Origin of the sequence: Bradyrhizobium elkanii WSM2783 (assembly GCF_000472865.1) — a bacterium.
Taxonomy (GTDB): Bacteria; Pseudomonadota; Alphaproteobacteria; order Rhizobiales; family Xanthobacteraceae; genus Bradyrhizobium; species Bradyrhizobium elkanii_A.
This window is the reverse complement of record NZ_AXAP01000018.1, coordinates 1-56,095: the sequence shown is the minus strand read 5'-3', so window position 1 is coordinate 56,095 and position 56,095 is coordinate 1. Positions and strand designations below refer to the sequence as shown.

Genomic DNA, 56,095 nt, shown 5'->3' with positions numbered 1-56,095 from the left:
AGCAGGCTATCTGTCCGTCAATGCTTCCGCCCAGTTAGAGTTCCTCGGTGCGCTATCTCGGCAATAGGCTTGGGATTGGCTGGCATGGCGCATTCTTGGCCGACGACCTCGCAGTGAGAGGACATTCAATTTCCCTCGGAATCAAAAGAGAAGAGTTGGCGCCCTCGCGCGGCCATTGCCGGGGCGGAGCTATCGCACCATCCCCACGTGCGAGCGGGTCAGGCTGATTTCGGCTTGTTGTTGAAATGAACGAGGGCTCGACGGCCCACGTATGTCAGCGCTCCGAGAGTCGTTTGGCCCCCGCGCGCGGCCTGGATGAGTTGCTCTGCGATATATTTTCGGCTCTCGTGGTCGCCGCCATTCGGCCACTCAGCGCAGACCTCATCTAGGACAATGTCCATGTTCGCTTGAACACGCTCAGCAAACTCGCCCATGCTCCGCCCATGCGCTCGCGAAAATCCACCTGCACGTCTCTTATTTCGATGGACCCAAACTAAGGACCGCATTCAGCTCGCCAGCGCGCTCGGCTTGCCGCGCCTGCCGGAGCAGCTTTTCCCGCTCCGCGCCGGGCGACAGACATTTCGCGCGACTGCGAGCGCCGAGCTGATCAGCCGCTCCTGGAGCGAAATGGTCTGCTTGGCTCGATTGCGTTTGCGCTTGGCTTCCATGATCGAAAGTTAATCGCGGGAACTTCAGAGCTACATTCAAGTATGTTAAGATGGCTGAAACATCACACGTGCGATCGACCACGGCCTCGTGAGTTACAATGTCAGGGGCGTTTGGAACGCGAGCCGTTGATCAGCTTGGCTCGATTTCCTCGCAAATGGCTCGCTACCCCGCCTGTTGAAGAGAGGTCGCCTTGTCGCTGCGCTTCGAGCTAAGCGTCGTTGCTTCGCCAATGGCGATCATGACCTGATCAGGGGCGCTCTGATGCACCATGTGGCCCGCACCCTTCACGCGGTGAAAGGTACTGTGGGCTATCTCATGATGAAGCCGGGCCGATTGTTCGTCGATATTGGCAACTCGATCGCCCTCGCCTGCAATGATCACGACGGGCATCTTGAGTTCAGAATATTGCCTGCGGAACACGATGGCGTCGGGAATCATCAAAGCCGCCTCTCCCGCACTCGCTCGGATCTGAGAAGGCCGCATTGCCATCTCTTTGGGAAAGTACCTGAACTTCGGCGGCACCGGTGCGGGTGCGAATATCTTCCTCGTTAGGAGCGGCCACATCAACCGACTGAGAACGGGCGAGAGGGTATGGCTCAGGACGCTTCCGATGACGGGCAGGGCTGGCGGAGACTTAATCATGACGTCAAGCCGCGGGGTCGGATAATAGTATCCTGAAGCCAGCACTAGCGCCCGGACTGCATCGGGAAATTTCAGCGCAAGGGCTACCGCCACTGAAGCTCCCCATGAATGTCCGAGTACCACTGGATTAGAGATGCCCGCCCTTCCGAGTGCCTTCTGAATGAGCTCGGCTTGTGCTTCGGGGGTCCACACAACGCCGCGTGGCCGCTTAGTATGCCCGAATCCCGGGCGGTCGAACGCGATGACGCGGTAGGTTTGTGACGCCAATTGCAAAAGGCCACTTGTTTCGAAATCGGCGATCATGCTGCCGTTGCCGTGGAGCAGCACAAGTACGTCGCCCGCGCCGCGCTCCAGATAGTGTAGCCGCACGCCATCTATCTCGAGAAACCCGCCCCCCGGTGGATTTTCTTGCTCCGCATTCGCCGCTAGTTGCCGGTTCACGAGCGCCGTTGCTGCAAGGATCAGGGCACCGATCACCGCCGCACTAGCGTAAGTGTGATATTTAGGCCCGCTTCCGGCTTCCACGGATGACTCCTGCCGGACTGTGTTGTGTCGTGCGTCCATTTGGCCGCTCCTTGCCTGGACGAGGAGTATTGCGCAGCGATGGCGAACCTCGGGTCGCCAATCTTCGTCAGCCCGGTCGGCTGAGAGTCATGGCCGCGGCTCAAGCCGCCTGGCGCTCCTGAATGTTGACATACTGCATCGTGACCTTCTCGACATTCCCCTCGACCCAGTCCGCCATCCGCTCCTCCTCCTTGAGGGAGGCTTCCAGTAGTGGACGGGCCGAATCAGCTCCCGCGGCCCCGCAAAGTGCCAGAAGTGATTTATATGCCGCGATCTCGTAGTGCTCGAATGCGTCATTGGCAAAGGTGTTCTTCAGGATTTCATCACCTGCCATCGAATGGCCCATCGCCATCATATTGGCCATGAAAGACTGGGCCGTATCCTTCAGGGTCGACGTGCTTTCGCCGCAGGTCTCCAGGCACTGCTCCAACCGACGGAGCTGCTCATTGGTCTCATCGAGGTGGCTGGTTATCCTGGATTTGACTTCCGGATATTCGTCGAGCCGCTCCGACTGCCGCTCCAGCAGCTCCCTTGCCTGGATCTCCATCGCGTGCGCATTGCGCAGGCCTACAATGAAGATATCTCGTGCTGTCGTAGCCATAGACGTTTCCTTTCTTTGGAGAATGTTAGTCACAAACCTACCTAGATAGCGGTTGTTCCTAGAAGGATCTGCACCGAAGCTCTGAGCCCGGGGGCCGATCTTTAACGGGAAAGGCGTCTTATCCTCTTGATCGCGTCATCGGGCCGAGCGAGATCAGCGGCCTGACTGAAGCTTCGGGAACACTCGGCGGTCGTCCGTATTTTCATCCGATGACAAGGTGCTACCTCGATGGCGATCCGCGGTGGAATGCCCGATCGAGAAGTGGGGCGGAATGGCCCCCTGAGCGGAGCGCGACAAGCCATGGCGGATCCGAATGACCACGAAATCCGAGTTCGTGCGCATCGACTATGGGAAGCTGCGGGGAGACCCGAAGGCAGGGATGAGGAGTTTTGGCGCCGTGCGGAACTGGAATTGCGGACGGAAGCCGAACAATTGGACAAGCTAAAGGAGCCACCAAACAATCTTCCGGGATGAAGTCGACATCAGGAATCTCCGCTCCTGAACCTTCCGGCGCTTCGCGGGCCAGTCTGGATAGGGCAGCTTGCGCGCGGCCTGGAGAGCAGAACGTGGCGGAGAGCTGACGTGTGGCTTGGCCTTGGTGAAGTGCCTGGAGCAGCAGGCGGCAAACCTGCTGAAAGAACCAATGAGGATTGTGGTCTCAGGTGCGACGGGTGTGATTGGATCTGCGGTCGCGACTCGTCTCGCACACGAGGGGCATCAGGTGATTGGGCTCGCTCGCCATGCAACTCATCAATTGCCGATAGCTGAATGGGTGACGCTGGATATTGCATCCACCCGAAAACCGGAAGACTGGCTGTCAGTTCTCAGGAACATAGATGCAGTCGTGAATTGCGCAGGCGTCCTGCAGGATGGTAGGCGCGAGGATACCGAGGGCGTTCATGCAGCCGGAGTTGGCGCCCTGTTCGATGCCTGTGAGAAAAGTGGCGTCCGTCGCGTTATCCATTTTTCTGCGATCGGCGTCGATCGCGCGCAGCCATCGCCCTTTTCTTCAACGAAGTACGAGGGCGATCGCCGTTTGATGGCAACGGAGCTCGATTGGGTTATTCTCAGGCCATCGGTGGTCCTTGGTCGTCCAGCATTCGGCGCAAGCGCCTTGATCCGCTCACTTGCCAGCCTGCCTTGGGTCCCGCTGATGCCCGATACACGACCCCTTCAGGTGGTGCAGCTGGACGACGTCGTTGATACCGTCTTATTCTTTCTCAAAGAAGATGCTCCGGCCCGCTTGGCGCTCGAGCTCGCCGGCCCCGAAAGACTGCAGATGGGAGAGATCATTGCGCGATACCGTAACTGGTACGATTGGCCGTCGGCCCGCTCGTTCGTAATTCCGCATCCGTTGTCGAAGCTCACCTACTGGCTCGGCGATGTTGCGGGAGCGCTGGGTTGGCGGCCGCCGGTACGAACCAATGCCGCGCGCGAAATTGCGCGAGGGGCCGTGGGAGACCCGCAGGGGTGGATCTCGATCACCGGCATCCCGCCTCGATCACTGGCGGAGGCGCTGGCGGCCGAACCCGCAACCATCCAGGAAAAATGGTTTGCCCGACTTTATCTGCTCAAGGCGATCATTTTCATTGTCTTGTCTTTCTTCTGGATCTGTACCGGCGTGATCTCACTGACGGTAGGTTACCCCAGCGGGGTGGAGCTGATGCGCGGCACCGGGGCAGGTCTACTGTCCGTACCGTCGGTTGTTGCCGGCGCGCTTGCAGATATTGCTGTCGGCCTCTGCATCGTTTGGCGCCCCCTCACGCGGCAGGGACTCTACGGCGCAATGGCGCTTTCGGCGTTCTACGCGGTGTCCGGCACCACTCTCCAGCCCGAGCTATGGATCGAGCCTCTTGGTCCCCTCTTGAAGATCATTCCGATCTTCGTGCTGCATCTGGTCGCGCTTGCGATCGTGGATGAAAAATAATGATCTATTTCCTTTTGAAATATGTTCACCTCATCGGAGCCGCGGTTTTGTTGGGTACTGGAGCCGGCATCGCTTTTTTCATGCTTCGCGCGCACTTGACCGGAGACCCTGTGATTGTCGCGGCGATCGCCCGCATTGTCGTCCTCGCTGATTTCCTGTTCACGGCAACGGCCGTGGTGGCACAACCCTTGACCGGAATCGCGCTCGCGCACGAGGCTGGATATTCGCTGACCGAGAGCTGGATTGTGCTATCGATAGTCCTGTATCTCGTGACGGGCGCCTTCTGGCTTCCAGTTGTCTGGATTCAGATGCAGCTGCGCAACCTGGCGACTGCCTCGGCAGCTGAACGAAAGCCGCTGCCCTCGCGATATCACAGGCTGTTCTGGGCCTGGTTTAGCTTTGGCTTTCCGGCATTCGGCGCCGTGATGGGCATTTTCTGGCTGATGATACAGCGCCCTTCGATCTGGTAGCCCTCTCATTGGGCCTTGACTATGTGAGCGTCCTTTCGCGCAGCCTTCGGATTGCTGGCATTGAGAACTCAGGAACGTCCTTCAATCTGGAGAGTTGTGGGCAGGTATTTCAGCATCCCGCGAGGCCCATCATGTATCATCACGTCAAGAAGCTCATGTATACCGTGCGCGTTGACGAGCCCGATGCTCGGTTCGGCAATATGCTTCTCGAGCAATTTGGAGGAGCGAATGGAGAGCTGGCGGCGGCGATGCAATACTCGATCCAGGGGCTCAACTGCGAAGACCCGGATCGCAAGGACCTGCTGATGGACATCGGCACGGAGGAATTAAGTCATCTCGAGATCGTCGGCTGTCTCGCCCGTATGCATCTTAAACCGACGAAGTTCGATCGTGAGAAGGCTGAGGCCGATCCATTGATCGCAATCGCAGGCGGTGGAGGCGTCAATCTGTTCAATTCGCAGGGAAATCCCTGGACCGCGGATTATCTGAAGATCACCGGCGAATTGGACGTTGATCTCCGCAGCAACATTGCGGCCGAGGCGCGCGCGAAGATCGTCTATGAACGATTGATCAACTTTTGCGACGATGCGGGCAGCAAGGACGCACTGCAGTTCCTGATGACTCGCGAAATCACGCACATGAAGGCCTTTGCTGCCGCGCTCGAGAGCATGAAGAAGCCCGCGTTCTCGATTGGCAAGATCCCGCCGACCCCGGGCCTCGTGAATCAGTTCTTCAACGATTCGACCGGTGCTGGAGATGAAGGCGAGATCGATACTCGCGGGCCTTGGAATGAAGGCGGCGATTGGGAATTCATGGCCTCTCCGGCCCTGCTCCCCGAAGGCAACGGCGAAACGGCCACCGTGATCAAGACCGAGAGTTCCCCACCGACGGCCCCTGAGGGCGTGAGCGAGCTGCTTGTCCATGAACTGCGAGACATTCTGCACGCGGAGAAGCAGCTCACCAAGGCTCTTCCCAAAATGGCGAGGGCGGCCCGATTCGATCGCCTGCGAGAACTTTTCGAGCAGCACTTGATGGAGACGGAAGAACAGATTGAGCGGCTCAACGAGTGCTTCTCGCTGCTCGGGGAGACCGCACGAGCGAAGGCCTGCAAAGGCATGATGGGCCTGGTCGAGGAAGGCCAGGAAGTCATGGACGAGGGTGAGAAAAAGGAGGACGCGCTCGCGGACTTGGCACTCATCGGTGCGGCTCAGCGCGTGGAACATTACGAGATGTCGGCCTATACCACCGCAAAGAACCTCGCTCAGCAACTGCGGCACAGCGCCATAGTCGCGCTACTCTCGAAGTCCTTGGCGGAGGAAGAGAACGCCGATCAATTGCTCAATCAGGTCGCCCGCACGTTGATGTCAGTGGCTAAAATGCCTGCAGCGATCGAACAGGCGGAGGAGGAAACATAAGATTCCACCGCCAACCATCGCCTGCGGTCACCCGATGCAATCAAGGCGGTGAATGAGCGGCGAAATGCGATTTGCGGTCAGCTCAAGGGTCGCCAGCGTGACAGGCAATTTAAAGCGCCGCGGCCCCGCGCTGCCTGGAAATGAAAGCCGGTGCTGCCGACGGGGACTGTTCATCCGAAGGCGGCTGCCATAGGTCCGGCCGCAACGACCTGATCAGCGCCCTCTTCTCGTTAGCACTGGCATTATCGCGCAGGCAACCGCGGTGGTATTTCGAACCCGGTCCGAAGCCTTGGCCGCCTGATCGACCGCCGATGACCCTCAACGGCACCAATGGCGCGAAGAATGCGACGCCCGCATTTGCCGAGGCCGCCCGCCGGGGCTTTGCCGAGGAATGGGCGCGGCTCTCTAACGAGCGGTCGCGCGAGAGCTCCGCGGCCGAGCGCAAGCTACGGGATGCGCGCCGTGAGGCGGCCAGACTGGTCGACGCCGTTGCGAAGGGAGAATTGACCGGACGCATGGTCGGCGCCAGGGTCGCCGAACTCGACGTCGAGATTGATCGCCAGGAGGCGCACCTCGCTCGGGCGGCCGAAGCGAACGTCATCACCCTGCATCCGGCGACTATCGCCGTCTATCTCGATGCGGTGGAGCAACTCGCGAAAGCGCTTTCGGCTGCCGATGCCAAAGCTGCGTGCCTCAAGCTGCGCGAACTCATCGACAGCATCGTCGTCGCGCCGCGGATCGGGCCTGGCGATCCGATCCATTTCGAAGTTCGCGGGCGCCGAGCCGCCCTGACGCAGCCCCACCCAATAAAATGTCGGTGGGAGCGTTGGTGCCCAGGGGCGGAATCGAACCACCGACACTGCGATTTTCAGTCGCATGCTCTACCAACTGAGCTACCTGGGCAGGTCGCGAGACGGCCGGAAAAGGCCGAGCGAGCGGGCGGGTTATAGTGGGGTGGAGGGCCGCTGTCCACCCGCCTTCGCCTTTGGCTACGGCGCGGCGAGCCCGGCCTGGCGGAGGGATCCTGATCGAACCGGCCTTTTCCACAACTTATTGGTAAACCTAACCTATTCCTCCTCGGCCTGGTCGTCACGGCCGGGGACAATGTAGGTGCCGGAGAGCCAGCGGTTGAGGTCGACGTCACGGCAGCGGGCGGAACAGAACGGGCGGAACGCATGCTCGGCGGGCTTGCCGCAGATCGGGCACGGTCTGGACGGCTTCTCGGCCTTCGCAGGCGCCCCCGCGGCGCCCGCCTGTTTTCGCTGTTCCGGCATTCAACCAACCGTAGCGGTGTTCAGCCAGCCGTATCGGATCGGAAAACCTTCGCCGCCGAGCAGCGTGACCGTTTCATAGAGCGGCAGGCCCACGACATTGCTGTAGGAACCGACCATCTTGACCACGAAGGAGCCGGCGATGCCCTGCACGGCGTAGCCGCCAGCTTTGCTGCGCCATTCGCCCGAACCGATATAGGCCTGGATGTCATCCTCACTCAAACGCTTGAAACGCACGCGGGTTTCGACCAGGCGCTGGCGGAACGCTTCCCTCGGGGTCACGACGCAAATCGCGGTGTAGACGCGGTGGTTACGGCCCGACAGCAGTCTCAGGCACTGCGCGGCCTCATCCACCAACTCGGCCTTGGGGAGGATGCGGCGGCCGACCGCGACCACGGTGTCGGCAGCCAGAATGAAGGAGCCGCGGATGTCGTCGTCGAGCTGCACCGATTTCAGCGCCGCTTCCGCCTTGGCCCGCGCCAGGCGGTTGGCGCAGGCGCGCGGCAGCTCGCCCCGCCGCGGGGTCTCGTCGACATCGGCCGGACGCAGCGCATCCGGCTCGATGCCGGCCTGGTTGAGCAATGCCAGCCGCCGCGGCGAGCCGGAAGCAAGAACGAGTTTGGGACGGCCAAGCATGCAGGCTCTTGGAAGAAGCAGGATTGGGTGGGTAAGCGCGCGCGGAACCTATCGGAAGGGGCCTTGTTTCACAACCGTGGAACCCGGCTGCGAATCATTTCCATCAGGAGGATACGTGCCCCATAAGCACAGCTCTTTGTCAGGGAAGCGACAAAGGGGCAACCGTGAGCGCGCGGCCAACGATGACATCTGACTGCCGGTCCTGTGCGTGCGGAGAGAATCGCCCATCCGGCGCCTCGCGCCACCTTCTCCCACAAGGAGAAGGTTGCGGTGCGAGCTGATGTGCCCTCATCCCTTGTGGGAGAGGGCGGCTCAGGGGGTGGACGCGGACTCGATTGGGTGAGGGGTTGGCTCCGCGTGCGCTCGTCTCTCGATAGACCGGGGACCCTCACCCGGATTGCATCTGGCGATGCAATCCCGCCTCTCCCTTGCAGGGAGAGGCGGGAGTGTGTGGCAGCGACGTCGGCAATTATACGCCTACTCGTTCGTGGCACCGGCCTTGGCAAAACGGCGGCGGATGCGGGTCAGGAGACCGTCGCAGACTTCGCGATAGGCCTGCAGTTTCTGCTCGCGGTTGCCTTCGGTGCCGGTCGGGTCGTGGGTCGGCCAGTATTCGACGTCGGCGGCGAGCGTGCGGGTCAGCTCCAGCGCCTTGTGGTGGGCTTCCGGGGACAACGTGACGATGAGGTCGAAGTTCAGCCCTTCCCAATCCTCGAGCTCGTCGAAGGTGATCGGCTTGTGGGCGGAGATATCCTGGCCGAGTTCGCCCATCACGGCGACTGCGAACGGATCGAGCTCGCCCTTTTTCACGCCGGCGGAGCGCACATAAAGCCCTTGCGGGAACATCTGCTGCAGCAGGCTCGCCGCCATCGGCGAACGCACGCTGTTCTGGCCGCATGCGAACAACACGGCCTGCGGATTGCGCGCGGGCGGCGCCCCCATCGCTCAAGCTTTGTTGGATTGCGGCCGCGCGCGCCTCATGCGTCCTGCCCCTTCCAGTGGAGGACGCAGATCAGCGTGAACAGCCGCCGCGCGGTTTCGAAATCGACCCGCACCTTGCCCTTCAGCCGCTCCTGCAGCGTGCGCGAGCCCTCGTCATGGATGCCGCGGCGGCCCATGTCGATGGCCTCGATCTTGTCCGGCGTCGCGGTGCGGATCGCCTGATAGTAGCTGTCGCAGATCATGAAATAGTCCTTCACGATCCGCCGGAACGGCGTCAGCGACAACAGATGCGCCACGACAGGCGTGCCGTCCTCCCGCCTGATGTCGAACATCAGCCGGTTGCCGGTGATGGCGATGTGCAGCGTGTACGGCCCGCTCTCCGCGCCGGCCGGCGCGAACAGGTTCTGCTCGATCAAATCGTAGATTGCGATCGCGCGCTCATGCTCGATATCCGGCCCGGAACGCCCGATCGATTCCTCATCGAGCGTCACCGCGACGATGCGATTGTTGGGGTCCTCCTCAGTGGGCGGCTTGTTCATGACAGATTGAGGCGCAATCCGACGGAACGGGAATGGGCGTCCAGCCCCTCGGCCTTGCCGAGAGTCATCGCGGCCGGCCCCAGGGCGCGCAACTGGTCGGGGCCGCATTTCAGGATCGAGGTCCGCTTCATGAAGTCGAGCACGCCGAGGCCGGACGAGAACCGTGCCGAGCGCGCGGTCGGCAGCACATGGTTTGAGCCGCCGACATAATCGCCGATCGCTTCCGGCGTATGCGGGCCCAAGAAGATCGCGCCGGCGTTGCGGACTTTCGCCGCGAACGCCTCCGCATCGGCAGTCATAACCTCAAGATGCTCCGCCGCGATCGCATTCGCGAGCGCCACCGCATGGTCGAGCTTTTTCACCAGGATGATCGCGCCGAAATCATTCCACGAGGCGCGCGCGATTTCCGCGCGCGGCAGGGTTGCGAGCTGCGCCTCCACCGCACGCTCGACATCGGCGGCGAGCCGCGCAGAATCGGTGATCAGGATCGATTGCGCGCTCGTATCATGCTCGGCCTGCGCCAGCAGATCGGCGGCGATCCAGTCGGCATTGCCGGTGTCGTCGGCGATGACAAGCACTTCGGATGGGCCAGCGATCATGTCGATGCCGACCTTGCCGAACACCAGCCGTTTGGCAGCGGCAACATACGCGTTGCCGGGGCCGACGATTTTTGCAACGGGCGCGATCGTGGCCGTGCCATAGGCGAGCGCCGCCACTGCCTGCGCGCCGCCGACGCGATAGATCTCGGAGACGCCGCCGAGATGGGCGGCCGCCAGCACCAGCGGGTTGAGCCTGCCGTCGGGCGCCGGCACCACCATCACCACGCGCGGGACGCCGGCAACCTTGGCCGGCACCGCGTTCATCAGCACGGAGGACGGGTAGGCCGCGGTGCCGCCGGGCACGTAAAGCCCGACCGCCTCGACCGCGCTCCAGCGCCAGCCGAGCTCGACGCCGAGCGGGTCGACAAAGCGCTCGTCCTTCGGCATCTGGCGCTGATGGAAGCTCTCGATGCGGTCGCGGGCCAGCTTGAGCGCATCGACCGTGGCGGCATCGCAGGCCTTCACCGCGCCATCGATCTCGGCCGCGGTGACGCGCAAGTTGGAGGCATCGAGCTCTAGCCGGTCGAATTTGCGGGTCGCCTCGATCAGCGCGGCATCGCCCCGCGCCACCACATCGTCGACGATCGCCCGCGTGGCGCGCTCGACATCGGCCGACACCTCGCGCTTGGCGGCAAGGAAGGCGGCAAAACGCTGCTCGAAATCGGCGCTGCTTCGGTCCAGGCGGAGGGGCATGGGGCGTTCTTGAATTTGGATTCAGGGTCCCTGCTCAATGGCGCGGCGGATAGGGGCCGTCAACCCTCGATGGCGGACAAAGGGGCCCGGCCCGTAGGGTGGGCAAAGCGCAGCGTGCCCACCATTAAGCATTCCGCTCGTGGTGGTGGGCACGCTTCGCTTTGCCCACCCTACGGCAGCTCCGGGACTGCCGGCGCGGTGCCGAGGTCGTCGGGGCCGAGGTCGGTCAATTCGCATTCCAGGCATTCGACGTCGAGCCGGAGCGTGGCGCCCTGGCTGAACAGGAGCAGCGCGCTGCCGCCGGGGGCGGCGCCCTGGTGAAACTCGATGCCGAGCAGTTCCAGGGTGGCGTCCGGCGCCTCCAGGTTGATCTTGCGTGACTTGCAGGCAAGCACGCGGTCGAAGCGCAGCGCCGCGATCAGCCGGCGCGAGGCGGTTTCGCCCGACAGCGTCTGCTCCCAATCCAGCCTGGACATGCCGACCACGAGCCGCTTCTCGCCCTGGCGCCAGACGATGTCGGAGGCCTGCACGTGGGCATCCTGCACATGCGCCGAGATCACGGCCAGATCGTCGGCATCGAGTGCAATCAGTTTGAGTGGTGCGGGCGGTATCATGCCGAAAGCAATCTCCTGGATCAGAACCGGTTCCCCCGATATCAGTCCCTGATGCGCTCGATCGACGCGCCGCAGGCCGACAACTTCTCCTCCAGCCGCTCGAAGCCGCGATCGAGATGGTAGACGCGGTTGACCATGGTCTCGCCCTCGGCGGCAAGGCCGGCGATGACCAGTGAGACGGACGCGCGCAGGTCCGTCGCCATGACCGGCGCGCCGCGCAATGTGTCGGTGCCGCTTATCGTGGCGGTCTCGCCGTCGAGCGAGATCCTGGCGCCGAACCGCGCCAGTTCCTGCACATGCATGAAACGGTTCTCGAAGATCGTCTCAGTGATGACGGACGCGCCGTCGGCGCAGGTCATCAGCGCCATTAGTTGCGCCTGCAGATCGGTCGGGAAGCCGGGGAACGGGGCGGTCGTGACCTTGACCGGGCGAAGGCCGGCGCCGTTGCGGCCGATGCGGATACCGTCATTGTTGACGCTGACGGTGGCGCCGGCTTCGCAGAGTACATCGAGCGCCGATTGCAGCAATTCCGGCCGTGCGCCGGACAACTGCACCTCGCCGCCGGTCATCGCGACCGCCATCGCATAGGTGCCGGCCTCGATGCGATCCGGCAGCACGGTGTGGCGCGCGCCGTGGAGGCTGGCGACACCCTCGACGATGATGCGGGGCGTGCCGGCACCGGTGATGCGCCCGCCCATCTTGTTCAGGCAGGCGGCAACATCGGCGATTTCAGGCTCGCAGGCGGCGTTGGTGATGACGCTGGTCCCCCTGGCAAGCGTCGCTGCCATCAGCGCGACATGGGTGCCGCTCACCGTGACCTTGGGGAAAGCGATGTCGGCGCCGCGCAGGCCACCGGGCGCTTTCGCGACCACATAGCCGCCGTCGATCGAGATCTCCGCTCCGAGCTTCTCCAGCGCCATGATCAGGAGGTCGACCGGCCGGGTGCCGATGGCGCAGCCGCCGGGAAGCGACACCCTCGCCTCATGCATGCGCGCAATCAGCGGCGCGATCACCCAGAAGCTGGCGCGCATCCGCGACACCAAATCATACGGCGCGGTGGTGTCGATAATGTCGGCGGCCGAGATGTGCAGGGTCTGGCCCTGGTACTCGCGGTCGCCGGGCCGCTTGCCCGCGGACATGATGTCGACGCCGTGATTGCCGAGGATACGCTGGAGCTGCGCGACGTCGGCAAGCCGCGGCACGTTGTCGAGGATCAGCGTCTCCTTTGTGAGGAGCGCCGCGATCATCAGAGGCAGCGCGGCATTCTTCGCGCCGGATATCGAGATGGTGCCGTTGAGCTCGTTGCCGCCGACGATTCGGATGCGATCCATGCTGCCTCTTGCTCTGATCCGCGAAAAACCTATCGAAGCAAGGGGCTACCGCAAAAGTGTTGAAATTTAGGGCAACTCCGTGGGCTTTTCAGGCGGCCGCCGCGAACTGGTCGAAGGAGACCCCGGTTAGCGTCGCCGAGGCCTCCCACAGCATCGCCGCGACCGCGGCATCCTTCGCCTGCGGCATGATCTTCGCCTCGACCGGCGGGCCCTTCAACTCGTAGAACCAGTTCGGCCCATAATAGCCGCCGGGCTCGGCGGCCGGCGAGGTCGCGGCAAATAATGTCGGCAACGCACCGGCCGCGGCGGACTGGCTGGCATAGGGTTGCAGCAAGCGGCTGAAATACGACGATAGGCTCCTCGTGCCCGGGCCATTCGGGATCAGGTCGGTGCGCGCATAGCCAGGATGGGCGGCATTGCTCATCAGGCCCCAGCCGGCAGCGTCGCTGCGGCGCTGCAATTCGAGCGCAAATATCAGCATCGCCAGCTTCGACTGGCAGTAGGCGCGCCACGGGCGGTAGGACCGCTCCGACTGGAGGTCAGCGAAATCGATCGCGCCGGAGCGGTGCGCCAGACTCGAGAGATTGACGACCCGGGGCTTAAGGCCGCGGCGAAGCTGCGGCAGCAGGCGCGCGGTGAGCGCGTAATGGCCAAGATAATTGATGCCGAGCTGCATCTCGAAACCGTCCTGCGTCGTCCGCCGCTTCGGCAGCGCCATCACGCCGGCATTGTTGATGAGGAGATCGACCGAAGGACGGCTGATGGCAAAGCGCCCGGCAAAGTCGGCGACCGAGGCGAGGCTCGCCAGATCGAGCGTCTCGTAGCTGACGTCGGCATTGGGATATTGGGCGCGGATGCGCTCGAGCGCGTGCCTGCCCTTGATGTCGTTGCGGCCGGTCAGCACCACGGTTGCGCCGGCGCCCGCCAGCGCCAGCGCGGTCTCATAGCCGAGCCCGCCGGTGGCGCCGGTGATCACGGCGGTTTTGCCGGTCTGGGGTGGAATGTCTGCAGTGCTCCAGCCGCTCATGCTTATATCTCCTGGTCGAATCGGGGTGTGGTTCCCAACTGCGCTCCCTAAATGTGCACTAGGTGCAAATTTGCAAGTGGTGAAGGTTTTGAAGCGAGCGGCGAACCTGCGCGGACCGGCTAGGGGCAGGTCATCAAAGGAGAAAACCGCGCCTGGCGCGGCGCCGGGCCTGCGCGCGCGCAAGCGGCAGGAGACGCGCGAGAAGCTGACGCGGGCGGCGATGGCGCTGTTCCTGGAGCGCGGCTTCGAGGCGACCACACTCGACGACATCGTCGCCGCCGCTGATATCTCCCGCCGCACTTTCTTCCACTATTTCGCCTCCAAGGAAGACGTCGTGTTCGCCTGGCAGGAGGAAGCCGGCGCGGCCCTGATCGCGGCGGTCGCGGCGCGGCCTGCCGGCGAATCCATGCTCGCGGCGGCGGAGAACGCCATCATCGCAATGGCCGGCCAGCTCGATCCCGCCGAAGTGGTGGCGTTGGCGCGGTTGAAGCAGGACAACCCGGCGCTGCAGGCGCGCGATCAGCTCAAGTATGAAAAGCTCGAGCGCACGCTGGCCGATGCGCTTCTGAGGCGCACAGGCAACAAGACAGACAAGATGCAGGCGCGGCTGGTCGCGATGATCGCAACCGGCGCAATGCGCGTCGGCGGCGAGTTCTGGGCCGCCGAGGGCGCCCGCGAGACGCCGGAGCTTCTCGCCAGGCGGATGTTCGCGGCAATCCGCGCGATGTTCGAATGAATCTTCTCTCCTTCTCCCCGCCCTTGCGGGGAGAAGGTCGGGATGAGGGGCTCTCCCCGCGAATTCAGAGCGAGATGAGTTCTTGGAGAGAGCCCCTCACCCGAAATTCAAGCTGCGCTTGAATTTCGACCTCTCCCCGCGAAGAGCGGGGAGAGGTGAAACAAGCGACGTTCAGCCCTTGATGAACGCGAGCAGGTCGGCGTTGATGGTGGCAGCTTCCGTGGTGGGCATGCCGTGCGGAAAGCCCTTGTAGGTCTTCAGCGTGCCGTTCTTCAACAGCTTGGCGGACAGTGGCCCGGCGTCGGCATAGGGCACGATCTGGTCGTCATCGCCATGCATGACGAGAACGGGCACGTTGATCTTCTTCAGGTCTTCGGTGAAGTCGGTTTGCGAGAAGGCGACGATCCCATCGTAATGCGCCTTGGCGCCGCCCATCATGCCCTGGCGCCACCAGTTCTGGATGATGGCTTCCGAAGGTTTGGCGCCTGGCCGGTTGTAGCCGTAGAACGGGCCCGCAGCGAGCTCGCGATAGAATTGCGAGCGATTGGCGGCGAGTTGCGCCTGCAGCCCGTCAAAGACATCCTTGGGCAGGCCGCCCGGATTGGCCGGGGTCTGCAGCATCAACGGCGGCACCGCGCTGATGATCGCCGCCTTCGCCACCCGGCTCTCACCGTGCCGCGCGATATAGTGGACCACCTCGCCACCGCCGGTGGAATGACCGACGTGAACGGCGTTCTTCAAATCGAGATGCGCGGTCACCGCCGCGAGGTCGTCGGCATAGTGATCCATGTCGTGGCCATCGCTCACCTGGCTCGATCGGCCGTGGCCGCGGCGGTCATGCGCGATCACGCGAAAGCCATGATTGAGGAAGAACAGCATCTGGGTGTCCCAGTCATCAGATGACAACGGCCAACCGTGACTGAACACGATGGGCTGACCACTGCCCCAGTCCTTGTAGAAAATCATGACGCCGTCTTTGGTGGTGATCGTGGGCATCGCGCAGCCTTTCGTACGAGTGAAGCCGATGGAACATACCGGTCGAGGCATGCTCCGGATTTCAAAATCGCCCTGCGATTATCAAACCGCGATGTCAGTCACGCGAACGAGGTCATCGGCCTGAAGCGCCGCCAGATGCCGATGATCGCCACTACGAACAGCACCAGCACGATGCCCTGCACGACGGCGAAGACCGGGCCGGACGGGGGCGCCGGCGGCACGCTCGGCGCCAACGCGTGCAGCGGGGGTATCTTGAGGAAGGACTGAACCACCAGCACGAAGACGTTGAGATAGAGCGATATCATCGCCGTCACGATGTAGATCGGACGCCAGGCGCCCGAAAGCTTCATGACATAGAGCGCGATGCAGGCGATCGCGAGCAGGACCAGCGAAATGATCCCGAAGATATGCGACGGCAGCAGCTCCTTGAACGGAAACATAAAGCCGGTGACGCTGGTGAGGATCGTGAACAGCAGGAATACCGCGGTGAGCCCCGGCGTCTGCCTCGAGCCGAGCAGGGCGAACATCACGACAAGACCAGCGACGATTGCAACCAGGCTGATCGCCACGTGAACAAGCGTAAACGTGGCCAAGCTCATACCCAGGACCATGTGAAGCACTCCCCATTGAGAACCGCGCTGAACACTACGATGCAACAAATGAGATTGCTACATGCTTCGCGGATCGGAAGCCGACTTATATGATGAAGATAAGATGATTATGATGCGAATAAACTAAAGTATGGGATTTGCCGAAACTGTTTGCATGCCTGTCATAAATGACAGCACACCGACAGCAATCACCAGCTATTTGTATTAGTGCCGTAGCCCGAGTGAAGCGAAGCGTAACCCGGGGGCCGCTCGTAAACGCGGATGCAGTCGTCCCGGGTTACGCGTTTCCCACGGCGCTATGGATCAATAGTAGCGCGGGATCGGGCCGTTATGCGGCGTCTTGCGCTGCGAGAGATCGAACAGCACGCGATCGACATAGCACCAGCCCCAGCCTTCCGGCGGATCATAGCCTTCGATGATTGGATGGCCGGTCGCGTGGAAATGCGCGGTCGCATGCTTGTTGGGGGAATCGTCACAGCAGCCGACATGGCCGCAGGTACGGCAGATCCGCAAATGCAGCCATTGACTGCCGCTCTTTAAGCACTCCTCGCAGCCGAGCGCACTCGGCGTGACGGTCTGGATGCCGGCGATATGGGTGCAGCCTTTCGACATCTGCTCTTTCCTAAGCCGTAGAATTGGCGTTGTCGGCGAGGAAGCCGTGCAGCGCCGCGACGACCTGCGCGCCCTCGCCGATCGCGCCGCCGACGCGCTTGACCGATCCGGAGCGGACATCGCCAACGGCGAACACGCCGGGCACCGTGGTTTCCAGCACTTGTCCCGGCCCGTTCTGGCCGGTGAGCACAAAGCCTCCGCGGTCGACCTTGACGCCGCAGCCCTCGAGCCACCCGGTCGCGGGATCGGCGCCGACGAACAGGAACACGTTGTTGACGTCGAGCGTGTGCTGCTCCGGTGCCAGGCGGCTCTTCCAGCGCGCGCGTTGGAGCGTAGCGTCCTCGCCGCCTTCCAGCGCTGTGATCTCGGTGTTGAACATCAGTTCGATGTTCGGCGTCGCCTCGATGCGTTCGATCAGATAGCGTGACATGCTGGCCCCGAGGCCGCCGCCGCGGATCATCATGTAGACCTTGCGCACATGGCCCGACAGGAACACTGCGGCCTGGCCAGCCGAATTGCCGCCGCCGACCAGCACCACGTCCTGCCCCGCACACAGCTTGGCCTCGATCGGCGAGGCCCAGTACCAGACGCCGCGGCCCTCGAAGGCCTCGAGGTTCTCGATGCTCGGCCGGCGATAGCGCGCCCCGCTCGCCACCACGATCGATCTTGCGCGCAAGGTGTGCCCGCATTCGGTCGCGATCGAGAACAGGCCGTCCCGCTTGGAGCAGTCGAGCGACCTGACGGAAACCGGGATCAGGATATCGGCGCCGAATTTCTGCGCCTGGTTGAAGGCGCGGCCGGCAAGCGCCTGGCCGGAAATGCCGGTCGGAAAGCCCAGATAATTCTCGATACGGGCGCTGGCGCCGGCCTGGCCGCCAAAGGCGCGCGAATCGAGCACCGCGACCGACAGGCCTTCGGACGCTGCATAGACGGCGGTGGCGAGCCCGGCCGGCCCGCTGCCGACGACGGCAACGTCATAGAGCTTGTCATGGGCGTGGTCGCCGATCATGCCCATCGCCATCGCAAGCGCAGTCTCGGATGGGTTACGCAACACGTTGCCGTTGGGGCAGACCACCAGCGGCAGTTCGGCGCGCGTGGCCGAATAACGCGCGATCAGGTCGGCCGCATCCTTGTCGGTGGCAGGATCGACCACGTGATAGGGCTGGCCGTTGCGCGCCAGGAAATTCTGCAACTGCGCGATCTTTCCGAGCGACGGCGGGCCGATCAGCACGGGGCCGCCGACGCCGCCCTGGATCAGGTTGACGCGACGCAGGATCAGCGCGCGCATGATGCGCTCGCCGAGATCGGCCTCGGCCACCAACAGCGCCCGCAATCTTTCCGGCGGAATCAAGAGCGTCTCGACATCGCCTTCGGCATGGCCGTCGACCAGCGCGGGCCGGCCGGAGAGCTGGGCAATCTCGGCCAGGAATTGTCCCGGCCCCTGATCAATCACCGGCGTGACATGGCCGAGGCCATCGCGCTGGGTGATCGCGACCGTGCCCGAAAGCACCACGAACATCCCCGGTCCCGGCTTGCCGGTCTCGAACAGCGCTTCGCCGTCGCTATAGTGCCTGACCTCGCCAAACCGGCGCATGCGCTCGATCTCATGCTCGGTCAGGGTCGGAAAGGTCTGTTCGTGCCGCGGAAACGCGAGGGACCTCGCGCTGATCGGACTAGCTATCGTCTCTATCGTCTCTGGAGCCATCTCAGCTACTCACTCCCCTCAACCGAAACACAGCGGCCATTATGCCAAGCAGGTTGGATCGGCTAGCGATCCGGCTCACCATCGTTCGCGTCATCTAGTCGGCCTTCAGCCGGTTCGGAAGATGCAGGACCGCTGCGCCCGCGCGCCTGTGATTTCCGCCGCTTGAGGTTTTCACGCAGCGCGAGCTTGAGGCGATGCTGTCTTGATTCGTTCGCGCTCGCGCTCTGCCGCTCCTGCCTGTCCTTCTCGTCCTGCATGTTGCATCCGTCTTTCAAACTTGCATGACAATAGACCAGGCGCCGAGGGAGATGCACCGGTCGATCGGGGAGGTGGGCTCCCCCGGTCTTCCGTGCGGTGGCAGGATGAACCGGCCAAAGCCGCACTCCCGAGCGCCCCAGGGGAACCGAAGCGCGCCGGATTGGCCGAATTTCGACCGACGAAGCGTTTTTGCGAGCCGCCTCCCGTCCCCGCGCTTGCGCCGGAGGGGGCCTTGTGGCAAGAACCGCCGCGCCCGGAGGCGCCAACCAGGCCGATTCTTTATTCCCGGGCATGCTGCCGTAGCTCAGTGGTAGAGCACTCCCTTGGTAAGGGAGAGGTCGACAGTTCAATCCTGTCCGGCAGCACCAGATAAATCAACCAAATCAATGACTTAGCGAATCATCTCCGCGATTATTTGGCCCGGAAGATAGCAGAAATCTTCCGCTCGATCAGAGCATTGCCGGTGTTACCGCATGGCGGACATCGGGTTTGCCGGCGAAGCCCAGCCAAGGAGCCGGCTTCACCACACCCTGCACCATCATTTATGTCTGTTACCGCACAACCAACACCGGCACGCTTCCGTCCGCCAGGACCTCCGATGTTTGACTCCCCAACCATAGCTTCCTGAGGCCGCGACGCCCATGAGAGGCCATGACGATCAAGTCGCAGCCTCTGGACTTTGCTGTGTCGATAATCGCAGTGGCTGGGTGCGCATTCGGAACATGCAAGAGTTCTGCAGATATCCCGACCTGCTCCGCCACGGCTCGCGCTTCATCGAGCGCTTTGCCCGCGCGCTCCTTGCAGGCTGCGTCAAAGCTATCGAACATTTCCTGCGCGGGAATCCATCCCCCGTGCCCGCTCCCGATCGGCAGAGGCTCCGTCACCGCGATGACTGTCACTTTGGCATTCAAGGCCTTTGCTAAAGCAATCCCGTGCTCAACGCCTTTTCTCGCGACATCCGATCCATCCGTGCTCAAGAGAATATTGGCGTACATTTGGGGGCTCCCTTGCTCGTCGAACATTTTCCCTAAGGTCGGCGCGTCTTGATCCGCGCTATCGGATCGGGGCGCACGGGATAAACCCGCCGTCGGTTGAAGCCGACCGCATCCCTATCGAAGGCGCTCCGCTCGCACCAGCCGCGGTCCTCGCAATCCAGGATGCGTGGCGCATTTGTGTTGTCTGGTCAGTGGGTCAGTTTGTAGCAGTGTCCGCCGCCCCTGTGCCTGACGCGCGCGCGACACTTATCCAGCGTCGAAAATGAGCAGTCAGGCTGTCCTGCGGCTTTCGCTCCCCTTAACTGCGCACAGAACGTGGCAGCATTGGCAGGGTCTTGAGGACAAAGAACGAAGCCCATCGAGAGAAGCGTCATCATAGCAATAAGTGCTAGCGTTGAACGCGACATATCAAGCCTCCCTATGAGGTCTTGCCCACGCGGCAAGCGCACGCGTCATCACAGCACGTTGGTCCGGAGCAGCGGCGGCGCCGCTCCGGACCAACGACACCGCTTGAGCGGCTTGGGGCACGCCAGAAGCAGCGCAAGCTGGTGTAACGGCGCTCGCCGCGGGTCTTCAAGTAGAAGAAACCCGCCCTTCTCGACGGAAAAAGTCCCTAGAGCGCCGGTTGCTATGCAAACCGGTGTCCCCTCGGATCAAGCCCGAGGGCATGCTTCGCTCGAAAACGGTCCAGCCCAAGACTGATCGTATTTTTGCGACTGATCGTATTTTGCGCCCTGGGGAGCGCGATCGTGATATCGGTTGCGGGCTGAGCCGCACGAAGCGACGCTACCTCATGTCCTGAGGGCGTCGACCATGTGGGCGATGAGAAGGCCAACGCTGAGGACCGTCAGGCAAACAATTACAGCTTGAAACAACATCGGTGCGAATTCCGGTGGGGCGGAGGACCTCATATAGTCCTCAAACGTCGGCGGCTTTTGGTCGTCCCGATGGCGCCTTGGTGTTCACGCGATTACAAATTTGCAAGGGTCGCGTTTCCAAGGTCGCGTTTGCAACGATCACGCCGCTTCTTCGACGTGGACGGGCATCCGGCGTCCGCAGTCGTTGGCCGTCGGCGCCCTTGGCAGTCATCGGTAATGAGAACGCCCAGCAATTCTCCCGCCCTACTCGAGCGCACGGCTGCGATTGAGCCGGCGATGTCTGCTCATCAAGGTACGAGCAGACATCGCGATGGCCCGCAGGCCGTTTTCCGAAAATGGACCGCGCCAGCCAGCTAGGCGAACCAAAAATCACTTGCGCTGAGGTTCTGAACGCCCGCGACGGTGAGGTCATTATTGGCATCAAAGTGAATGACGGTGTTTCCACCGGTCACCTGGATATTCAAGTCGCCAAAATCGTGGATGTTGTTCGCCGCCAAGGCCGTGAGATCGATCTTGTCCCGCCCGGTTTGGAAATCGGCTGTGTCATGCCCGTTCTGGGCGGCAAAGACGAACGTATCCGCGCCGCGCTCACCAAGCATATTGTCGTTTCCGGTGCCGCTCGTGAGCCTGTCGTTGCCATCGCCGCCATCGAGGACGTTTCCTGACCCGCCAATGACCGTAAGCTGATCGTTGCCTGCACCACCGTTGAGGAAGCTCGATCCGAGCGAACCTGGCGCAACAGTTGCCGTCAGGACATCATTTCCAGCGCCGCCATCCAGGCGGTTCTCGGCAACAGAGTTGTCCATAACCCCGGGAATGGGAGTTGCCGAAAGAAACGCAGTGAGTTGGTCGTCTCCGGCCCCGCCATTCAGGACATTCGCGACATTATAGAGCTCCCCCCCGGGAGAACCAAACCTACCGCCGGCTACCGCGTCGAGATGTGCCGTGAGGCTGTCGTTTCCGCTACCGCCCTCGAGTTGATTGAGTGCGCGAACGGCTTCACCAAGCGCGGTGGAGTTCGCAATCAAGGTGTCATTGCCTCTCCCGCCGTCCAGATAATTCGTGAGATCCGTAACGGCGTTCTCCCCATCGGTAGAATGAGTCGCCTCGAGGGTGTCGTTGCCGTCATCGCCCCAAAGCTGGTTGATGCCGACCGGCGTGCTGCTATTTGAGTCCGTCAGATTGAAAGCGCGCAATATGTCGTCGCCCCGACCGCCGTGAAGCTCATTTGTCACCAGGTCGGTGGAATTGGATTGTCCGATAGCGGAGGCGTCCAGCACGTCGTTGCCGTCACCACCGAAGAGCACGTTGCTGGCGCTGCTGTTGAGCCCAGAGAATTCTGTTTCGGCACGAGCCGTGATGTGGTCATCGCCGGAGCCACCGTCGACGGTGTTCGTGACGATACTATCTCCGAAGGCGTTGCGGCCATCCGCAAGGGCATGAATAGTATCATCGCCGCTTCCGCCGAACACGTGGGTGCTGACGGTTACAGTTTCGAAGACCCGAGGCGCCACATTTGCCGTGGCGTTGATAACGTCGTTTCCGCTGCCACCATCGAGGAGCACATCTGCGGTCTTCTCGGTGCTCTGAGGCGTGCTCTCACCCTGAAGAGTGACGGTCCCATCGAGGTGGTCGTTGCCGGTTCCGCCGAACTGAATGGCAAGTCCGTGCAAATCGCCCTGCGGCACGACAACATTGGTTGTCAAAGTGTCATCGCCGCGACCGCCGATCAACGCGGTCCGGTTGAATGCGCTGCTCAAATGATCATCACCGGCAAGGCCCAACACAATGTCGCCGTCAGCCTGTGCGGCAAGGACATCGTCGTGGCGGGTGCCGATGATCAAATTGTTGACGGGATCGATGAGGGAAAGCCAATCGAAGGCCCGGGAATCTGGAAAAAACCCTTCAGCTCCCAACAATTGCTGGGCGGCCTGGCTCTTGATGGGATTCGCCATATTTTCCTCCTTGGCACCTGGATAATGATGTCGACCAAATTCGAGCGACGAAATCGCATTCCGCAAAATGCGGAATAAATGACAATTAAATGAGGGGATTATGCGCTGCGCCCGCCCGCAGATTCAGGTCGCGTATTCGGCGGCCACGGGCGACCTCTCGATTCCCCTCCTACGTCGCTCTTGCCGTTGCGGCTTCCGCAGTGGCCGGAAGCAAAATCGCCGCGAGTTTTCAGAAATCGCGCCGATCAGAAGCGGATTGGGATTCGACCCTGGTTCTCTTCTGAGTCAAGCATCCAAATCTCTTTCTCACAGAATGAAACGAACCCATCTAATTAAATCCGCCCAACTCCAAAATATTAAATCAGAAGTTGCGCGACATCTAATCACATTTAATGCGCGCCGTGTGATGCGACAATATATCCAGGCGGTTGCGACTGGAGCCGTTCCCACTTGTTTTCGCGACCGCGCTTCGCCACGGAACCGAGTTCCTTCGCAACGTCAGGGATGGCGCTGCGGCTCAGGTGAGCGGAAACCCGCGTGGCCGGGGCCGCTTGAATCCGCGAGGAAGCAGCCGGTGATGCGACTGAAGGGAGATCTTCAGCTCGTGCGCCTTTGCGATGACGCCACTCGGAGATCGATGCAGCATCCGCGCGATGCTCTGTGCGGGGTAATCGCGACGCGCCATTCGCTTGAGATCGTCGACGTCCAGGTCAGACCAACGGCGTCCCATGATCCCTCGAGATAATCTCTTGAATACGGATCGAAACGAGCAATTGATTGGATGAGCTTCGCGGACCGGATCGGGAAATGCTTGAGACGCTGAAAATGTACCGGGCGCCGGTTTCTTTGACAGTGCTAACACCGCGGCGGCTCCCGTTCTTCCCCGGAAAACTACGGCATTCGCGTGCGGAAAGGTGAAGCAGTTCGGCAGGGGTGGCCGCTTCGGCGGTGCTGCGCCCTTGCGCTCAGCGGAGCCGCCCTGACTTCGCCGGCTTGATCGTTCGAAGCGTGTTGCGGTTCGTCATCAACCGGAATCCGTCCATGAACTCAACGAGGCACCGGTTCTTGTTGCCGCGGACCAGCACGCGGCAACCTTGGCCCTTTCGCGCTTGATCGCGGCCGCGGTAGATATGTGTCAGCACCTTGTTGGACAGCACGATTGCCCTACCTTTCGTGCGAGGTTCACAGAACGGCCCTGGCCGGGGCGACGGGACCTTCAGGGGGCTCCGGAAAAATGCGCTAGGGTTCGGCGCCGAATGGTAGTTCCAGGGATGTGCCTTTTTAACCTACCTTTTCGGGTATAAACGCGAAGCGCGATATCGGGCCGTGCACACGATAGGACGAAGCCAAGCGCTGAAGCGGCCGCTGCCGGATGACATTCTGAAGATCGTCATGCGCGGCCCCGCAACGCGGATGTAGATCTCCGCACCAGTGCACGCAAGCGATGACGTCTTTGATCGACGCATTGATGTTCAGGTGAAGCGCTTGCGACGCGAACTGGAGGCTGATCCCTTCTCGCCGAAGATGATCCTGACTCACAGAGGAGTTGATACCTATTGCGTGCGACGTAGAGCCATCCGAACAGCCGCGGTGCGCCATGCCGCCGCGTCGACCGGCTCAGTTCGGACCCATCACGTCGAACAAACTCACGACCCAGATAATCTGGATTGCCAGCGCAGAGGCGACGAACGAGACGTGGTACCGTTCGGAAGCCGAAAGCAGCGCCCCTATTGTCCCGCCGATCAGCAGGCTCTGCCTCACCGGATAATACCAGCCGTAGAATTGCTTGTAGTAGTTCGCGCCTTTCAGGAGCGTGTCGAAAACATCGATCGAAAATAGAATCAAAACGAGAACGTAGAATACTCTCCTGCGATCCCAGAAATACTCCTTCAGCCCCTCATGTTCACCGATGTTATCCGGAAAGATCATCGCGGACAGCATCACGAACACCACCGCGTAGCAGATGATGAGAAAATAGCTCTCGAACGTCCACCGCTCGATCCTGGACAGCGCGAATTCGAACCACCAGAAGTGGATGATGGCGAGGAACAGGAAGATAGCCCATCCAATATGGAGGAGGTTGATCCTCTCCTTGCCGGGGTGCTGAATGAACCGCGTTACACCGCTGACGAGCCGGGCAAGGCTGATGCCCAGGATCATTCCGACGATGATACGGATGTGGACGAAGATCTCATGGCTCTGATGCAGGTCATTGTAGCCATCCATCGGAATTGCACGACGCCCCACTTCGTGATGAGACCGCCGTTGACGAGAACGGTCTGATCCGTCATCCACCAGCCGCCAGGAATCGAATCCAGCGCACGATATCTGGATATCGGCGAGACCGGTCTTGGTCAACTTCGGGGCTCGGGCCTGCAACCCGACCTTGCCTCGTAGGCGCTAATCCTTCGCGCGCAGGATGCTGATCCGTGTTTCGTCGACGAAGCTCTTGGTGTCCTGATCGGGCCGGCGGAACAGGTTGCGTTCGACGACGAGCGAGCGGCCACTGATGGTCTTGGTGCAGCGCTCCTTGAGATAGACGCCGCCCACCGGCTGGTCTCCGGAATCCGGCTGGCCTTCGGTGCAGGCCCAGCCCTCGGCGCCATAGCGCGACTTGGCCTGCAGCCCGAGCAGGAATGCCTTCTTCCGGATATAGAGACGCGCCTTCGGGTCGGTCTCGATCAGCAATCCGGAAAGATGCCCGCTATCGTCGATCAACAGGGTGAGAAGCGCCGGATGGCCCGCCACCATCGTGCCGTCCCGGCTGGTCATGGGATCATATCCAAACCGGACAGCCCGCACCCCGCTGGCGCCGGCAGGACAGTCACGCCAGTCTTTCCAGCCGGTCAGCGTATGTCTTGGATCCGTCGCACAGTAGAGGTCTACATAGCCTGATTCCGCGAGTTCGTTCACGGCCATGCCGAGGCGGATGTCGCGCAGGTCATTGCCGCCGAATTCTTCCGTCCGGGCCGAAGAATTGGCGAACGCGACCGCCTGCCAGGCGAGCAGGACGCTGAGGATTGCACAAAGTTTCAACCTGATCGTCACTGGCTCTTCCCCGTGCTGGCCGTCGCATCATCCTGCTTCTTGTAGATGTCGCAGACCCGCGACGTGCTCGAGAAGAAGGTGACGCATTCCGCATAGGTCGGCTCGCCGGCGCCCTTGATATGCGCAAGCACATAGTCGGCGACCGCCTCGATATCCTTCTGCCGCAGGAACGTTCCGGCCTCAGGCGGCATGTGGCCGCCTGCCTCCTCGCGGTTCATGCCGTAACACTTCACCTCATCATAGGCGCCGCGCACGAAGAACGGCATGCCTGTAGAGGGCCGCCCGCAACTGACGGTTTCAATGATTTGCTCACGTGTCAGCACGGTCTTGCGCAGCGACAGCGCATCGCCACCGTAACCGCCGCCGCCATTGCCGTGCCATTTGTGGCAACCCATGCAATTGGCCTTGCTGAACACCGCCTTGCCGGCATTGGTCGGATCCGAAGCCGTCGCCTGCGCCGACTGACCGAAAGCTGCGGCTGGCATCGAAAGAGTCAGGGCGACGACACTCATAAGCAGCACGCGTGCCGCCGCCGGGGATGCGTTGAAGATCATCATGACGTCTCTTGTTGACGAAACGGGAGGGCCCGACATTGCGGGCCCTCCATGGTTGGAAAGTCAGAGCGCGAACACGTAGAGCATCGATCCCGGCTGGATCTTCTTCAGCTCGGGCGTCGAATCGATGAACCACTTGTCCCAGGCGCCGCCGAGACCGACGAGGATGGCGAGATACTGCTTGCCATCGACCGTGAAGGTCATCGGCGGTGCGTTGACGCCGCCTCCGGTGTTGAACTCCCAGAGCTTCTGCAGCGACTTGGCATCAAGTGCCATCACTTCGCCGGACGGCTGGCCGCTGAAGACGAGATCAGGGGTTGCAAGAATGCCGCCCAGATTGGGGAACGGCGTTTCCATCTTGCCGGCGATCTTGCCGGTGGTGACGTCGATCGCGGTGACGCTGCCCGTGATCTTGAACGGCTGGCTCGGACCACCGCCGGTCCAGAACTCACGCGGCTTCAGCTTGTCGGGCGTAGCGACCTCGACCTTGATCCGGTTGCAGCTCTCGATGACAGGGATGTACCAGAGCTTCAGGTCCGGATTGTAGGCGGTCGGCGGCCAGTTCTTGCCGCCCATGTTGCCGGGGCAGATGTCGGTTTCCATGTTGGTGCGGCTCGGCGTCACCGAGGCAATGTAAGTCTGCACCGGCTTGTTCGGATCGTACTCGATCGGCTTGCCGGTCTCGGCATCGAGCCCCTTGGTCCATGTGACCTTCTTGACGAACGGAAGGCCCCAAATGAACTTGCCGGTGGTGCGATCGATCGCATAGGCGAAGCCGTTGCGGTCGGCCTCGAGCGCGAGCTTACGCGGTCCGCTGGGTCCGGGGATATCGACCAGCACATTCTCCGCCACGCTGTCATAGTCGTAAGGGTCGTTCGGCGTGTGCTGATAGTGCCACTTGATTTTGCCGGTGTTGGCATCGAGGGCCAGCGAGCTGTCGGTGTAGAGATTGTCGCCCGGCCGATACTCGTTGTCCCAGTCCGGTCCCGGATTGCCGACGCCCCAGATGATGGTGTCGGTCGACGGATCGTAGCTGCCGGTCACCCAGGTCGAACCGCCGCCGGCGGCGGCCGCGTTGTTGCTGTCCTTCCAGGTATCGCTGCCCGGCTCGCCCTTGCCCGGAATCGTGTGCGTGCGCCAGAGTTCCTTTTGGGTGTTGAGATCGGTCGCGGCGATCCAGCCGCGGATGCCGTATTCCGCGCCGGCCACACCTGTTATCGCCATGTTCTTGACGATCAGGGGCGCGCCGGTGATGACCTCGCCCTTATCAGGATCGGCGACGGTGCGTTGCCAGGCGACCTGACCGGTCTCCTTGTTGGTCGCGATCAGCCGGCCGTCCAGCGTGTGGGAAATGACGAGATTGCCCCACAAGGCGACGCCGCGGTTGTCGACGCCGCAGCAGGCGACGGCACCGGCCCAGTCGCGGTCGGTCTTGGGATCCATCTTCCAGACCAACTGGCCGCGGCCGCCATGCGCGTCGATCTTGTAGACCGAGCCCCATCCATCGGTGACGTAGAGGAAGCCGTTTTCGGCGATCGGCGTGCCTTCGAGGCCGCCATGGCTCCAGATGCCGCCGGGCTCGATGCCGCCGAGATGCATGGTCCAGGCGACCTTCAGGTTCTTGACGGTATCGCGGTTGATCTCCTTGAGGGAGGAGAACCGGTGCGCGGAGTAGTTCTGGTGATGATGAAGCCAGTTGCCCGGTTCCTTGTCGACGTTGAGCAGCCGTTCCTGGTTGACCTCATCAGCGGCGAAAGCTGGCAATGCCGCCATCATGCCTCCGGCGGCGACTGCTGCAGCGAGCAGACCCGCTCGCCTGGTGATTCTTCTTGCGTGACCTGAAAATCGCTCCATGAGCAAATGCCCTCCTTTGGCAAGTTCATGTTGGATCGAGCGTCCGGCACATCCGAACCGCTCAGTCGAGAAGCCTCATTCACCGGGCTCACCTTGCCCGCTGTCGCGATCACGGCGTTCGTGAAACCTCCACCTCCGTTTCCTTGGTTCCGGCTTTCTGGAAGACGACGGCGCATGTGAACTTCTCGCCGTCGACAAGCTTCTGCCGCGTCTGCAGCAGCATCACGTGATATCCGTCGCGCTTGAGCTCGGTGGTGTTGTTTTCCGGAATCGGAATCGACTTGATCTCGCGCATGGCCGGCGCGCCCTCGCCACGATCGACGGTGTGCTTTTCGGAGAAGTTCGCGAACGGACAGCGGACCCGCAATATCGCGTCGGGCTCGGCCGCATCGTTCCTGATCGTCATCAGTAGCGGGAGATTGATGCCGATCTCGTCGGATACGGGCACGCGGGCGTTGGTCACCTGCAGCGCAATATCCGCCGCGGCGGCCCCGGGTGTCAGCCAAGTTCCCACGGCAACCAGCCCAATCGCAATAATTCCCGATCTACGGGACAGCGATGTCGCTATGGCGATCATCGGCTAGGTCCTGGCGGAAGCGTGATCCTGCGCATGCCCTGTCGGCAGCGAGCGACAGGTGATGGACGCCCAAACGAAATGCTTCGTCCGACTCATCGGCGCATTCCTCCCAAGATCATTCTTTTTTCTTAGCGAACGACGTTACGCTCGTTGCAAAAACAAATCATCCCAAAATATGGCGACGAGAGGACCGATGTCTGGAAAAGGATTCCAATGAATGATGCACTTCACGCTTTTCATTCCAACGATGCGCACAGAGACACGGCGTGGCCGCGCCCGCGCGAGAGCCAGGTGTTCGTGAGTGCTCAACCAGCGCGGTGCAAGCGCGCTGGTACATTGGATTCCAAGTGGGCCATGATGGCCCTGAAGCGACCCAGTACGTGTCGATCAAGCTTTGCTCAAATCACTCGAAGACTTCATTGCACCGCAACAGCCGTGGCCGGCAAAAGCGTTGTGATCCTCATTCTCCTTTGAGGCCGGCGTCGCGGATCAACTGGCCCCATTTGCTCGTTTCCGCCTCGATGAACGCGCCGAACTCCGCGGCCGTGCTGCCGCGGACTTCCAGCCCCTGGGCGAACAGCTTTTGTTTCACGTCGGGATCGGCAAGGATGCGGACGATCTTGTCCTGCAGACGATCGACGATGGAGCGCGGCGTGGCCGCCGGCGCCATGAAGCCGTACCAGCCGGCCGCGATCACGTTGGGCAGACCTTGCTCACGCAAGGTGGGAGCGTCCGGATAGATCGGGCTGCGATCGACTGACGCCACACCCAGCACGCGGAACTTGCCGCTCTGGATATAGGGCAAGGCCGTGCTGATCGCGGTCAACGTGGCATCGACGCGGCCGGCCAGCAATTCCGTGTAAGACATCGCATCGCCGCGGAAGGGAACGTTGAGGCCCTTGACGCCTGCATCCCTGAACAACAACTCGGCCGCCAGATGGGGTTGGGAGCCGGCGCCCGGAGAAGCGAAGGTAAGCCCGTTGGGCTGCTGCTTGCCGTAGGCGATCAGCTCCTGCAGGTTGTTGAACGGCGCCTCCGCACCGATAATCAGGAACAGCGGCGCGATGACCGCCATCGCCACCGGCTGCAGGTCCTTGCGGTCATAGCCCAGTTTTCCGAACAGCGCCTCGGCCGTCGCATAGGGCGCCGCGGCGTAAAGAAAGGAGTAGCCATCAGGCGTGGCGCGCGCGACCGCTTCGTTGGCAAGGCGCGTGCCGGCGCCCGGCCTGTTCTCGACGATGCATTGCTGTCCGAGCTGACGCTCGAGCTGCTCCGTCAGGATGCGCAGCGAGATGTCGTTGGCGCCGCCTGCCCCGTACGGCGATACAAACCGCACAAGACGCGAAGGCCAGGCGCCCTGTGCGAACGCCCGGGAACCGCAGCCTGCAGCGAAGCTGGCCGCGACGCTGCTCAGCAGAGTTCGGCGTGTGACGTTCATGATGCCTCCCTTTCGTTGTTGCACGTCCGCATCGCTTTTCTTGTTGTCTCCGCGGAACCGCGCCGGTGCATGGCCGGCCGTCAGATCACCTTCTTCTGAGTGAGCCGTTCGATCTGCTGCTCCGAAAGGCCGAGCCAGTCCCGATAGACCTCGCGATTGTCCTGCCCGACGTCGCCGGCGGAATGACGCAATTGCGCGGGATCGGCGGCAAAGCGCGGAACGACGTTCGCCATCGCTACCGAGCCGAAGTCGCGATCGGGAACGCGGGCAATCATCTCGCGCGCCTTGGCTTGCGGGTCCGCCGCGATCTGATCGATCGAATAGATCGGCGCGATGGTGCCCTGCGCGGCCGTGAATTTTGCGAGCACCTCATCGAGCATGTGTTCGGCGCACCACGCCGGCGGGAACGACCTGAGCCCATCGCCCTGCCCCGGCATCTCGATCTTGAGGACCTCGGCGCCATAGTCGGCCAGCAGGGTAGCGGCCAGCGGCGCGGCGATGATGGTGGCGATGTCGAGAACCTTCAGTCCCTCGAGCGGTCCGGCCATCTCATGATCCGCCGCTCGCTTCGGCTACAACGGCCATTTTGCGGATCATTTCGTGACCTTCTTCTTGGGCTGCTCGATGGTCGGCTCGGCCTCGTTGACGAGCGAGCGGATGCTGACGGCAAGAGCCCTGATGCGCGGGCCGATCTCGGATTCGAGCTGTCCGGGCTGCAGCCGGAACGCAGGGATTCCACAATTGATGGCAAACGACTGCTTCAATCGCCGCGCATGAAACAGCGGCGCGGCGACCGCATGAATCGACGGCATGTATTCGCCGTAGCAGGTGCAGAAGCCGTGATCCGCGCACTGCTGAATTCCAGCGCGATACTTGTCGCGATGCGTGGACCATGCGTCCGCGTTATCGGTTTTGATATGCCGCTCCAGCAGCGCGGAGTCGGCTGCAGGCAGTGTCGCGGCCGCAGCGCGTCCCATCGCCGTGCTGACAACGGGAATGGGCATGCCGATGTCGGGGACGTGCGGTCCGACATCGCCTGATCTGGCGGACTCGACATAGACCATCGCCGTTCCGTCGAGCAGCCCGATCGAGACGGTGCCGCGCACGCTTTCCGCCAATTCCTGGATCAATGGCCGCGCCATCTGGCGAAACGGCATGCTCGCGAGCAGCGGATGAGCCATGCGCAGCGCCCGCGCGCCGAGACAGTATTTCGCGAAATCCTGGTCGTAACGGAGATAGCCGAGCTCGGCGAGCGTATGCGTCAGTCTCGCAACCGTCGGCCGCGGAATCCCCGTGCGGGCCGAAAGCTCCATGTTGCCAAGCAAGCTCGCCTGCGCATCGAAGGCTTCGAGCACCACCAGCCCCTTTGCCAGCGTCGTGGCGAAAGCGGCGTCGCCCGCGCTTTCAGCCAGCACCACCTCCGCGGAGGGAGACGGAATGAAGGTCGGTTCGCGGGTCGCGGAAAGGGCCATGTGGCTCTGCTAAACCGGATCAGGATGCTTGTCCATATATTCTCCGTAATCATGAATTACGTCCACTATTCGGACGGACGATAGCAACATAAGACTTTGATTCTATTGTCTTCCACAGAGCGCCGGCAGGAGAATTCAGCTTGCGAGCGGGGCGCGATGTGATTCTCGACTTGCGCGTCGACGCCTCGAATGCTGGATCGCTGGTCAAGCCGAACGATGACAGCGGAAAGCTGTTTGACATTTGAGTCAGAAGCCTTCCCGTCAGTGCGAGCCCGCGACAAAACAGCGACGACGGAGAGAGCGTCGCGCTCCAGCCAACACGGGAATCGACACGGGGCAAATGATGGTCGGCCGGTTTTTCCTACTCGCAGCCTGGTGTGCGCTGCTCTGGTGCCTGCAGATCGACCCCGGGCTCTCGCGCGATGCCGCCGCAGAAGCGGATGACATCGTCTGGACGGCGATCATTCCCGACGCTTTCCCGCGCTGCGTCTACTCGTGGCGCATGAGTCCGGACGGCAGCTACCGCGAGGACGGGCGCGATGCCGCAAGCGGCAGGCCGATCCAGGCCACGCTTTCCGGACATTGGAGGCGCGATGGGGCGCACATGGTTCTGCGGCAGGAGGGCTACCCCTTCGTCTTCGACGGGCTGGTGGTCGGGAATGGCTATGCGGGCACGCTGTATCTGGGCGGCCGCTCCTTTTCCCGCTTCTGCGCCGCCAAAGGCGAAAAGCCGCCCGAGGGCTGTGGCAGCGAGGCTGGCGTCGCGATGATGCGATGACAGGATTGATTGGGCGATCTCGCCACGATCGCCCGGCGCATCCATCGACCATCGGCGATACCCGAATCACGTGGAGCGCGGACCGCGGAGCCCTGCCGCAGTCGCCGAAATGAAAAACCTCCGGCAGGGCATTGCCGGAGGTTTCGGAGGTTTAGCATTAAGAGGTTGTGTCTCAGCGAGACCTAACGGGCCGACCATGCTGCGCCGACTTGAGTCCTTAGTACCTTAGAAAATTACCTGAGTAAATCATATTTTTTGGCAATGCGCTATGCCGAAGCTGCGCAGGTCACGGATGCAGCGAATGGCGAATAGCGAGTTGCGATGGAGTGCGCGACGCCCGCTCGCTTTCGCTATTCGCCACTCACCATTCGCCCAACGAAAAATCCCCGGCAGTTGCCTGCCGGGGATTCTCTAGAGATGCATCAGATCGAGCGGATCAGAAGTTGCGCTGAGCGCGGACCTGCAAGCTGACCGTATCCTGGTCCTTGTACTCGTAGAGCGTGGCCGGCTTCGGCGCCGGCACAGCGAGAACGGCACCACCGGTGAACTTCTGGTCGAGGTGGAGCCAGATGACTTCGGCCGAGAACGTCAGGTTCTTGACCGGGGTCCAACGGGTGACCACGCCGAGCTGAGACACGTTGAAGTTCGGGTTGCAGCTGTAATCCGCAGTGACAGCCTTGGTACCGGTGTAGTTGGCGCAGATGAACGCCTTCGCCGTGTTGTCGTAGCTCACGCTGGAGTAGCTGCCGAACAAGCTGGTCGACCAGTAGGGATCCCAGTTGTGGTTGAACGCACCACGGATACCCCAGGCCTTGGTCAGGTGGATCGAACCGTCGCCACCGGCCGCAACCGGAAGGTACACGCCATCGGTGGTCGCACCGAAGCCGACGCTCTGATAGGCGCCGAGCCTGCTCGTGCTGCCGAATATCGCAAAGCTCGGCGAGGCCGCCGACGTCGAGATCACCTGCTTGGTGTCACCGACGGCATAGGTCGCATCCAACTTGATGTCGTCGCCGGGACCGGTCGGGATGTTCTTGATCTGCAACGCAGCCATCACTGCACCACCCCACTTGGTGTCGGGGTGACCGGACAGTTCCGAAGCAGCGGTCGGAGCCGCACCCGGCAGACCGACGCCACCTGCGGGAGCCGCAGCGGCGTTCAACACGTTATAGGAGCCGCTGACTTCATGTGCCGCAGCCGAAATCTGGAACAGACCCCAAGCCTGATCGATGCGGATGTTACCGACGATGTCCGGAGCATGGACGCCGGCATAGGCGTTGGCGACGCCACCGGTCGCGGTGAGAGGCAGCGACAGGTTGGCAACCGTCGTGCGGTTGAACACGGTCGGGTCATCGAGGCCGATGGTGCCCGAGATGCCGTTGCCGAACTGCGCGGTGTACTGGATGTTGTTCACACCCGTGACGGTGTCATGACCGCCGAGCAGGTTGGATGAGTTGTTGCCCGGATAACCATTCCAAGGCGTCGCAAACGCGGACGACGACTTACCGAAGGTAAAGCCCGCGAACTGGATGAACACGTACTCGACCGCGACGTAGCCGCCGCCCGGCGTGTGCAGCAGGTTGGCACCTGCGACCGGAAGCGAACCATTGATCGAGTTCGGGCTGTAGGTGTTGTTGCCGAGCGTATCGAACTGGAAGTCGCCCTGAGCGAAGGTGCGGACGACGCCATATTCCGTCGCGGTGCGGGTATCGATCGTCAGCGCCATACGGGAGCGGGCGGAGAAGTAGTCTTGATAACGGTTGTGCTGACCCGCATCACCGCTCCAAGCCTGCGAACCGTAGATGCCGCCGTTGAACGTGGTGTCGACACGCAGATAACCACCGATCTTCATGCAGGTATCGGTGCCCGGGATGTACCAGAAACCGGCACCATAGAGCGAACAGACCTTCACGTACTCGACCGCTTTGGCCTTGACGGGAAGATCGGCCGCCTGAGCCCCGCCCATCGCGAGCAGAACCGCCGCTGAGCCAAGAATAAGGCTCTTAGCCACCTTCATTGTTAACCTCCAAGTAAGTGCTGTGCACGAACCCCCGTGCAAAGCGGATTAGACTGCCCTCGAAAAAAACGTTGAGGATCAACGCATCTCTCAAGCCGGTGGCCTGATGAGAACCACCTGAGACGAGACGGTCGGGTGCCCCCCTCCGTCGGAATGAAAGTTATGCATGTGCTATTTAGATAATCAAATTAGTTTACTCACTCATATATTGATTGCCAACGCGATGTGTCTTTTCGGCAACTGAGCGCGCCGCTACCGAAGGACCACCTGTTGCCAAATTTCCCGTGCGAATTGACACATATATAACTGATTACCGGTGTCGTTTCCGCCGCGCATCCGCTATGGAGTCTGAAGGGGGTGAGTACAGTGCCCATGGATGAGTCCGCCACCAAGAGCGAGAATGTCATTCGGCGATTCGCCTGGGAGATCGCGGCGATCAGCGTTCATCTCGAGGAGATTCGCTACTTCTGGGCCAAGCAGCTCGGAATCAGCGGACCGCAATGGATGATGATCGTGGCGCTTGCCGATCTCGATCAGGGCGACGGCGTGCCGGTCAACGCTGTGTCAAAAATGCTGCATGTCGATCCGTCGTTCGTCACGACCCAATCGAAGCTTCTGGAGAAGAAAGGCTTTGTCCGTCGCAAGCCGGCGAAGGAAGACGCCCGCATCGTGAAGATGTCGCTGACCGACAAGACCTACAAGCAGCTCGCGGGCCTGACCTCGCAGCAGGAAAGCCTGAATGAGTTCATTTTCGCGGAATTCAGCCCGCGCGAGCTGGATGATCTGACCAACAAGCTCGCCGCCCTCAAGAGGCGGCTGGAGAAAGCCCGCCTGAAAGTGGCGGCGGATTTTTAGAGACGCGACGTCACCGGCCTCCGTTCATCATCTCCGAAGACGCGAAGGGCGACGCGCCTGCGACTAGATCCTGTTATCTCAAAGGCTGCGCCGCGATGCGGGATGCTATCCAATCGAAAATGAACTCGTTGGCGAGAGTTGGATTGTCCAGGAGCCCCTGGCCTGCGGCAGTCTCCGCGCTCTCAAAAATCTCGAGCGTGATGTCCCGGTCGCGCCGCCCCGCCCGCAACTGATCCGTCAGTTCTGCAACCCTGTCCGCCCTGAGTCCGCCGCGCCCGCTCGCGGCAATCAGCAACGGACACCTGATGCTCCTCAGGATGCGGTCGGCTTCCAATTCAGGACACGATTCGATGCCGAACGATCTGTCCTGCGGATTCAGGAATGACCGTATATGCAGATCCCAGATGCCGCCGTCGCAAACGGCCGCAGCAAAGCGATGGTCGAAGGCGATCCCGCGCGCGACAAAGGACGAACTCCAGCCATCGGCGAGGATCGCGATCCGCCGCTCATCGACATCGTCGCGGCCGACAAGGTAATCCATGATCGGTGCAATGGCCCGCTGCGGCTTGCGGCGCAGCGACACCTCCTCGAATAACTGGCCGCTGCCGTCGCCCAGGACGTCCACCGCAAGCAGCGCCATCCCGCGCTCGGAGGCGTGGTGCGCAAGCTTGAACAGGAATTCTTCCTTGTGGTGTCCGGGCTCTCCGATACAGATGACCACCGGCGCACGATCGCCGCCGCGGCGCGCCGGCAAATAATATCCCTGCAAAGTGAACTCGTTCAGCCAGGGTATCGAGACGACCTCGCCGACCGGCTCGCGGCAGTTGAGATATTTCGCGGCGCATTCGCGCATCGACGCGATCGCTAACCGCCGCTTGTCCGGCGAAAGATCAAGCGGATATGCGGCGGTAAGATAATAGTTGATGGCGCGCAGCCAATTGCTCCTCGCCGTCGCCAGATGGCCCTGTGCGGCCGCGGATGAAGCCCGCTCGCGATTTACTTCCGCGGCGCCAATCCATTCCCGGTGCCAAGAATCGTCGCCATCGTCGCCAGCGAAATCGATGCGGCTGGCGGTGAGCCAGCATTCCGAAAAAGTCGCGCCGCCTTCCTGGACGGAAGCCAGCAAGCGCATGAACTCGAGCGAGAGATCCTCACGTTCAGGCCACCAGATCCACCCTTGCGGGCTCAGATCAGACTCCATGGCCGGAAGCGCCTTGACCCGGGGGAGATGATCGCGAGGACTGCGATCTCTGCAATCGACAACCGGCAACAGCAATTAGCGCGTCCCCCAAAAAGGCCTCAGCCAACTTCGACAGTCCAATAAGCGCATCACAAAAAACTTCGTGCGCGCTGTTCCTCCCCAACTTTGCGCCATGGAGAATGCGCCTTTCTTTCGGCGCAAATCACATCGCTGTCAAAGCGAATGATGCATGGCGGGGTTGCGCAACAAGATGGCGCAGAAACATCTTGCGACGATTGCAGTCAACTGTGCTCACCAATTCATCAGTGAGAGAGGTTGCGATGTGCACCATAGCAGACAGAGAGACAGCCAGCGTCAGCGGTCCGCCGAGAATAGCCTCGGAATATGACGACAAGTTCGGCCCTCGCGGCGTCGGTTGCCATAGCAACTCTTGAAAGTCGATCGGCGAAGATGAGATGAGACCATGATCCGATTCCATCCGATCGGATCATGATCCAGCCGATCAATCGGCGGCAGGCGCGCAGGACACGCAAGCGACCGCAGCCAGCGACATCTCGTAGGCCGAGCCTTTCGTGGATCGATGGGTCATCAGCAGACCGGCCGCAATCACCACCACTGCCATATAAAACGCGAACATGGCGCCGATCCATTTCCAGTCGATTCGGCAAGCGTCGGGTGTGAGGCTTTCAATCAAGCTGCGCATGATCTCCTCCTCATCAGGAATCGGCGTGCGGTATAACTTGCTTCCGCGATGGGCTATGTGATCTGGTTCACAAACCATCCGAATGCAGCGCCACTAAAGCGTGATGAACCGTCATTCCGCTCTATCTTTTGTGTGAGCATGATATTCCCGCAGACGCTTCGAAAGCTGGCGCCCACTTTTCCGGATCATGTTCCGGTCCCAATGAGGTATCGATGACCGGCCCAGAGCTGAAAAAGCTCCGCGAGCATCTCGGCGAGGCCATTGGCCGGCCACTCACGGTGGCCGACATGGCGAAGCTGTGCGGACTGAAAGGGCCCGAGGGCGCCAACACCGTCCGCCGCTGGGAGGTGACGGGACCGAGCGCGCAAGTCGCCGATCTCCTGCGCGTGCTGGCGATGGCCAGCGAGCACTATCCGATCCTCGAGAAGTTCAACGTGTTCGACCGCCATGACGTCCCGGAGAAGGAACGGCCGGCGCGCAAAGCTCAGTTCCGCGAACAGATGCGCGAGGACATCAGGCGCAGGCTTGGTTAAGCAAGTCTTGCCTCGTTAGGAAAGATTTCCGCAAAGGCTGCGCGCGAGGTGCAGATTAAGCCTTCCTTCACCCTTCCTTAAGCCGCCGTTAAGCACAAAAAACAATTACCGGCCAATAGGTTGGATTATCGACCGCGATCGCCCCCCGCTGACATCATTTTATTCAAATGCGGTCTTTATTCGCGCCAGGGGGCGCTGCGCGCAGCGTCTCATTTTGAATCTCCGAGGACTAGAAATGAAGAAGATCCTGCTCGCAACCGTTGCCCTCACGGCGTTCGCCGCAGCCGCGCCGGCATTCGGCGCCGATCTCGGCGCCCGCCCCTATTACAGCAAAGCCCCGGCGCCGGTTTACGCCGCGCCGATTTACAACTGGACCGGCTTCTATGTCGGCGGCCATATCGGCGGCGCCTTCACCAGCAGCGACACCTTTAACGGCTTCGCGCTCAGCGACCACAAAACCCGCTTCCTCGGCGGCGTCCAGGTGGGCGGCGACTGGCAATTCCATCCAAACTTCCTGGTTGGCGTCGAAGGTCAGTATTCCTGGCTCGGAGGCGATCAGGTCAGCGCGGCGTTCCCCGGCGGCTTCGTCTACAACAACGACCAGCGCGGGATCGGCTCTATCACCGGCCGCGTCGGCTGGACCTGGGGCCCGGGCCTGGTCTACGCGAAGGGCGGCTATGCCTATTCCGACAACAACGAAACGCTGAGGTTCGGCGGCATCCCGGTCGGATTCGCGCTGAGCGACAGGCACCGCAACGGCTTTACCGTCGGCGGCGGCATCGAATACATGTTCGCGCCAAACTGGTCGGCCAAGGCCGAGTATCAATTCTACGATTTCGGCGACAGCCGCTTCGTTGCGCCGGCCCCGCTGGTGCCGTTCGGCAGCTTCCATAATGACGAGCACACCGTGAAGGCCGGCATCAACTACCGCTTCAATTTCGGCAATTTCGGCGGGCCGGTGGCAACCGGCTACTGACCGCGATCCAAGAATCTGAACAAGAGACAAAAGGCCGGCATCTCGCCGGCCTTTTTTGATTCTCGAGAGGTTGTAGGTACTGGCGTCCGGCAAGCACCGCGCGATCAATTCCGGCGTGCGGTAGAAAGCTACTTCAACGCCGCCATGCGCGCAAAAATTGCACCGCCGCGCATTCTGGTTCCCGATTTTGTTAACCCGCCATCGCGATACTGCCGCGCGAGGATTCAAGCTCAAGGACAGTGACTGCGGGGCAGGCAAATGGCGTTACGATTCCGCTTCGGTAAAATGAAACTTAAGGGCATCCGGCGCCCGCGATGGGGCGTCAGGGGCAGCCTGTTTGCGGCATTCGCCGTCATCGCCGCCATGGCGATCGTGATCAGCGCGGGCGCCGCCATGGTGTTCGAACAGCTCGGCAAGACCATGGGCGACCTTTCCGGCCGCGACATCCCGCGGCTCGCTGCGAGCCTGCAATTGTCGGCACAAAGCGCGAGCCTCGCAAGCCAGGGTCCGGCGCTGCTCGCCGCGCGCACCGAGGAGGCGCTGAACGAGCGCTCTGCCAAGATGAAGGAAACGCAGACGCAGGCGCTGCAGAAGCTCGACGAGATCATCAAGCTCGGTGCCGACAAGGCGATCGGGAAGGCGCTGACCGAGACGGTCAAGAACATCGACGACGTGATCGAGAGCCTCGGCTCGGCCGCGCGCGAGCGGCTCGAGACGGCGGCGTTGCACGACAAGCTGTATGAAACGCTGCGCAAGGCGCAGGCCGAGTTCGTCGCGGCCTCAGCGCCGGCGATGATGGACGCGCAGAGCCAGCTCCATGCGATCCTCGGCGCGGCCGAGCCGTCGTCCGACGACGCGAGCAGCGCCGCACGCGTCGTAGAGCAGCTCGGCGATGTGATCGCCAGCGGCAACCTGTTGGCCTCCAACATGGCCGCAGCGCTGTCGGCGACCAACAGCGACACGCTGGAAGCGATCGAGAAGGATTTCAAGCGGGTGCTCTCGCAGACGATTTCCAATCTGGAGATGCTGCCTAAGAATTCGAGCACCAAGACGCTGGCCGACGCCGCCACAAAGCTGCAGACGCTCGGCCAGGGCAAGACCGGCGTGTTCAAGGTCCGCCAGAAGGAATTGGACGCCACCGATTTCGGCGAGACCATCCTGGAGGAGACCCGCAAGCTCAATATCGGCCTCGGCATCAGCGTGCAGCAGCTCGTCGACGGCGTGCGGAAGGCGACCGACGCGTCCACCAGCCAGGCGCAACGGGAGATTTCGTTTGCGACCATGGTGATGCTCGCGCTCGGCATCGGCACCCTGATCGGCTCGATCCTGTTCGTCTGGCTCTATGTCGGCCGCAGCATTCTCAAGCGGCTCAAGGGCCTGCAGGACTCGATGCAGCGGCTGTCGGCCGGCGATCTCGACACCGACATCCCTCAGAGCCGCCAGGACGACGAGATCGCCGCGATGGGCAACGCGCTGAAGGTGTTCCGCGAAAGCATGATCGAAGGCCGCGCGCTCTCGGCCGAGCAGGACAAGGACCGCATCGCCAAGGCGGAGCGTGCTTCGCGCATGGAAGCCCATATCGTCGAATTCGAGTCCACCGTCCGCAGCGCGCTCGACAGCCTGCAGAACGCGGCCAATTCGATGCAGTCCACGGCGCAGAGCATGTCGGCGACCGCCGACCAGTCCAGCGCGCTGGCAAACACGGTCGCTTCCGCAGCGGAGGAAACCTCAGTCAACGTGCAGACGGTATCCGCGGGCACCGAGGAGCTCTCTTCCTCGATCGCCGAGATCGGGCGGCAGGTCGTGACCTCGGCCGAGATCGCGCGCAAAGCGGTGGACGAAGCCGGCCAGACCGACGTCACCATGCAGGGTCTCGCCGAGAACGCCGGCCGCATCAGCGTGGTGGTCGACCTGATCCAGACCATCGCCTCGCAGACCAACCTGCTCGCGCTCAACGCCACGATCGAGGCGGCACGCGCCGGCGAAGCCGGCCGCGGCTTTGCCGTGGTCGCCTCCGAGGTGAAGAGCCTCGCCAACCAGACCGCGAAAGCGACCGACGAGATCCGCCAGCAGATCGTCAGCATGCAGGAAGTGACGGCGACGGCGGTTTCCGCGATCCGCAATATCAGCACGACGATCGGCGAGATCAACGACGTCACCACCGCGATCGCCGCCGCGGTCGAGGAACAGGGCGCGGCGACGCGCGAGATCGCCCGCAACATCCAGCACGCAGCCGGCGGCACCAGCGAAGTCTCGAGCAATATCGTCGGCGTCAGCAGCGCTTCGGCGGAAGCCGGAACGGCCGCCGGCGAGGTGCTGAACGCCTCCAGCGAATTGCGCCGGGAGGCCGAGGTGCTGCGCGCCGAAATCGACGCGTTCCTGTCGAATATCCGCGCGGCATAGAAACACCGTCATTCCGGGGCGCCTCGAAGAGGCGAACCCGGAATCCATCGGGCGACAAATCCTGCTGGAGAAATGGATTCCGGGTTCGATGCTTGCGCATCGCCCCGGAATGACGTTCCCACGGCAATCCATGCCCATTATCGGAACCGGCATCTGCTTTTTTGAGCTAGCGCCGGGCGGCCGGTACCGCTAAGCCGATAGACGATGCATTCGAAAACAGACAGCGTGCAGTCCTCGGCTGAGGCACTGCGATACCCCCTCGAAAATCACCCCGGCCCGGACCAGGTCGTGGAAGTGATGCCGGGCGTGCTCTGGGCGCGGCTGAAACTGCCGTTCCGCCTCAACCACGTGAACATCTACCTGCTCGCCGATGGCGACGGCTGGACCATGATCGATTCCGGCTTCGGCAACGAGGAATCGATCGCAGCCTGGACCACGCTGTTCGAAGGCCCGCTCAAGGGCACGACCATCACGCGCCTGATCGTGACCCATTCGCATCCCGATCATGTCGGGCTCGCCGGATGGATCATCGAGCGGTTCGGCTGCCCGCTATACATGTCACAGGTCGAATACCTGCAGTCGGTCTATCATCAGAACCGCGGCACCGCCGAACGATTGACCGCGCAACGTCTGTTTTTCTGCCGTCACGGCATGGACGAGGACCTGACCGACAAGCTGCTCGGCCGCGGCCAGGATTATCTGAAGCGGGTCTCGGTGCTGCCGGCGTCCTACCGCCGGCTGACCCATGGCGACGAGGTCGTGATCGGCACGCGGCGCTTCAAGGTCATCACGGGCGGCGGACATGCGCTCGACCAGGTGATGCTGTATTGCGCCGCCGACAAGCTGTTCCTCTCCGCCGACCAGGTGTTGAGCAAGATCTCGCCCAATGTCAGTGTCTGGGCCGTCGAGCCGGAACAGAATTCGCTCGGCGAATATCTGGCCTCGCTGGCGAGCCTGACCACCACGCTGCCCTACGACGCGCTGGTGCTGCCCGGCCATGGCGTGCCGTTCTACGGCCTGAAGACACGGATCAAGCAGCTCGCCGATCATCACGAGGAGCGCTGCGGGCTGATCGCCGAGGCCTGCCGGGAGACCGCCAAGACCTCCAAGGAGCTGGTGCCGGTCGTATTCCACAAGCACGTGCTGGACGCGCACCAGATGGGATTCGCCGCCGGCGAATTGATCGCCCACGTCAACTACATGCTGGTCGAGGGCCGGCTGACGGCCGAGGCGATCGACGGCGTGCTGCGTTTCCGCACCACCTGACGCTATACACTCCGGTTCGGCTGATCCGGACAATTGCGGGCATCGTGCGATTGCGTAACGATGCGGCCCGAGGAGCTATCGGCCCGCATTCCGGCGACAGGTCTAGGTCGTTGATCCACATCAATATTTGCCGCGCTTCCATGGACAATCTGTCCAATGTCTGGCGCATGCCCGAACGTGGGATAGCGGATAGACATTAGAGATTGAAAAGCTCTAAGAAGAGTTGGCCGCCCCGGCCGGGTCCTGCTCCAGGTTTGCCGATGGATTACAGCCAGTTTTTCAGCGCCGCCCTCAACCGCCTCCATGACGAGCGGCGCTACCGCGTATTTGCCGACCTCGAGCGGATCGCGGGCCGCTTCCCGCACGCGATCTGGCACTCGCCGAAGGGCCAGCGCAATGTCGTGATCTGGTGCTCCAACGACTATCTCGGCATGGGCCAGCATCCCAAGGTCGTCGGCGCCATGGTCGAGACCGCGACCCGCGTCGGCACCGGCGCCGGCGGCACCCGCAATATCGCCGGCACCCATCATCCTCTGGTGCAGCTCGAAGCCGAACTCGCCGACCTCCACGGCAAGGAAGCATCGCTCCTGTTCACCTCCGGCTATGTCTCGAACCAGACCGGCATCGCGACGATCGCAAAGCTGATCCCGAACTGCCTGATCCTGTCGGACGCGCTGAACCACAATTCGATGATCGAAGGCATCCGCCAGGGCGGCTGCGAGCGGAAAGTTTTCCGCCACAGCGACCTCGCGCATCTGGAGGAGCTGTTGCGCGAGGCCGGTCCCGACCGGCCGAAGCTGATCGCCTGCGAGAGCCTCTACTCGATGGACGGCGACGTGGCGCCGCTCGAGCAGATCTGCGACCTCGCCGAGCGCTATGGCGCCATGACCTACGTCGATGAGGTCCATGCGGTCGGCATGTACGGGCCGCGTGGCGGCGGCATCGCCGAGCGCGACGGCGTCATGCACCGTATCGACGTGCTCGAAGGCACGCTGGCGAAGGCGTTCGGCTGCCTCGGCGGCTATATCGCCGCCAAAGCCGAGATCATCGATGCCGTGCGTTCCTATGCGCCCGGTTTCATCTTCACGACCGCCCTGCCGCCGGCGATCTGCTCGGCCGCGACCGCGGCGATCCGCCACCTCAAGACCTCGAATTGGGAGCGCGAGCGCCACCAGGAACGCGCCGCCCGCCTCAAGGCGATCCTGAACGCGGCCGGCCTGCCCGTGATGTCGAGCGACACCCATATCGTGCCGCTTTTCGTCGGCGACCCCGAAAAGTGCAAGCGCGCGACCGACATCCTGCTCGAGGAGCACGGCATCTATATCCAGCCGATCAACTACCCGACCGTCCCCAAGGGCACCGAGCGGCTGCGGATCACCCCGTCGCCCTACCACGACGACGGCCTGATGGACGGCCTCGCCGAGGCGCTGCTGCAGGTCTGGGAGCGGCTTGGGCTGCCGCTCCGCAAGCGGTCGATGGCGGCAGAATAACCCTAACGACGCGACATCCGGGATCGGAACGGCGGCGCACGGTGCGCTATCCGCCTGATCCCGCTATACTCTCCCGTCACGGCCCGCTCTGAGGCCGGGAAGGGAGATCAGCAGCGATGCTGCACGACTGGGGCGTCATCGCCGCCGCGTTCGGCTATATCGGGTTCCTGTTCTTTGTCGCCAGCCGCGGCGATCGTTCGCTGCCGACGAAGCGTGGTCGCGCGGGCATGGTGATCTACCCGCTGTCGCTCGCGATCTACTGCACCTCCTGGACCTTCTTCGGCTCGGTCGGATTTGCGACCCGCACCAGCGTCGACTTCCTGGCGATCTATGTCGGGCCGGTCCTCATGATCGGCTTGTGTACGCCGCTGCTCCGCCGCGTGATCGGGCTTGCCAAGTCGCAGAACATCACGTCGATCGCCGACTTCATCGCCGCGCGCTACGGCAAGAGCCAGGCGGTGGCCGCCACCGTGGCGCTGATCGCGATCATCGGCTCGGTGCCCTATATCGCGCTCCAGCTCAAGGCGATCGCCTCCTCGCTGGAAACGATCCTGGCCGAGGACAGGGCGTTTTCCTCGGTCCCCATCCTCGGCGACATCGCGCTGGTGGTGATGCTTGCGATGGCCGTATTCGCGGTGCTGTTCGGCACCCGGCAGGCTGATGCCACCGAACATCAGCACGGCCTGATGCTGGCGGTCGCGACCGAATCCATCGTCAAGCTGGTGGCGTTCCTCGCCGCGGGCATCTTCGTCACCTTCTGGATGTTCTCACCGACCGAACTGATCGAGCGCGCGATGAAGACGCCGGAAGCGGTGCGGGCGATCGAATATGTGCCGTCGGTCGGCAATTTCCTGACCATGACGCTATTGTCGTTCTGCGCGATCATGCTTTTGCCGCGCCAGTTCCACGTCAGCGTGGTCGAGAATTCAGGCCAGGAGGAGGTCGGGCGCGCGCGCTGGCTGTTCCCGCTTTATCTCGTCGCGATCAACCTGTTCGTGATCCCGATCGCGATCGCGGGGCTCGTGACCTTCCCGTTCGGCGCCGTCGACAGCGACATGTATGTGCTGGCGCTGCCGATGGAGGCCAACGCATCGCTGCTCAGCGTCGCCGTCTTCATCGGCGGGCTGTCGGCGGGCACCGCGATGGTGATCGTGGAATGCGTGGCGCTGTCGATCATGGTCTCCAACGACATCGTGCTGCCGATGGTGCTGCAGCGAAGCCGCGAAGCGCTCGCCGGGCAGAAGGATTTCAGCGACTTCCTGCTGAGCGTGCGCCGCTTTGCGATCTTCGGCATCATGGTGATGGCCTATTTCTACTATCGCGCGCTCGGCAATACTCAACTTGCCGCGATCGGGCTGTTGTCGTTCGCGGCGATCACCCAGCTTGCGCCCGCCTTCTTCGGTGGGCTGTTGTGGCGGCGGGCCACCGCGCGCGGTGCTATGGCCGGCATGGTGGTCGGCTTTGCCGTGTGGATCTACACGCTGTTCCTGCCGAGCTTCCTGGAGAGCAGCACCACGGGACTGATGCTGCTGCAGCACGGCCCCTTCGGCATCGAGGCGCTGCGGCCACAGGCGCTGCTCGGCACCGACCTGCCGCCGCTGCTGCATGGTGTGCTGTGGAGCCTGTCGCTGAACATCTTCACCTACCTCGTGTTCTCGCTGGCGCGCGAGCCGACCTCGATCGAACGGCTGCAGGCCGACCTGTTCGTGCCCCACACCTTCACGCCGATCGCACCGAGTTTCCGGCGCTGGCGCAGCACGGTGACGGTGCAGGACATCCAGAGCACGGTGGCCCAATATCTCGGGCCCGAGCGCGCCGGCCACGCGTTCGAGGCGTTTGCGGCCGAGCGTGGCGGCGCGCTCAACGCATCGGCGCCCGCCGGCCTCGAATTGCTGCAGCATGCCGAGCGCCTGATCGCATCCTCGATCGGCGCCGCCTCCTCGCGGCTCGTGATGTCGCTGCTGCTCCGCAAGCGCACAGTTTCGGCGAAGGCCGCGCTCAAGCTGCTCGACGATTCCCATGCGGCGCTGCATTTCAACCGCGAGATCCTGCAAACCGCGCTCAACCATGTGCGCCAGGGCATCGCGGTGTTCGACGCCAATCTGCAACTGATCTGCTCGAACCGGCAATTCGCCGAGATCCTGGCACTGCCGGCGCATCTGGTTCAACTCGGCATCCCCTTGTCGGAAATCCTGGAGTTCATGGGCGCGGTCAATCCGTCAGGCTCGGGCGACGCCCAGATCATGCTGGAGAAGCGGCTCGCCGCCTACACCACCGAGGGCGAGCCTTACCTGGAGCGGCTGCCCGACCGCCACATGGTGATCGAGGTCCGCACCAACCGGATGCCCGGCGCCGGCTTCGTCATCACCTTCTCCGACGTGACGCCGAGCTTCGAGGCGGCCGAGGCGCTGGAGCGTGCCAATGCGACGCTGGAAAAGCGCGTGCGCGACCGCACCGAGGAACTCACCCGCCTCAATTCCGAGCTGGCGCTGGCCAAGAGCGCCGCCGAAGATGCCAATATTTCCAAGACGCGATTTCTCGCCGCCGCCAGTCACGACATCCTGCAGCCCTTGAACGCAGCGCGGCTGTACGTCACGAGCATGGTGGAGCGCCAGCAGGGCGGCGAGGATTCCCGCCTGGTCGAGAACATCGACGACTCCCTGGAAGCGATCGAGGAGATTCTCGGCGCGCTGCTCGACATTTCGCGGCTCGATGCCGGCGCCATGACGCCGTCGATCAGCCGCTTCAAGATCGGCGATCTCATGCGCTCGCTGGAAATCGAGTTTGCGCCGATCGCGCGCGCCAAGGGGCTGGAGCTGGCCTTCGTGCCGTCTTCGCTGGCAGTCGAGTCCGACCGTTCGCTACTCAGGCGGCTATTGCAGAACTTCATCTCCAATGCGATCAAATATACGCCGCGCGGCCGCGTGCTGGTGGGTTGCCGCCGTCGCGGACAGTCGCTCAAGATCTGCGTCTACGACACCGGCGTCGGCATTCCCGTGCTCAAGCGCCGCGAGATCTTCAAGGAGTTCCATCGTCTCGAACAGGGTGCGCGGATCGCGCGCGGCCTGGGATTGGGGCTGTCGATCGTCGAGCGGCTGGCGCGCGTGCTCAACCATGGCATTGCGCTCGATGGCAATGCCGGTGGCGGCTCGATGTTCTCCGTGACCGTGCCGGTCGCGAAGGCAATCAATCATACAGGGCCCGTGACCAGCGCGACGCCGCTCGCCAAGACCCCGATCAGAGGCGCACTGATTGTCTGCATCGAGAACGACCTGGCGATCCTCGATGGCATGAGGACGCTCTTGACGGCCTGGGGCGCCGAGGTGATCGCGGTCGCCGATCCCGAAAGCGCGATCGGCGCGATCGAGGCCGCGGGCGGGCGCGTCACCGGCCTCCTGGTCGACTATCATCTCGACCGCGGCAACGGCGTCGCCGCGATCCGCGACATCCGCCGCCGCTTCGGCGAGGGCCTGCCCGCGATCCTCATCACCGCCGACCGCAGCCCCAATGTCCGTGCCGCCGCGCGCGAGGAAAACATCGCGGTGCTCAACAAGCCGGTGAAGCCGGCGTCATTGCGGGCGCTGCTGGGGCAATGGCGCACGCAGCAGATGGTGGCGGCGGAGTAGATCTCAGCGGGCCTACCGCTGGGCTGCGACGATCAACATCATCGGCCGCTCCAGCTCCTCGGCAAGATCGCGCATTGCGGCAATCTGATCGGGTGTCGGAGCAAATTCCTCGACGTGCCGGATCTCAAATCCGACGCCGATCAGCATATTCAGTGTCGTTCCGATCCTGCGATGATACTTGATCACGCCATCCGCAAACCAGTTCGTCTTGCGTGGCCCCTCAAGCGCGTATGCATCGACTGGCCACGTCTTGCGCCCCTCCTGATCAGTGCGCCAGCCCGGCTTTCTCGAAGCCATATAGATTGGATGCTCTATGGTGAAGACGAAACGCCCGCCCGGCCGCAGCGCGTGATAGACGCTGCGCACGAGCCTCTCGAAATCCTCGATGTAGTGTAGGGCCAGCGAGCTATAGGCGAGGTGGACCGAGGACGGCGGAAACTCGACCCGTTCGAGATCGGCGATCCTGTACTCAATGCCGGCATCGTGGGTATTCAGCCTCGCGCGACCGATCATGTTCTCGGAGAGATCGAGCCCAAGCACATGTGCAGCTCCCTGCGCGCGGGCCCATCTCGCAAACCAGCCGAAGCCGCAGCCGAGATCGAGGACGCGCTTGCCGGCCAGATCGGGGAGTTGCGCGCGGACCGCCGGCCATTCTGGCGCGCCGTCAAGCCCGCGGACGGACCGCGGCAAAGTGGTGTAACCGGCAAAAAAGACAGGATCGTCGTAGATGTTTTGGGCCAACAGGCTCTCCATCGATGCCGCCGGGCAGACGCGTAGGGTGGTCAAAGCGAAGCTTTGACCACCCTACAATTCAGCGGTGGCTGATCACACCTGCGGCGTGCCCTGGCGCCATTGGCCGCCGGCGATCTTGGCGGCGGCGATCACGGCCTGGGTGCGGCTTTCGACGCCGAGCTTTTGCAGGATTGCTGATACATGCGCCTTGATGGTGGCCTCGGAAACGCCGAGCTCGTAGGCGATCTGCTTGTTGAGCAAACCCTCCGACAGCATCATCAGGACGCGCACCTGTTGCGGCGTCAGCGTCACCAGCCGGTCGCGCAGCCGCGCCATCTCGGGATCGCCGGCGGATGACAGGTCGGTGTCGGCGGGAACCCAGACGTCGCCGTCCATCACCTTCATGATGGCATCGCGCAGCGTGTCGACGCCGAAGCGCTTCGGGATGAAACCCGACGCGCCGAAGTCGAGCGAGCGGCGGATCGTGGTGGCATCATCGCTGGCTGATACGATCACCACCGGGATCGCCGGATATTGCGCGCGCAGATAGATCAGGCCGGAGAAGCCGCTGATCCCCGGCATGGTCAGATCGAGCAGAATAAGGTCAACGTCGGCGTCCTTCTCGAGCAAGGCGGTGAGCTCGTCGAACGAACCTGCTTCGGTAATGGCAGCCGAACTGACGACGCTCGCGACCGCCTGCCGCAGCGCATCGCGGAACAGCGGATGGTCATCGGCGATGACAAGATGGGTCTGGACAGCAGCAGTCATCGGTATCTCTTGAGCGGGTCGCCGCCCCCTTTTTTCCCTTGTCCTCCGAGCGAAGGCTGCGTGCAAGCCGTAATTCTACCGTCTGTCGAAGCAGTTAATGCGCGCGCTTGTGCATCGCAACACGCGCGTCGAATCCAGATCGGGATCGCGCGACCGACAGTTCCTCGCGGCGTGGAAGGGCGTGAAGAGGGCCGAAAGTCGTATTGGGGCGGCTTTTGCCGCGATGTTACCCTCTTTCGAAGCCCGTAGCTCATCCGGCCGAACTCGGCAGGCGAGTTCAGCAGCAATAATTTGGGGGGAATGATCCAGATGTCCACAATGACTGCAAGTTCGGCGCGCCGCGCCGGGATGACGAAGGATGAACGCTTCGTCATCCTTGCCTCCTCGCTCGGCACCGTCTTCGAGTGGTACGATTTCTACCTGTACGGATCGCTGGCCAGCATCATCGGCGCGGAGTTCTTCTCGGCCTATCCGCCGGCGACTCGCGACATCTTCGCCCTGCTGGCCTTCGCCGCCGGCTTCCTGGTGCGTCCGTTCGGCGCCATCGTGTTCGGCCGCGTCGGCGACATCGTCGGCCGCAAATACACATTCCTTGTGACCATCCTGATCATGGGCCTGTCGACCTTCATCGTCGGCCTGTTGCCCAACGCCGCCACCATCGGTATCGCCGCGCCGGTCATCCTGATCGCGTTGCGCCTGCTGCAGGGCCTTGCGCTTGGCGGCGAATATGGCGGTGCAGCAACCTATGTCGCCGAGCATTCCCCGCAGGGCAAGCGCGGCTACTACACCTCCTTCATCCAGACCACCGCCACGCTCGGCCTGTTCCTCTCGCTGCTGGTGATCCTGTTCACGCGCACCGCGACCGGCGAACAGGCGTTCGCGGAATGGGGCTGGCGCATTCCGTTCCTGGTGTCGGTGCTGCTGCTCGGCATCTCCGTCTGGATCCGGCTACGGTTGAACGAATCGCCGGTGTTCCAGCGCATGAAGGACGAGGGCAAGAGCTCCAAGGCACCGCTGACCGAAGCCTTCGCCAACTGGGCCAACGCCAAGATCGTGCTGCTCGCCCTGATCGGCGGCACCATGGGCCAGGGCGTGGTCTGGTACACCGGCCAGTTCTATGCGCTGTTCTTCCTGCAATCGATCCTGAAGGTCGACGGCTATACCGCCAACCTCCTGATCGCCTGGTCGCTGCTGCTCGGCACCGGTTTCTTCATCGTGTTCGGCGCGCTGTCCGACAGGATCGGCCGCAAGCCGATCATCCTCGCCGGCTGCGCGATCGCGGCGCTGACCTTTATCCCGATCTTCAAGATGATCACCACCAACGCCAACCCGGCGCTGGAGAAGGCGATCGAATCCACCAAGGTCGAAGTCGTGGCCGATCCCGCAGGCTGCGGCGATCTGTTCAACCCAGTCGGCACCCGCGTCTTTACCGCGCCGTGCGACACTGCCCGTGCCTACCTCGCGCAGTCGTCGGTGAAGTACGCGACGACACCAGGCCCGGCCGGCTCCGGCGTCAAGGTCGTGGTCAATGGCAAGGAAGTGCCTTATGCCGACGCCAAGACTTCCAATCCGGCGGTGCTGGCGGCGATCCAGGCGGCGGGCTATCCGAAGACGGGTGACGCCGGCATCGTGAAGATGTCGAATCCCTTCGACATCTTCCGTCCGCAGGTCGCGGCCGTGATCGGGTTGTTGTTCATCCTGGTGATCTTCGTCACCATGGTCTACGGCCCGATCGCCGCCATGCTGGTCGAACTGTTCCCGACCCGCATCCGCTATACCTCGATGTCGCTGCCCTACCACATCGGCAACGGCTGGTTCGGCGGCTTGCTGCCGGCGACCGCGTTCGCGATCGTGGCCTCGACCGGCGACATCTATGCCGGCCTCTGGTACCCGATCATCTTCGCGGCAATCACCGCGGTGGTTGGCTTCCTGTTCCTGCCGGAGACCAAGGACGTCGATATCAGCAAGACCTGAGACGAAGCGCGCTTTTCAGCGCTTGCTCGATCGGCCGCGGAGCGATCCGCGGCCGATCTTGTTTGGATCGAATTGCATCCCCGATCGATGCTGCGCTCCCTCTCCCGCTTGCGGGGGAGGGCTGGGGTGGGGGTGCCTCCGCATTGGGACTGCCGGTGGGGAGAGAACCCTCACCCGGCGCTGACGCGCCGACCTCTCCCGCAAGCGGGAGAGGTGAACCAGCCAGACCGCGTCGCCTCTACTTGATGCTGCCGATGAACTGCAGCACGACCTCGCGCTGATGCGGCCTCGTGCGATGCTCGATCAGGTAGATCGCCTGCCAGGTGCCGAGCGCGAGCTCGCCATCCAGCACCGGAACCTGGAGCGAGGTCGACGTCAGCATGGTCTTGATATGCGCCGGCATGTCGTCAGGACCTTCGGTGTCATGGCGCCATCCGCCATTCTCCGGCGCCAGGCGGCGCAGCACGGTGAGGAGATCCTCGAGCACGGTCGGATCGGCATTCTCCTGGATGGTGAGCGATGCCGAGGTGTGGCGGATGAACAGCGTCACTTGCCCCTCCGCCCCGCGCGCCTCGCGCAGGAATTTTGCGACTTCCGAGGTGAGGTTGGTGAAGCCGACGCCCGACGTGTGTACGGTCAGTAGCGATGACACGACGGTGGTGGCACTGACGGTTGATGGAGCGCTGCGCGAGAGTGATCGGGTCGAGGTCATGAAGGACCTACCTTGCCAAACTAAATCTTCCCTGACGTGTCGCGCTGCACGCGGTTGGCCATCTCGACCAGGCGGCGCCAGGCGCGTTCGAGGAAGGACATCACGCGATCCATATCCTGATCGCTCGGCAACGGGATTTCGATCCTGCGCCCGCCCTCGGCGACCTTCGGTTCGCTTTTCTTCAGCGAGTCCGATTTCGGCAGCGCCTCGTCGGTCTTGCCGGTGGCGGCCTGATCGCGCTGCGCGAGCTCGGCCTTGAGCGTCTCGTTCTCGGCCTGCAGCCGGCCGATTTCCGCGTCCATCGCGGCGCGCTCGTCGGGCACGGCATAGCAGGCCCAGCCCGTACCCGAATTATTGTTGCAGGTTGAGACCGTGCCGGTCCGCGTGTCGAGCCGCAGCACGCCATCGGTGGTGGTCGACAACGCGTAGCGGCCGTTCTCGGTATCCGGCCGGGATTGAGCAAAGGCTGTGCCGCTCAGGCTCAACACTACGACCGCGAGGACGGCGGGGACTCTTGATGAAGACGTCGCGTGGCGCATCGGCGTGCTCCCGACTCAGAAAAGAATGCCGCGCCCCTATATATCCGACGTATAGGGCGGCCTGCCCGACTTCAATGCATCGGCGAGCAAATCCAACCGGTCCTGCCCCCAAAACACCTCGCCATCGAGCACATAGGCGGGCGAGCCGAATACATCGGCCGTTATCGCATCCTGACGGTTCTGCTCATAGGTGGCGCTGATCGCCTCCGAGGCGGAACGTTCCACCAGCTTGCTGCCGGGCAGGCCCGCTTCGTCGGCGAGGCGCGCCACCGTCGCGGGATCGGCGAGATCGAGCTGATCCTCCCAGACCGCGACAAAACCGCGCTTCAGGAAAGCATCGGGATCGAGCCCCAGCTCAATCGCAGCGATAACCGCGCCGTCGGCAAGGCGGGCATTGAACGGCCAGTGCGCGGGTCTCAGATGAAACTGCAATCCGCGCCGGTCGCGCCAGCGCTGCAATTCCACCATCCGATAACGTTGCCGCACCGGGTGGCGCTTGAGCAGCGGCAAGCCGCCCGTCTCCGAGAACAGGTCGACCAGCACCACAGGCTTGTAGTTCACCTTGAGATCAAAGCCAGTGACGAGATCGCGGAACGGCCGGTCGCCGATATAGGCCCAGGGAGATTGAAACGAGAAGTAGTAGTCGACCTGGCGCGACATGGCGGCTCCGAGCGGGATTGGTGCGACGATGCGCCCATCCCAACAGAGCGCCCCGACCGGTGCAAGACCGCCGCGGCCTGAATGTCGGCTGTTGCGTTGCGATGACAGGTCGCAGACATCTGGAATATCTCCAAAGAAGTGCAATCGAATCAATGCGCTAACTGGTTGTTACGCAATCTTGACTTGATCGGACACGGTAAGTATGGTCCGCGCGGCTTTTGAGGGTGGCGGCGCAATTTCCATCAACCGCAGCATCGTTTAGTGTCTGCCGCATGGCGGAAAACAAAAACGACAACGCAAGTGGAAATCGCGACCAGTCGTCGTCCGACGAAGCTGCGCTTTCCGCAAGGCTCGGAAGTCTGGATCATCGGTTGTCCGAAATTCGCGACAGCCGCAAAATCAGGACTGATCAATCCGGAACTGAAAGCGGAGACGGTGCGGCCAGAGCTTCGGCGATGGCGCTCGGCTTCCGCCTTTCCTCGGAATTGGTCGCGGGCGTTGTCGTCGGGGCGGCGATTGGCTGGGGATTCGACCGTCTACTGTCGACATCGCCGTTCGGTCTCATCGTGTTCCTGCTGCTCGGCTTCACGGCCGGCGTGGTCAACGTGGTGAGGTCTGCAGGCGTGGCCTCAGGCAAGCGCTGAGTTCTGGCGGAAGTCACGACATCTGTAATTCGATTGCCGGCGGATAAGCCGGGGGACCAAGAGCCGCGCGGATGAAAATCGATCCGATCCACCAGTTCAATATCGAGCCCCTCTTCACGATCGGCCATATCGGCAATCACACGATCGCCTTCACCAATTCGACGCTCTACATGTTCGTGGCGGTAGCGTTGATCTCGGTGCTGATGCTGGCGAGCGGCCGGCAACTGGTTCCGGGGCGCCTGCAGTCGGTCGCCGAAATCTCTTACGAGTTCGTCGCCAGCACCATCCGCAGCACCGCCGGCGCGGAAGGCATGAAGTTCTTCCCGCTGATCTTCTCGCTGTTCATGTTCATCTGCGTCTCGAACCTCGTGGGCATCATCCCCTACACGTTCACGATTTCGAGCCACCTGATCGTCACCGCCGCGCTCGCGCTGCTGGTGTTCTTCACCGTCCTGATCTACGGCGTCTACAAGAACGGGCTGAAGTTCTTCAAGATTTTCGTGCCGTCCGGCGTGCCGATCTACATCCTGCCGCTGGTCATGTTCATCGAGATCCTGTCGTTCTTCCTGCGGCCGGTCTCGCACAGCGTGCGTCTGTTTGCCAACATGCTGGCCGGCCATATCGCGCTGAAGGTGTTTGCGGGTTTCGTCGCGATGCTCGGCGTCTCGCTCGGCGCCGTCGGTTGGCTCGGCGGCGTGATGCCGCTCGCCCTCACGGTCGCATTGACCGCCCTCGAATTGCTGGTCGCTTTCCTGCAAGCCTATGTGTTTGCGATCCTGACCTGCATCTACCTCAACGACGCCATTCATCCGGGACACTGAGCGGTCCGGGGAATTTCCACCCACATCTGTCTTTCTCTCCAAGGAGCAAACTATGGAACCGGCAGCAGCTAAACTTATCGGCGCGGGCATCGCGTGCATCGGCATGGGCGGTGCGGGCGTCGGCGTGGGCGTCATCTTCGGCAATTATCTTGCCGCCGCGGTGCGCAATCCGTCCGCCGCCCAGGGCCAGTTCGGCAACCTGATCTTCGGCTTCGCCGTGACCGAAGCGCTCGGCATCTTCTCGCTGCTGATCGCGTTGCTCTTGCTGTTCGTTCCGCTCTGAGCGGTACACTCTTGCGCCGCCTGCGGGCGGCGTCCGTGACAGCTACAGGAGAACTCCATGGCTGAGAGTCATGGCGAAAAATCAGGCCAGAAGGCCGGCGCCCACACCGAAGCCGATGGCGGCCACGGCGGAGCTTTCCCTCCGTTCGATTCGTCCACCTACGCCTCGCAACTGGTGTCGCTGGCTGTCGCCTTTGTCGCGCTCTACATCATTGTGTCGCGCTTCGCGCTGCCACGTGTCGGCGGCGTGATCGAAGCGCGCCAGAACATGATCGAGGGCGATTTGGCGGACGCGCAGAAGCTCAAGGATGAGTCCGCCGCTGCGCTGAAGGCCTATGAGAACGACCTGGCGGCCGCGCGCTCCCGCGCTCAGGCCATCAGCAACGAGACCCGCGAGAAGCTGAACGCGGCCTCCGAAGCCGAACGCAAGGTGCTGGAGGACAAGCTTACGGCCAAACTCCACGACGCCGAGAAAACCATCGCGGCGACACGGGCGACGGCGATGAGCAATGTCCGCGGCATTGCGGCGGATGCGGCGACCGCGATCGTGCAGCGGCTGACCGGCGCTGTGCCGGATGGCGCTGCTGTGAACAGCGCCGTCGACGCCTCGCTGAAGGGACAAGCCTGATGTTGACCGAGCCGGAAACCTGGGTTGCGATCGCCTTCGTCATCCTGATGGTGGTGTTTGCCTATCTTGGCATCCATCGCACGGTGCTGAAGGCGCTGGACAACCGCAGCGAACGCATCAAGGCCGAACTCGATGACGCTCGCCGTCTGAAGGAAGAGGCCGCAAAGCTGCTCGCCGAATACAAGGCCAAGCGCACGACTGCCGAGCGCGAGGCGGAGGAAATCGTCGCGAGCGCCAAGGCGGACGCCGAACGCATCGCGGCTGAAACCAAGACGAAGATGGAAGATTTTGTCGCGCGGCGGACCAAGACCGCCGAGAACAAGATCGCGCTCGCCGAAGCCCAGGCTCTGGCGGATGTCCGTGCTGCTGCGGCGGATGCCGCGGTGACGGCGGCGTCCACCATCCTGTCGCAGTCGGTCAAGGGCCCCATTGCCGACGACCTCCTCGCCAAGGGGATCGCCGAGGTTCGTTCCAAGCTGAACTGAGCGGCTTCAACGCCAATCAAAAAGCCGGCGCGAGATGATCGCGCCGGCTTTTTGTTTGGGACCGTCTTGTAGGGTGGGCAAAGCGCAGCGTGCCCACCTTTCTTGCAGCGAACGTGGATGGTGGGCACGCTTCGCTTTGCCCACCCTACGAGACTGTGAATCTTTTTATATCGGGCGCGTGGCAGCTGTGATTCTCTTCGCGGATTGATTTGCAGGAGGGGGATGATGGCTGGTGACGAGTTGTTTGGAGAGCTGCCGGAACAAGCGGAGCCACGGGCCGAAGCAGTGCGGCGCGGTGCGCCGCGGCTGCGCGAGCCGGTGCGCGACCAGGTCGAACTGCGAGCGGTCGATATCGACAGCCTGATCGGACAAG

General features: G+C 62.4%; 53 protein-coding genes, 2 tRNA genes and 4 pseudogenes. 22 read left to right on the top strand and 37 right to left on the bottom strand.

What is annotated here, in order from left to right; translation table 11 throughout:
* Positions 1-831: 831 nt before the first annotated feature.
* Complete coding sequence (locus tag YY7_RS51965; RefSeq protein ID WP_245287306.1) at positions 832-1,836, bottom strand: alpha/beta fold hydrolase; 1,005 nt, start codon at positions 1,834-1,836, stop codon at positions 832-834.
* A gap of 139 nt (positions 1,837-1,975) precedes the next feature.
* The gene (locus YY7_RS0117835; protein WP_028164437.1) at positions 1,976-2,476 is read right to left on the bottom strand and encodes a ferritin-like domain-containing protein; all 501 of its coding nucleotides are present in this window, start codon (positions 2,474-2,476) and stop codon (positions 1,976-1,978) included.
* A gap of 228 nt (positions 2,477-2,704) precedes the next feature.
* Here YY7_RS0117835 and YY7_RS58140 point away from each other — a divergent pair, with 228 nt between their 5' ends.
* From YY7_RS58140 to YY7_RS0117820, 4 genes are all read left to right on the top strand, one after another.
* A complete protein-coding gene (locus YY7_RS58140; protein WP_349642663.1) occupies positions 2,705-2,950 on the top strand; it encodes a DUF2934 domain-containing protein in 246 nt (81 codons plus the stop codon).
* 169 nt (positions 2,951-3,119) lie between these two features.
* A complete protein-coding gene (locus tag YY7_RS0117830) occupies positions 3,120-4,403 on the top strand; it encodes an SDR family oxidoreductase (RefSeq protein ID WP_028164436.1) in 1,284 nt (427 codons plus the stop codon).
* On the top strand, positions 4,403-4,873 hold the full coding sequence (locus YY7_RS0117825) for a DUF2269 family protein (protein ID WP_028164435.1): 471 nt from the start codon (positions 4,403-4,405) through the stop codon (positions 4,871-4,873). Before YY7_RS0117830 ends, YY7_RS0117825 begins: the two co-directional genes overlap by 1 nt.
* A gap of 131 nt (positions 4,874-5,004) precedes the next feature.
* Positions 5,005-6,288 carry a DUF892 family protein gene (locus tag YY7_RS0117820; protein WP_028164434.1) on the top strand — a complete coding sequence of 428 codons (1,284 nt, stop codon included), beginning with the start codon at positions 5,005-5,007 and terminating at the stop codon, positions 6,286-6,288.
* 27 nt (positions 6,289-6,315) lie between these two features.
* On the opposite strand, the pseudogene YY7_RS65050 reads toward YY7_RS0117820, so the two are convergent.
* The 11 genes and pseudogenes from YY7_RS65050 to YY7_RS0117770 all read right to left on the bottom strand — a co-directional run.
* Positions 6,316-6,426 (bottom strand): annotated as a pseudogene (locus YY7_RS65050) (metallophosphoesterase family protein); the annotation flags it as partial.
* Between the two features lie 308 nt (positions 6,427-6,734).
* Positions 6,735-7,049: a hypothetical protein gene (locus YY7_RS0117815; protein ID WP_155255222.1), complete on the bottom strand. Its 315-nt coding sequence runs from the start codon at positions 7,047-7,049 to the stop codon at positions 6,735-6,737.
* Between the two features lie 66 nt (positions 7,050-7,115).
* Positions 7,116-7,191: transfer RNA gene (locus tag YY7_RS0117810), tRNA-Phe, on the bottom strand.
* Positions 7,192-7,355: 164 nt separating this feature from the next.
* A complete protein-coding gene (gene yacG / locus YY7_RS0117805) occupies positions 7,356-7,562 on the bottom strand; it encodes a DNA gyrase inhibitor YacG (protein ID WP_028164432.1) in 207 nt (68 codons plus the stop codon).
* Positions 7,563-8,195, bottom strand: coding sequence for a Maf-like protein (locus tag YY7_RS0117800; protein WP_028164431.1), 633 nt, complete (start codon positions 8,193-8,195; stop codon positions 7,563-7,565).
* Positions 8,196-8,672: 477 nt separating this feature from the next.
* Positions 8,673-9,137, bottom strand: coding sequence for a low molecular weight phosphatase family protein (locus YY7_RS0117795; protein WP_028164430.1), 465 nt, complete (start codon positions 9,135-9,137; stop codon positions 8,673-8,675).
* Between the two features lie 35 nt (positions 9,138-9,172).
* Positions 9,173-9,676: a UPF0262 family protein gene (locus tag YY7_RS0117790; protein WP_028164429.1), complete on the bottom strand. Its 504-nt coding sequence runs from the start codon at positions 9,674-9,676 to the stop codon at positions 9,173-9,175.
* Positions 9,673-10,968, bottom strand: coding sequence for a histidinol dehydrogenase (gene hisD, locus YY7_RS0117785; protein ID WP_028164428.1), 1,296 nt, complete (start codon positions 10,966-10,968; stop codon positions 9,673-9,675). The genes YY7_RS0117790 and hisD overlap by 4 nt, the downstream gene beginning before the upstream one ends.
* 170 nt (positions 10,969-11,138) lie before the next feature.
* Positions 11,139-11,582: a DUF2948 family protein gene (locus YY7_RS0117780; protein ID WP_028164427.1), complete on the bottom strand. Its 444-nt coding sequence runs from the start codon at positions 11,580-11,582 to the stop codon at positions 11,139-11,141.
* A 41-nt stretch (positions 11,583-11,623) separates the two neighbouring features.
* Complete coding sequence (murA, locus tag YY7_RS0117775) at positions 11,624-12,913, bottom strand: UDP-N-acetylglucosamine 1-carboxyvinyltransferase (protein WP_028164426.1); 1,290 nt, start codon at positions 12,911-12,913, stop codon at positions 11,624-11,626.
* Positions 12,914-13,001: 88 nt separating this feature from the next.
* On the bottom strand, positions 13,002-13,940 hold the full coding sequence (locus YY7_RS0117770; RefSeq protein ID WP_028164425.1) for an SDR family oxidoreductase: 939 nt from the start codon (positions 13,938-13,940) through the stop codon (positions 13,002-13,004).
* 106 nt (positions 13,941-14,046) lie between these two features.
* Between YY7_RS0117770 and YY7_RS0117765 the strand changes: the two genes are divergently transcribed.
* Complete coding sequence (locus tag YY7_RS0117765) at positions 14,047-14,676, top strand: TetR family transcriptional regulator (RefSeq protein WP_051396782.1); 630 nt, start codon at positions 14,047-14,049, stop codon at positions 14,674-14,676.
* Between the two features lie 171 nt (positions 14,677-14,847).
* Here YY7_RS0117765 and YY7_RS0117760 read toward each other — a convergent pair whose 3' ends face one another.
* The 5 genes from YY7_RS0117760 to YY7_RS51960 form a co-directional block, all read right to left on the bottom strand.
* Entirely contained in the window at positions 14,848-15,672 is an 825-nt protein-coding gene (locus YY7_RS0117760; RefSeq protein WP_028164423.1) for an alpha/beta fold hydrolase, read from the bottom strand.
* 98 nt (positions 15,673-15,770) lie between these two features.
* Positions 15,771-16,283 carry a hypothetical protein gene (locus YY7_RS0117755; protein ID WP_028164422.1) on the bottom strand — a complete coding sequence of 171 codons (513 nt, stop codon included), beginning with the start codon at positions 16,281-16,283 and terminating at the stop codon, positions 15,771-15,773.
* A gap of 303 nt (positions 16,284-16,586) precedes the next feature.
* Positions 16,587-16,895: a UBP-type zinc finger domain-containing protein gene (locus YY7_RS0117750; RefSeq protein ID WP_028164421.1), complete on the bottom strand. Its 309-nt coding sequence runs from the start codon at positions 16,893-16,895 to the stop codon at positions 16,587-16,589.
* Positions 16,896-16,905: 10 nt separating this feature from the next.
* Positions 16,906-18,600: an FAD-dependent oxidoreductase gene (locus YY7_RS0117745; RefSeq protein ID WP_035690405.1), complete on the bottom strand. Its 1,695-nt coding sequence runs from the start codon at positions 18,598-18,600 to the stop codon at positions 16,906-16,908.
* Between the two features lie 62 nt (positions 18,601-18,662).
* On the bottom strand, positions 18,663-18,857 hold the full coding sequence (locus YY7_RS51960; protein WP_051396770.1) for a hypothetical protein: 195 nt from the start codon (positions 18,855-18,857) through the stop codon (positions 18,663-18,665).
* Between the two features lie 294 nt (positions 18,858-19,151).
* Between YY7_RS51960 and YY7_RS0117735 the strand changes: the two genes are divergently transcribed.
* Positions 19,152-19,226: transfer RNA gene (locus tag YY7_RS0117735), tRNA-Thr, on the top strand.
* Between the two features lie 183 nt (positions 19,227-19,409).
* Here YY7_RS0117735 and YY7_RS0117730 read toward each other — a convergent pair.
* The gene (locus YY7_RS0117730; RefSeq protein WP_028164419.1) at positions 19,410-19,853 is read right to left on the bottom strand and encodes a universal stress protein; all 444 of its coding nucleotides are present in this window, start codon (positions 19,851-19,853) and stop codon (positions 19,410-19,412) included.
* Positions 19,854-21,084: 1,231 nt separating this feature from the next.
* Complete coding sequence (locus tag YY7_RS64410) at positions 21,085-22,686, bottom strand: calcium-binding protein (protein ID WP_155255221.1); 1,602 nt, start codon at positions 22,684-22,686, stop codon at positions 21,085-21,087.
* Positions 22,687-24,117: 1,431 nt separating this feature from the next.
* Between YY7_RS64410 and YY7_RS63185 the strand changes: the two are divergent.
* Positions 24,118-24,222, top strand: a pseudogene (locus YY7_RS63185) (winged helix-turn-helix domain-containing protein); the annotation flags it as partial.
* 81 nt (positions 24,223-24,303) lie between these two features.
* Here the strand turns inward: YY7_RS63185 and YY7_RS63180 are convergent.
* The 9 genes and pseudogenes from YY7_RS63180 to YY7_RS51950 form a co-directional block, all read right to left on the bottom strand.
* Complete coding sequence (locus YY7_RS63180) at positions 24,304-24,912, bottom strand: hypothetical protein (protein WP_028164415.1); 609 nt, start codon at positions 24,910-24,912, stop codon at positions 24,304-24,306.
* A gap of 20 nt (positions 24,913-24,932) precedes the next feature.
* A pseudogene (locus YY7_RS65045) lies at positions 24,933-25,041 on the bottom strand (SDR family oxidoreductase); the annotation flags it as partial.
* A 45-nt stretch (positions 25,042-25,086) separates the two neighbouring features.
* Positions 25,087-25,734: a hypothetical protein gene (locus YY7_RS0117705; protein WP_349642662.1), complete on the bottom strand. Its 648-nt coding sequence runs from the start codon at positions 25,732-25,734 to the stop codon at positions 25,087-25,089.
* Positions 25,731-26,219 (bottom strand): c-type cytochrome, encoded by a 489-nt coding sequence (locus YY7_RS51955; RefSeq protein WP_051396781.1) that lies wholly within the window; start codon positions 26,217-26,219, stop codon positions 25,731-25,733. Before YY7_RS51955 ends, YY7_RS0117705 begins: the two co-directional genes overlap by 4 nt.
* Before the next feature lie 132 nt (positions 26,220-26,351).
* Positions 26,352-28,064: a PQQ-dependent dehydrogenase, methanol/ethanol family gene (locus YY7_RS0117695; RefSeq protein WP_433994507.1), complete on the bottom strand. Its 1,713-nt coding sequence runs from the start codon at positions 28,062-28,064 to the stop codon at positions 26,352-26,354.
* Between the two features lie 187 nt (positions 28,065-28,251).
* The gene (locus tag YY7_RS0117690) at positions 28,252-28,719 is read right to left on the bottom strand and encodes a copper chaperone PCu(A)C (RefSeq protein ID WP_028164412.1); all 468 of its coding nucleotides are present in this window, start codon (positions 28,717-28,719) and stop codon (positions 28,252-28,254) included.
* A gap of 460 nt (positions 28,720-29,179) precedes the next feature.
* Positions 29,180-30,157, bottom strand: coding sequence for a Bug family tripartite tricarboxylate transporter substrate binding protein (locus YY7_RS0117685; RefSeq protein ID WP_028164411.1), 978 nt, complete (start codon positions 30,155-30,157; stop codon positions 29,180-29,182).
* An 80-nt stretch (positions 30,158-30,237) separates the two neighbouring features.
* Entirely contained in the window at positions 30,238-30,705 is a 468-nt protein-coding gene (locus YY7_RS0117680; RefSeq protein ID WP_028164410.1) for a CoA transferase, read from the bottom strand.
* Positions 30,706-30,750: 45 nt separating this feature from the next.
* Positions 30,751-31,629, bottom strand: a complete 879-nt coding sequence (locus YY7_RS51950) for an IclR family transcriptional regulator (protein ID WP_035690403.1) — start codon at positions 31,627-31,629, stop codon at positions 30,751-30,753.
* A 340-nt stretch (positions 31,630-31,969) separates the two neighbouring features.
* Here YY7_RS51950 and YY7_RS0117665 point away from each other — a divergent pair, with 340 nt between their 5' ends.
* Entirely contained in the window at positions 31,970-32,407 is a 438-nt protein-coding gene (locus tag YY7_RS0117665) for a hypothetical protein (RefSeq protein ID WP_028164409.1), read from the top strand.
* 436 nt (positions 32,408-32,843) lie between these two features.
* Here the strand turns inward: YY7_RS0117665 and YY7_RS0117660 are convergent, their stop codons facing one another.
* Positions 32,844-34,424 carry a porin gene (locus YY7_RS0117660; RefSeq protein WP_028164408.1) on the bottom strand — a complete coding sequence of 527 codons (1,581 nt, stop codon included), beginning with the start codon at positions 34,422-34,424 and terminating at the stop codon, positions 32,844-32,846.
* 372 nt (positions 34,425-34,796) lie between these two features.
* Here YY7_RS0117660 and YY7_RS0117655 point away from each other — a divergent pair, with 372 nt between their 5' ends.
* Entirely contained in the window at positions 34,797-35,279 is a 483-nt protein-coding gene (locus YY7_RS0117655) for a MarR family winged helix-turn-helix transcriptional regulator (RefSeq protein WP_028164407.1), read from the top strand.
* A gap of 73 nt (positions 35,280-35,352) precedes the next feature.
* Here the strand turns inward: YY7_RS0117655 and YY7_RS0117650 are convergent, their stop codons facing one another.
* Both YY7_RS0117650 and YY7_RS51945 read right to left on the bottom strand, forming a co-directional pair.
* Positions 35,353-36,480, bottom strand: coding sequence for an alpha/beta hydrolase family protein (locus tag YY7_RS0117650; RefSeq protein WP_051396769.1), 1,128 nt, complete (start codon positions 36,478-36,480; stop codon positions 35,353-35,355).
* Positions 36,481-36,982: 502 nt separating this feature from the next.
* Positions 36,983-37,183, bottom strand: coding sequence for a hypothetical protein (locus YY7_RS51945; protein ID WP_051396768.1), 201 nt, complete (start codon positions 37,181-37,183; stop codon positions 36,983-36,985).
* Between the two features lie 212 nt (positions 37,184-37,395).
* Here YY7_RS51945 and YY7_RS0117640 point away from each other — a divergent pair, with 212 nt between their 5' ends.
* The 6 genes from YY7_RS0117640 (at position 37,396) to YY7_RS0117615 (ending at position 47,477) form a co-directional block, all read left to right on the top strand.
* Positions 37,396-37,716 (top strand): helix-turn-helix domain-containing protein, encoded by a 321-nt coding sequence (locus YY7_RS0117640; RefSeq protein ID WP_028164405.1) that lies wholly within the window; start codon positions 37,396-37,398, stop codon positions 37,714-37,716.
* 235 nt (positions 37,717-37,951) lie between these two features.
* The gene (locus YY7_RS0117635) at positions 37,952-38,692 is read left to right on the top strand and encodes an outer membrane protein (RefSeq protein WP_028164404.1); all 741 of its coding nucleotides are present in this window, start codon (positions 37,952-37,954) and stop codon (positions 38,690-38,692) included.
* A 258-nt stretch (positions 38,693-38,950) separates the two neighbouring features.
* Positions 38,951-41,095 (top strand): methyl-accepting chemotaxis protein, encoded by a 2,145-nt coding sequence (locus YY7_RS0117630; RefSeq protein ID WP_028164403.1) that lies wholly within the window; start codon positions 38,951-38,953, stop codon positions 41,093-41,095.
* Positions 41,096-41,299: 204 nt separating this feature from the next.
* Positions 41,300-42,361: an MBL fold metallo-hydrolase gene (locus YY7_RS0117625; protein ID WP_028164402.1), complete on the top strand. Its 1,062-nt coding sequence runs from the start codon at positions 41,300-41,302 to the stop codon at positions 42,359-42,361.
* 260 nt (positions 42,362-42,621) lie between these two features.
* Positions 42,622-43,851, top strand: coding sequence for a 5-aminolevulinate synthase (gene hemA, locus YY7_RS0117620; RefSeq protein WP_028164401.1), 1,230 nt, complete (start codon positions 42,622-42,624; stop codon positions 43,849-43,851).
* Positions 43,852-43,967: 116 nt separating this feature from the next.
* Positions 43,968-47,477 (top strand): hybrid sensor histidine kinase/response regulator, encoded by a 3,510-nt coding sequence (locus YY7_RS0117615; protein ID WP_028164400.1) that lies wholly within the window; start codon positions 43,968-43,970, stop codon positions 47,475-47,477.
* Between the two features lie 12 nt (positions 47,478-47,489).
* Here the strand turns inward: YY7_RS0117615 and YY7_RS0117610 are convergent, their stop codons facing one another.
* Complete coding sequence (locus YY7_RS0117610) at positions 47,490-48,218, bottom strand: class I SAM-dependent methyltransferase (protein WP_028164399.1); 729 nt, start codon at positions 48,216-48,218, stop codon at positions 47,490-47,492.
* An 84-nt stretch (positions 48,219-48,302) separates the two neighbouring features.
* Positions 48,303-48,977, bottom strand: a complete 675-nt coding sequence (locus YY7_RS0117605; protein ID WP_028164398.1) for a response regulator — start codon at positions 48,975-48,977, stop codon at positions 48,303-48,305.
* A gap of 348 nt (positions 48,978-49,325) precedes the next feature.
* Between YY7_RS0117605 and YY7_RS0117600 the strand changes: the two genes are divergently transcribed.
* A complete protein-coding gene (locus YY7_RS0117600) occupies positions 49,326-50,951 on the top strand; it encodes an MFS transporter (protein ID WP_196237282.1) in 1,626 nt (541 codons plus the stop codon).
* Positions 50,952-51,189: 238 nt separating this feature from the next.
* On the opposite strand, the gene YY7_RS0117595 is transcribed toward YY7_RS0117600, so the two are convergent.
* Genes YY7_RS0117595 through YY7_RS0117585 form a run of 3 tightly spaced genes read right to left on the bottom strand, consistent with a single transcriptional unit; the run spans position 51,190 to position 52,862 of the window.
* On the bottom strand, positions 51,190-51,663 hold the full coding sequence (locus YY7_RS0117595) for a secondary thiamine-phosphate synthase enzyme YjbQ (RefSeq protein ID WP_028164396.1): 474 nt from the start codon (positions 51,661-51,663) through the stop codon (positions 51,190-51,192).
* Positions 51,664-51,683: 20 nt separating this feature from the next.
* Positions 51,684-52,202 carry a hypothetical protein gene (locus YY7_RS0117590; protein WP_028164395.1) on the bottom strand — a complete coding sequence of 173 codons (519 nt, stop codon included), beginning with the start codon at positions 52,200-52,202 and terminating at the stop codon, positions 51,684-51,686.
* Between the two features lie 36 nt (positions 52,203-52,238).
* Positions 52,239-52,862 (bottom strand): 2-hydroxychromene-2-carboxylate isomerase, encoded by a 624-nt coding sequence (locus tag YY7_RS0117585; RefSeq protein ID WP_028164394.1) that lies wholly within the window; start codon positions 52,860-52,862, stop codon positions 52,239-52,241.
* A 272-nt stretch (positions 52,863-53,134) separates the two neighbouring features.
* Here YY7_RS0117585 and YY7_RS0117580 point away from each other — a divergent pair, with 272 nt between their 5' ends.
* The 6 genes and pseudogenes from YY7_RS0117580 to YY7_RS60415 form a co-directional block, all read left to right on the top strand.
* The gene (locus tag YY7_RS0117580; RefSeq protein ID WP_027581444.1) at positions 53,135-53,506 is read left to right on the top strand and encodes an AtpZ/AtpI family protein; all 372 of its coding nucleotides are present in this window, start codon (positions 53,135-53,137) and stop codon (positions 53,504-53,506) included.
* A gap of 71 nt (positions 53,507-53,577) precedes the next feature.
* Positions 53,578-54,327, top strand: coding sequence for a F0F1 ATP synthase subunit A (locus tag YY7_RS0117575; protein ID WP_028164393.1), 750 nt, complete (start codon positions 53,578-53,580; stop codon positions 54,325-54,327).
* A gap of 52 nt (positions 54,328-54,379) precedes the next feature.
* The gene (locus tag YY7_RS0117570; RefSeq protein WP_027537362.1) at positions 54,380-54,610 is read left to right on the top strand and encodes a F0F1 ATP synthase subunit C; all 231 of its coding nucleotides are present in this window, start codon (positions 54,380-54,382) and stop codon (positions 54,608-54,610) included.
* A gap of 57 nt (positions 54,611-54,667) precedes the next feature.
* A complete protein-coding gene (locus tag YY7_RS0117565) occupies positions 54,668-55,237 on the top strand; it encodes an ATP synthase subunit B (protein ID WP_028164392.1) in 570 nt (189 codons plus the stop codon).
* Positions 55,237-55,722, top strand: coding sequence for an ATP F0F1 synthase subunit B (locus YY7_RS0117560; protein ID WP_028164391.1), 486 nt, complete (start codon positions 55,237-55,239; stop codon positions 55,720-55,722). Before YY7_RS0117565 ends, YY7_RS0117560 begins: the two co-directional genes overlap by 1 nt.
* Positions 55,723-55,944: 222 nt before the next feature.
* Positions 55,945-56,095, top strand: a pseudogene (locus YY7_RS60415) (IS5/IS1182 family transposase); the annotation flags it as partial.

What these genes read in the sequence shown, in the direction of transcription:
- YY7_RS0117780 (WP_028164427.1), bottom strand. Translation starts at nt 11,582, where the DNA reads ATGATACCGCCCGCACCACTCAAACTGATTGCACTCGATGCCGACGAT.
- YY7_RS0117635 (WP_028164404.1), top strand. Translation starts at nt 37,952, where the DNA reads ATGAAGAAGATCCTGCTCGCAACCGTTGCCCTCACGGCGTTCGCCGCA.
- YY7_RS0117600 (WP_196237282.1), top strand. Translation starts at nt 49,326, where the DNA reads ATGACGAAGGATGAACGCTTCGTCATCCTTGCCTCCTCGCTCGGCACC.
- YY7_RS0117825 (WP_028164435.1), top strand. Translation starts at nt 4,403, where the DNA reads ATGATCTATTTCCTTTTGAAATATGTTCACCTCATCGGAGCCGCGGTT.
- YY7_RS0117795 (WP_028164430.1), bottom strand. Translation starts at nt 9,137, where the DNA reads ATGGGGGCGCCGCCCGCGCGCAATCCGCAGGCCGTGTTGTTCGCATGC.
- YY7_RS0117730 (WP_028164419.1), bottom strand. Translation starts at nt 19,853, where the DNA reads ATGTACGCCAATATTCTCTTGAGCACGGATGGATCGGATGTCGCGAGA.
- YY7_RS0117835 (WP_028164437.1), bottom strand. Translation starts at nt 2,476, where the DNA reads ATGGCTACGACAGCACGAGATATCTTCATTGTAGGCCTGCGCAATGCG.
- YY7_RS0117615 (WP_028164400.1), top strand. Translation starts at nt 43,968, where the DNA reads ATGCTGCACGACTGGGGCGTCATCGCCGCCGCGTTCGGCTATATCGGG.
- YY7_RS0117630 (WP_028164403.1), top strand. Translation starts at nt 38,951, where the DNA reads ATGGCGTTACGATTCCGCTTCGGTAAAATGAAACTTAAGGGCATCCGG.
- YY7_RS0117755 (WP_028164422.1), bottom strand. Translation starts at nt 16,283, where the DNA reads ATGGTCCTGGGTATGAGCTTGGCCACGTTTACGCTTGTTCACGTGGCG.
- YY7_RS0117590 (WP_028164395.1), bottom strand. Translation starts at nt 52,202, where the DNA reads ATGCGCCACGCGACGTCTTCATCAAGAGTCCCCGCCGTCCTCGCGGTC.
- YY7_RS0117815 (WP_155255222.1), bottom strand. Translation starts at nt 7,049, where the DNA reads ATGGATCGGATCGCCAGGCCCGATCCGCGGCGCGACGACGATGCTGTC.
- YY7_RS0117770 (WP_028164425.1), bottom strand. Translation starts at nt 13,940, where the DNA reads ATGAGCGGCTGGAGCACTGCAGACATTCCACCCCAGACCGGCAAAACC.
- YY7_RS0117595 (WP_028164396.1), bottom strand. Translation starts at nt 51,663, where the DNA reads ATGACCTCGACCCGATCACTCTCGCGCAGCGCTCCATCAACCGTCAGT.
- YY7_RS0117625 (WP_028164402.1), top strand. Translation starts at nt 41,300, where the DNA reads ATGCATTCGAAAACAGACAGCGTGCAGTCCTCGGCTGAGGCACTGCGA.
- YY7_RS0117660 (WP_028164408.1), bottom strand. Translation starts at nt 34,424, where the DNA reads ATGAAGGTGGCTAAGAGCCTTATTCTTGGCTCAGCGGCGGTTCTGCTC.
- YY7_RS0117565 (WP_028164392.1), top strand. Translation starts at nt 54,668, where the DNA reads ATGGCTGAGAGTCATGGCGAAAAATCAGGCCAGAAGGCCGGCGCCCAC.
- YY7_RS0117745 (WP_035690405.1), bottom strand. Translation starts at nt 18,600, where the DNA reads ATGGCTCCAGAGACGATAGAGACGATAGCTAGTCCGATCAGCGCGAGG.
- YY7_RS0117650 (WP_051396769.1), bottom strand. Translation starts at nt 36,480, where the DNA reads ATGGAGTCTGATCTGAGCCCGCAAGGGTGGATCTGGTGGCCTGAACGT.
- yacG (WP_028164432.1), bottom strand. Translation starts at nt 7,562, where the DNA reads ATGCCGGAACAGCGAAAACAGGCGGGCGCCGCGGGGGCGCCTGCGAAG.
- YY7_RS0117680 (WP_028164410.1), bottom strand. Translation starts at nt 30,705, where the DNA reads ATGGCCGGACCGCTCGAGGGACTGAAGGTTCTCGACATCGCCACCATC.
- YY7_RS0117575 (WP_028164393.1), top strand. Translation starts at nt 53,578, where the DNA reads ATGAAAATCGATCCGATCCACCAGTTCAATATCGAGCCCCTCTTCACG.
- YY7_RS0117830 (WP_028164436.1), top strand. Translation starts at nt 3,120, where the DNA reads ATGAGGATTGTGGTCTCAGGTGCGACGGGTGTGATTGGATCTGCGGTC.
- murA (WP_028164426.1), bottom strand. Translation starts at nt 12,913, where the DNA reads ATGGATCGCATCCGAATCGTCGGCGGCAACGAGCTCAACGGCACCATC.
- YY7_RS64410 (WP_155255221.1), bottom strand. Translation starts at nt 22,686, where the DNA reads ATGGCGAATCCCATCAAGAGCCAGGCCGCCCAGCAATTGTTGGGAGCT.
- YY7_RS51950 (WP_035690403.1), bottom strand. Translation starts at nt 31,629, where the DNA reads ATGGCCCTTTCCGCGACCCGCGAACCGACCTTCATTCCGTCTCCCTCC.
- YY7_RS0117640 (WP_028164405.1), top strand. Translation starts at nt 37,396, where the DNA reads ATGACCGGCCCAGAGCTGAAAAAGCTCCGCGAGCATCTCGGCGAGGCC.
- YY7_RS0117820 (WP_028164434.1), top strand. Translation starts at nt 5,005, where the DNA reads ATGTATCATCACGTCAAGAAGCTCATGTATACCGTGCGCGTTGACGAG.
- YY7_RS0117695 (WP_433994507.1), bottom strand. Translation starts at nt 28,064, where the DNA reads ATGATGGCGGCATTGCCAGCTTTCGCCGCTGATGAGGTCAACCAGGAA.
- YY7_RS0117760 (WP_028164423.1), bottom strand. Translation starts at nt 15,672, where the DNA reads ATGCCCACGATCACCACCAAAGACGGCGTCATGATTTTCTACAAGGAC.
- YY7_RS51960 (WP_051396770.1), bottom strand. Translation starts at nt 18,857, where the DNA reads ATGCAGGACGAGAAGGACAGGCAGGAGCGGCAGAGCGCGAGCGCGAAC.
- YY7_RS0117585 (WP_028164394.1), bottom strand. Translation starts at nt 52,862, where the DNA reads ATGTCGCGCCAGGTCGACTACTACTTCTCGTTTCAATCTCCCTGGGCC.
- YY7_RS0117605 (WP_028164398.1), bottom strand. Translation starts at nt 48,977, where the DNA reads ATGACTGCTGCTGTCCAGACCCATCTTGTCATCGCCGATGACCATCCG.
- hemA (WP_028164401.1), top strand. Translation starts at nt 42,622, where the DNA reads ATGGATTACAGCCAGTTTTTCAGCGCCGCCCTCAACCGCCTCCATGAC.
- YY7_RS0117665 (WP_028164409.1), top strand. Translation starts at nt 31,970, where the DNA reads ATGATGGTCGGCCGGTTTTTCCTACTCGCAGCCTGGTGTGCGCTGCTC.
- YY7_RS0117750 (WP_028164421.1), bottom strand. Translation starts at nt 16,895, where the DNA reads ATGTCGAAAGGCTGCACCCATATCGCCGGCATCCAGACCGTCACGCCG.
- YY7_RS0117800 (WP_028164431.1), bottom strand. Translation starts at nt 8,195, where the DNA reads ATGCTTGGCCGTCCCAAACTCGTTCTTGCTTCCGGCTCGCCGCGGCGG.
- YY7_RS0117655 (WP_028164407.1), top strand. Translation starts at nt 34,797, where the DNA reads ATGGATGAGTCCGCCACCAAGAGCGAGAATGTCATTCGGCGATTCGCC.
- YY7_RS0117580 (WP_027581444.1), top strand. Translation starts at nt 53,135, where the DNA reads ATGGCGGAAAACAAAAACGACAACGCAAGTGGAAATCGCGACCAGTCG.
- YY7_RS0117560 (WP_028164391.1), top strand. Translation starts at nt 55,237, where the DNA reads ATGTTGACCGAGCCGGAAACCTGGGTTGCGATCGCCTTCGTCATCCTG.
- YY7_RS0117790 (WP_028164429.1), bottom strand. Translation starts at nt 9,676, where the DNA reads ATGAACAAGCCGCCCACTGAGGAGGACCCCAACAATCGCATCGTCGCG.
- YY7_RS0117690 (WP_028164412.1), bottom strand. Translation starts at nt 28,719, where the DNA reads ATGATCGCCATAGCGACATCGCTGTCCCGTAGATCGGGAATTATTGCG.
- YY7_RS63180 (WP_028164415.1), bottom strand. Translation starts at nt 24,912, where the DNA reads ATGGATGGCTACAATGACCTGCATCAGAGCCATGAGATCTTCGTCCAC.
- YY7_RS0117685 (WP_028164411.1), bottom strand. Translation starts at nt 30,157, where the DNA reads ATGAACGTCACACGCCGAACTCTGCTGAGCAGCGTCGCGGCCAGCTTC.
- YY7_RS51945 (WP_051396768.1), bottom strand. Translation starts at nt 37,183, where the DNA reads ATGCGCAGCTTGATTGAAAGCCTCACACCCGACGCTTGCCGAATCGAC.
- YY7_RS0117570 (WP_027537362.1), top strand. Translation starts at nt 54,380, where the DNA reads ATGGAACCGGCAGCAGCTAAACTTATCGGCGCGGGCATCGCGTGCATC.
- YY7_RS58140 (WP_349642663.1), top strand. Translation starts at nt 2,705, where the DNA reads ATGGCGATCCGCGGTGGAATGCCCGATCGAGAAGTGGGGCGGAATGGC.
- YY7_RS51955 (WP_051396781.1), bottom strand. Translation starts at nt 26,219, where the DNA reads ATGCCAGCCGCAGCTTTCGGTCAGTCGGCGCAGGCGACGGCTTCGGAT.
- hisD (WP_028164428.1), bottom strand. Translation starts at nt 10,968, where the DNA reads ATGCCCCTCCGCCTGGACCGAAGCAGCGCCGATTTCGAGCAGCGTTTT.